This window comes from [Eubacterium] eligens ATCC 27750, assembly GCF_000146185.1.
GTDB lineage: Bacteria > Bacillota > Clostridia > Lachnospirales > Lachnospiraceae > Lachnospira > Lachnospira eligens.
Map to the genome: position 1 here is coordinate 1,509,384 of NC_012778.1, position 57,671 is coordinate 1,567,054.

Consider the following 57,671-nt stretch of genomic DNA (forward strand, 5'->3'; position numbering starts at 1 on the left):
CCATAATCTTATCAGCTGTCATGCCTGTGTACTGGAAGTACTGCTCAACTGATAATCCCTGCTGCTGTAATCTCTGAGCGAAATCCTCAACCATTCTGTTAACCTGTGTATCAACCATAGCATCTGGAATATCCATCTTAGAGTCTTCAATAATCTTAGCGATTGCTTCGTCTTCCTGCTTAGCCTTAGCTTCTCTTGACTTTCTGTCAGCAATCTTTTTCTTTAAATCATCCTTATATTCAGCAATTGTATCAAAATCAGATACATCCTGAGCAAATTCATCATTAAGCTCTGGAAGCTGCTTCTCCTTAATTTCCTTAACAGAAACCTTAAACATAGCTGGCTTACCCTTAAGATCATCTACATGATACTCTTCTGGGAATGTAACATTGATTTCTTTCTCATCACCGATATTCATACCGATAATCTGATCCTCGAATGTATCAATGAATGAATGAGATCCGATTGTAAGTGGGTAATCTGTTCCCTTTCCACCTTCAAATGCAACACCATCAACAAATCCTTCGAAATCAATAACTGTATTATCGCCATCCTTAACAGCTCTGTCTGTTACAGCTACTGTTCTTGAATTCTGATCCTGTACTCTCTTTAACTCTTCTTCAACATCAGCATCTGTTGCTTCTGTATCAGCCTTAGTTACCTCAACACCCTTGTACTGTCCAAGTTCAACTTCTGGCTTAGTAGCAACAACAGCTTCGAAGATAAATGGCTTTCCAGCCTCTAACTGTGTTACATTGATCTTAGGCTGTGAAACAAGTTCAAGACCGCACTCATCAGCAGCCTTAGCATATGCATCTGGAATGATTGAATTAGCAGCATCTTCGTAGAATACTTCTGCGCCATACATCTTCTCAATCATCTTTCTAGGTGCTTTACCTTTTCTGAAACCAGGAAGGCTGATCTTGCTCTTATTCTTATTATATGCAGTATTAAGACCTGCCTCAAACTCCTCAGCAGTAGACTCAATAACAAGTTTAACCATATTCTTCTCTTCTAAATTCTCAACTGTGAAACTCATTATAAATTAATCCTCCTATGAAATATGTATTGTTACTATCGTACAACATACCCACGAATTATAACACAACTGTTTTTAGATTACCAGTACTATTTTTAAAAAATAAAAGATAGGGCTGCAATCTTTATATTTGCTAAGAAATATGTGGATTACAACCCTATTTATTACTTAAGATAAATCATTTTTTCACATCCCAGATGATTACTTACCGCTCATCTGCTCTTCCTGTCTTCTGATCATCTCTTTTACCATGTTACCACCAACTGAACCAGCTTCTGCTGATGTGAGGTCTCCATTGTAACCATCCTTTAAATTAACGCCAATTTCTGAAGCAACCTCCATCTTGAATCTGTCAAGTGCGTTCTGTGCTTCCTTCTTAGTCTTATAATTAGAACTTGTTGATTTAGCCATAATAAGCCTCCTTATTAAACACATTTTAGGTTTAAGCCGAAAAGTTATGGCGCCATAACTTATCGTCTTGATATTATTATGTATCTGTTAATTCTGATTATTATGACATATTCTGGCTGTTAATTATTAGTAGTTATTTTTTTGTTTCTGCTTCTAAATTTTTCTCTGATTCAGGAATTATATTCTTATATACATATATTTCGTCATAAACCGGTGCCCATTTATATGTAGCCCCGCCTGTGCAGAATACATAAGCATGCCCTTTATTAGTGACCGCATAGCTTACAAGACAGCTTCCTGCCTGGCTGATAAATCCTGTCTTGCCACCTTTAACAATAACCCCGGGTGCTTCATTGCCATATATCCTTGAATACATTGTACTTGTAAGCTGTATTCCATCTGGATGCTGTGCTGTTGCTTTGGTTTTATACTGATATGTTCCAAGCACTTTTGCCCTTAGTTCATCCCTCATTGCATACTCCATTATCATAGCCATCTCTGCAGGAGTTGTATACTGTTCCTCGTCATAAAGTCCTGTAGGGTTTGCAAATCGTGTATGTTTTAAACCAAGTTCATTACATTTTGCATTCATCAGCTTAGCAAATTCTTCATTAGAACCTGCAACCATTATTGCAAGTGCCTCTGCCGCATCAGCACCTGACGGAAGTATCAATCCATAAAGTAAATCTTCCACATCAACAGTCTCTCCATCAAGAAATCCTGCTACAGAAGCTTCTTCCCTGAATAATCTGTTAAGCATTTCAAATCCAAAAGTATATGTCTGTGGAATCTTATCTATATTATCAGTTACAACTATAAGAGTCATTACCTTTGTCATAGACGCCGGATACATTCTGGTATCTGCCTGTTTTCCTGCAATTATTTTATGATTATCAACATCTAAAAGAGCAGCATATGGCGAAGAAACCTTACTTTCAGATGTAAGATCAAAATAATCAGATGCCATCTGGGCATATATAAGAGGCGGCTCTGTAGGCTTCTCTGTTTCTTCCTCTGGCTGTGTTTCACTAATCACATCCGATGCAAATGCTTCCTTCTGTTTAAATGTTTTCTTTATTCCTGAAACAGAATTGATAATAATAACAGCAAGTATAATCGCAATAACCATTAAAGCCGTTATCATAATTCTTCTTCTTAAAATCTGCTGTCTTTTCTTCTTCATCAACAGCATTTTTCTTTTTCTGTTGCGGCGTATTTTTTCTTCATCATAATTATCGAATCCCATCGTAATTTCTCTCCCTCATACTAAATATACTGGGTAGAAGCTTTTAATTTTTCTGCCAGTTCTTCCCCTTTGATAAGTCTTACAAGTTCGAGTCCCAAATCAATAGATGTTCCCATTCCTCTTGATGTTGTAATATTACCATCTGTAACAACGCGCTCAGGAGCTGTAACTACAGTTGCACCATTTAACTGATCTTCAAATCCAGGAAATGCCATTGCTTTCTTTCCATCAAGAAGTCCGAGATTTCCCAGAACCGAAGGTGCTGCACATATGGCTGCAATTCTGTTATTCTTCTTATTGTATTCTTTAAGAAGTTCCAGTAAATCCTTGCAATCATAATATGACTTATGACCCGGACCACCCGGAAGGAATAATAGTTCATCTCCTTCAAATACATATTCATCCAAAAGCTCATCAGCCTGAACAATTACCCCCTGAGCACTTTTTACATTAATGTCACCTGTTATTGATATCACATCTGTCTTAATATCCGCTCTTCTTAATATATCTACAACTGCAAGTGCTTCTACCGTTTCAAAACCATCTGTAAGAAATGCACATACCTTCATCAATTATTTCCTCCGCTCGAAAAAATATACATACGAGTTGATTATACAACATTTTTTTATTTTTACAAACTTATATTTTACAAAATATTAATATTAATGTATTGTAGTTTTAAAAACTATGTGTTATCATTTCAATTAACAAAACAAATCGTTTTTACAACGCGGAGGATAATATATATTATGTTTGATATAATCACTGATTCAGCCTGCGATATTGTTAGAGAATATGCAGAGACACACAATCTTAAGCTTGTACCTCTCTACACAACATTTGATGGTGTTAATTATCTTAAAGAACAATATGACATTACTCACGATGAATTCTATAGAAGAATGACTGACGAAGGTGCATTCCCTAAGTCCTCTCTTCCAAGTGTACAGGATTTTGTTGATGCTATTATGCCAAGTGTGGAAGCTGGCAGACCTGCTATTGTATGTACAATTACATCATACTTCTCAGGATCTTATAACTCAGCCTGCACAGCTAAGGATATTATATTAGAAGATCATCCTGATGCTAAGGTTACAGTTATTAATTCACTGCTTAACTCAGCATCATTTTCACTCTTCATATATCAGGCTCTGCAGATGAGAAAAGCAGGATATTCATATGAGGATACAATCAAGGTTCTTGAAGCTTTAAGAAACGATGGCCGAATAATGTTTACAACAGAATCACTTGAATACTTAAGTAAAGGCGGGCGTCTTGCCAAGACAGCAATTACAATCACAAGCAAATTAAGCCTCCGTCCTATCATCGTTATGAAAGAAGGAGAAATCGGACTTGGTGGATTTACACGAACAAGAAATAAGGGTAAATCTAATGTTATTGACATGATTCAGAAATACATTGAATCAAAGGGAATGCCGATTGAGAACTGGGATATCACTGTTGGTTACTGTACTAACCTGGAAGAAGCTGAAAAATACAGAGATGATGTTGAAGCACAACTTGGTGTGAAGCTTCTCGAAAGACGCGAAGATTTCAAGACAAGAATCAGTATTATCTCTGGCTGCCATACAGGTCCTTACGCATTAGGAATTGCATGCATTCCTAAGTACACTACTATCAGATTATAATCAATAAAGAAATAAGCGGAATGGTTTGAAACTGCCATTCCGCTATTATTAATCTACTTACTCATATGGTTCATAATCCAGCCATATATTTCTTCATATATTTCTTCTTTATTAAGTTCATTACACAGCTCATGCCTGCAATCCTCGTAAAGTCTTAAATCAATATCATCAATATGACCATGATATGAATTATATGCCCTGTAAACGCCTTTTCCGTACTCTCCCACCGGATCATCAAGCCCTGATATCATAAGCATTGGCAAATTCTTAGGAATTCTTTCTATGTTGCGCGGCTTTCTTACATACAGAATCATATTCATAAGTCCTCTGTAACCATTGACCGTAAAAAGAAATGTTGTCAGTTTTCCAGCATTGTATTCATCAACAACTGCTTCATCTCTTGTCAGCCAGTCATTGACTGTTCTTACATTCTTTATGCGCTTGTTATAAGCTCCGAACATAATCTTAGATATTAGTCTGCTTCTGTACCTATCACCCTTTATAAGTCTTACTGCATCAGCAAGCACCTTTCCTGCAAGCACCATTGGTGCCGGCTGGTGTCCTGTTCCCATTACAATAACTCCATCAAGTTCATATCCGTAATCACATATATATCTTCTTGTAACAAATGACCCCATGCTGTGTCCTGCAAGATAATATGGAATACCAGGATACATTTTCCTGATAAGAACTGTAAGATGATGTGCATCCTTTGCAAGTGCCTCTCCCGGATTCTTCTCTTTAAAAAATCCCAGATCATCATCCGTGCATACTGACTTTCCATGTCCAAGATGATCATTGCCAACAACAACAAATCCTCTCTCTGCCATATATCTTGCAAATCCGTCGTATCTGTCAATATACTCAATCATCCCATGACATATCTGCAATACCGCAACAGGCTTGTCATATTCTGTCTCATCGGGACACCACATAACAACATGAACAGATGTCTTTCCATCACATGACAGAAAAGAATTACTTTTTTTCTTTACCATAAACCATCCTCCTTATCGTTTTATAACATTTTCAATCCCTTCAAACGCTTCATTTCCTATATAATCAACCGACTTAGGAACATCAATCTCACTAATATTCATATCAGAAAATGCACCGTATTCAATCCGCTTAATACCTGATGGAAGCTTAACTTCCTTAAGCCCCTTGCAGCCAGCAAATGCATATGCTCCAATTACTTCCACACTGTCAGGAATATTTATTTGTGTAAGACCATCTTTATTATAAAACACTCCCGAAGCAACTGTCCTTACACCATCCGGAATATTGTAAATTCCACTATCTTTACTTACCTTGCATAACACATCATTAACAATAATCTCATTCTTATCAGCAAGCTGGTCATATTCCCACTGTGTATCAGTAAATGCATTAGTTCCAACAGAATTAACTGATTCCGGAATCTCAATTGTTTTAAGATTATAACAGCTCAAGAAAGCATTTTCTGCAATATAGCTTATTCCATCAGATATAACAATCTCTGTCACTGTAGTATCATCACGAAATACACCACTTCCTATACCTTCAACCTGTCTGCCATCAATCTGCGCAGGAACTACAATCTTTGCATCAGCTCTTCCTTTATCTGTAAGCCCTGTAATAACCAGCTTTCCAGCATCATTTTCCTCATATGTAAATATAGCTGCCTTTGATATCTTTTTACATCCTGATATACAGACCATCACCAGTACCAGCATAATACCTGTTATTATTCTTTTACCTTTCATCATACCATTGCCTCTTTATTATTAATTTCTTGCCCACATATAGCAGAACGCCTGTGTTCTCGCTGCAAAATGACTGTCTTTAAGAAGTGCCTTTACTTCTTCCTTCGAATACCATGCTGCTGCAATTTCCTCAAATGTAGATGTACTGGGTGAAAATTCTCCTGTAGCTTTTCCTATAACCACGGCATTTGTCTCATTAGAAAATCCTATGGCACTGTAGCTGTCATAGAGTTTATCCTCAATTATAATAAGATCAAGTCCTGTCTCCTCTTTGAGCTCACGTTTTGCTGCCATCTCAGGAGTTTCTCCTTCATCAATAAGTCCTGCCGGAAAATTATAAACATAATCTCCCACAGACATTCTATATTCCTTATTAATCAGAATATGTTCGTCCGATTCGTCTGTTGCAACAATAACCACACCATCAGTCTTTTCGTTTCTTATATCTTCAATAGTTTTTATATCCTTGTTTCTGCTTATGATTTCGTAAACCTTTTTCTTATCATCCTCAGTTGTATAATACAGATCGTATCTGTTTATGAATCTTCCCTCTGAAACCTTTTTTATTCCATCGAATTTCATTTACCTGTCCTTCTTTCCCTTCATTCTGCCAACCGCTTCATGAACAACATCCATCATCCATCCATTAGTCGAGTTTCTCATTGCAATACCGTATTTCATGGAAACTTTCATCTTATCATCAGAACATTCCGTGCTTACTGCTTTTTCTATTTCTGCAAATATGATGTCAGCTTTTTTCAATGAAATATTCTTAATTACCGCCACAAAATCTCCTTCATTAAGTCTTGCAATATATGCGGAATCCTTAAGCTTTTTCTTTAATACTCCTGCCACATTTACAAGTACAGAATTGCCTGCCTTCTGTCCGTATTTAAAATTAATTTCTGAAAGTCCGTCAATATCGCACACTGCTACCGCAATATTTCCCTTATACCCATCATAAGACTTACAATGCTCCATAAAGCTGTACATACTGTAAACGCCAGTAAGCCGGTCATATATAACCATATTTTCAAGTTCTGTATATGCCCTTTTTAGTTCTGTAACATCCTGCATTACAATGATTGTTCCAAGCAGCCTTTTCTTATCATCCAATAATTTCTCTATTCTGCAGTCATAAGCTTTATTATCCAGTTTCCACTGGAATGTATTTTGTCCTGCCATAACCGGAACACATTTGCTCTTAAAAAACCAGTCAATTGTCTGCTCCCTGTCATCATATTCCAGATTCCCAAACAATTCCTTCATAGATGTATTAAAATCCGCAAGCACCCCTTCATAATCAAACAAAATAACAGGAACATGCATATGATCTATAATCATAGCATGAGTTATTGTGAGCATATTCTTTTTTGAATACCAGAATGTATTCCAGTAAACCATTACTCCTATAAATGCATACAAAAAAATTGATATATCAAATCTTAAATCTATTATCTTATATATGAATACACATTTAATAAGTATAATAATTGCCAAACCTGCTGCCATAACAATATATCTTCCCCAGTAAGCCCCTGGTATATGTATACATTTTATAACTAATACAGCAATTATACATGCTGTTATAATCATGCTCATAACAGCATGTATGCCAAACCACAATTCCCCTTCATATCCAAGTACATATATTCCGTCACATTTTACCAGACTGTACTTAACAGCAATTTCATTAAATATATTCGCAATAAATACAACAGAATCAATTATTGCAATTACAAAAGCCGCAATTGTCATTACTTTAGTTACCTTATTGCTTATTCTTGCAAATTCTGTTGTATATATAAAAAGTGAAACAAGCAGAAAATCCTGTGCAGCCATCATAATACTTGTAGCCGCAGACATTACATTATAATTATCTGTCATGAAATTCACAGAATAACTCACAATACATATCATTGCAAGGGCCAGCAAGACTATTACATACCTTCTCATTCTGTCCTTCTCCTGATATGTCTTAACCATCACAAATCCTACAATCATTGCTGCAATTACATACAATAACAGATATACCATGTTCATTATTTTATCCCCCAAAATACGCTTTTAGCATATAAAGAGATTTTAACATTTAATTATGTGTTACTCAACTAAAAAATCTCCGTCAGACAAATCATCCGACGGAGGTTCTTAATCTCTAATATCATTTACTTAACTGCTGTTACCTTATAATCCTTATCTTCCACAGCCTTCTTTAATACATCATTATCAACTTCCTTAGAAAGTGTAACAACTGCTGTTCCGTTCTCATGACTTACAACTGCCTCTGTAACTCCATCAACAGCCTCAAGTGCCTTCTTAACTGCAGCTTCACAGTGTCCACACATCATACCCTCAATATTCATAGTCTTTGTCATAGCCATGTCTCCTTTTGTCGTTTTATTTTTATTTTTGCGAGACTTTTTCTTATAAATGTGGTCTTTTCCTGTATCATATATCTTTATAAGATTAAGTCTTAATGCATTAGTTACTACGCAGAAGCTTGATAAGCTCATAGCTGCTGCACCAAACATTGGATTAAGTGTCCAGCCAAATACTGGTATCCACACACCTGCTGCAAGTGGAATTCCTATACAGTTATAGAAGAATGCCCAGAACAGATTCTCATGTATGTTGGTAAGTGTCCTCTTTGAAAGTCTTATAGCAGCAGGAACATCTGATAATCTGCTCTTCATAAGAACTATATCCGCCGCATCTATAGCAACATCTGTACCGGCTCCGATTGCAATACCAATATCAGCTCTTGTAAGTGCAGGTGCATCATTAATGCCATCACCTACCATTATAACACTTCCCTGCTCCTTAAGTCTTGCTATTTCTTTTTCTTTTCCTTCAGGAAGAACACCTGCAATAACCTCATCAACTCCGGCAAGCTTTCCTATTGCTTTCGCGCTTCTTTCATTATCTCCGGTAATCATTACAACCCTTATTCCCATGTTCTGAAGTTCTTTAATAGCATGTGGGCTGTCTTTCTTAATCGTATCTGCAACAGCGATTATTCCCATAAGTTCATTATCTCTTGCAAAGAAAAGCGGTGTCTTTCCTTCTGATGATAAATCGTCAGCCTTGTTTCTTAAATCATCAGAGACATTACAATATTCTGAAATGAACTTAAGATTACCGCCTGCCACTACATTTGTATCAAGCATTCCCTTAAGTCCGTTACCGGCAACAACCTTAAAACCAGTCACTTCCTCTGCAAATGAATTCTTATCGCCACTCTCTTCAACATAATTAACAACTGCTTTTGCTAGTGGGTGTTCACTTTTTCTTTCAAGCCCATATGCTATAGTAAGAAGCTCATTCTGTAAGATTCCATCACCTGTTATAATATCTGTAACCTTGGGTTCCCCCTCTGTAATAGTACCAGTCTTATCGAGTGCAACTATCTGCATCTTTCCTGTCTGCTCTAAAGAAATAGCGGTCTTGAACATAATTCCGTTCTTTGCACCAACTCCGTTACCAACCATAATCGCAACCGGAGTGGCAAGTCCTAACGCACAAGGACAGCTTATTACAAGCACTGAGATTCCTCTCGCAAGTGCAAATCCTAAGTCCTTGCCACATAACAGCCATACTATTGTTGTTATAACTGCTATTGTTATAACTGCAGGTACAAATACTCCCGAAACTTTATCAGCAATCTTTGCAATAGGTGCTTTTGTTGCAGCCGCGTCACTCACCATCTGTATTATCTTGGAAAGTGTTGTATCTTCTCCAACTCTTGTCGCCCTACACTTTATATATCCTGATGTATTAAGTGTTGCTGCACTTACCTGATCCCCCTCCTGTTTATCAACAGGAATACTCTCACCTGTAAGAGCTGATTCATTAACTGCCGTGTTACCTTCAATGATCACACCATCTACAGGTATATTCTCACCTGGTCTTACAATAAATATATCACCTGTCATGACCTGTTCAACAGGGACGCATGTTTCCTGCCCATCTGCATAAAGTACTGCCGTCTTGGCAGCAAGCTTCATAAGACTCTTTAATGCATCGGTTGTCTTTCCCTTTGAGCGGGCTTCAAGCATTTTTCCTACTGTTATAAGTGTAAGAATCATAGCCGCTGACTCAAAATAGAATTCATCCATATAGTGCATTACACCTGCCATATCACCTCTCACCTGACAGTCTGTCATGGCAAAAAGTGCATATGTACTCCACACAAATGCTGCTCCTGAACCAAGCGCAACAAGTGTGTCCATATTAGGTGAACGATGTAACAATCCCTTGAAGCCACTTATGAAGAAATGCTGATTAATAACCATTATTATTATTGTAAGCAGCATTTGTATAAGGCCCATGGCCACATGATTTCCTTCAAGCACTGATGGAAGCGGCCAGCCCCACATCATATGTCCCATACTGAAATACATAAGCACAATAAGAAATATAACTGAAGCTGTTAATCTCTTCTTTAAAACTGGGGTTGTCTTATCTGCCAGCGCATCTTCCTGCTCCTGCATTGAAGGACTGCTGTTCTTTGCCCCCTTAACTGATGCACCATATCCCGCAGCTTCCACAGCTTTAATGATTACATCTGTGGGTGCAGTTCCCTCAACACCCATCGAATTAGTAAGAAGACTTACTGAACAGCTTTCCACTCCAGGCACTTTGCTGACAGCCTTCTCGACTCTCGCCTGACACGCTGCACAGCTCATTCCTGTAACATTGTACTGTTCCATATCGCACTACACCTCCATGCGGTTAGTTGTTATTCCTGTAACTTTAAAATCAAGTCTCTCAATTGCAATTCTTATATCAGCGTCATCGATTTCTCTGTCAACTTCAATTGTTGCCTGCTTCTTCTTAAGATTAACCTGGCATGAAGCACCATCAATCTTATTAACAGATCTCTCAATACTATTCTTGCAGTTTTCACAATGCATGCCTTCAATATCAACAGTCTTGACAGCAATTACAGGATTATCAAGAATCTTCTTCTCTTCTGGAACAGTATCTCCACCACCGCCACAGCAGCCGCCTTCACCTTTCATATGCTTAACACTGCTTATCACTGCGATTACTACTATTACTGCTAATATTCCAATTATTATAGCTGTTCCCATATTATGTATCTCCTTTTATAATTCTTATCGCATGAATTTGCCAATTGTCTTAACAAGCTCTTCTACTGTATCGTCCTTGCCTTCTTTAATATCACGGACTACACAGCTCTTGATATGATTATCTAAGAGCACCTTCGTAAAACTGTTAAGCGCTGACTGGGCTGCCGATACCTGATTAAGAATGTCAATACAGTATGCGTCCTTCTCGACCATTCCCTTAATTCCTCTTATCTGACCTTCAATTCTGCTAAGTCTGTTACAGAGGTCTTTATATTCCTTGGCATCACGTTCTTTTGTCTTATGACAGCAACATTCTTTTTCCATTATTCCTCCTTAGTCTGATTATTATATTCTGTGCCTGATAAACGCTTTATTATATTTATCTATTGTGGATGTAACATACCCTGGTAGGGTATATCTCATTTACATGATGTATAATATACCCTATGTGGGTATATGTCAACAGGAATTATTAATTCTTGTCATTCACTACTTAGAATAAGTCACAGCCTCACTGTTCTCATCATAATCAAACACGCCATCATTCTTTTCTTCAAGTGCCTTGATGATGTGATATGTATATTCGTTATATGGTGTAGCAATTCCAAGTTCTTTTCCCATACGCATCATTGTGCCGGAGAACATATCTATCTCTGTATGTCTGCCTGCATCAATGTCCTGCAGTGTTGAATATCTTGCTGTTGGCGGAACAGCACTTCCACGGCTTGATGTACCTGCGCATCTGCTCATATCAATGCCTTTTGCAAGAGCAACTGCTTCAACCTCCTTACGTAATCCTTCGCTGATTGCTTTCATATGCTCACTGTCTGTATAGCAGCCAACACCTGCTCCAATAATAGCCTGTGGAAGATTGTTACAGATGTTAAGTCTATACTTGCTCCATATCTCTTCTTTGATACAGTCAGTCACTCTGTAATTAAGTCCTGTTCCATCAAATAAATCTCTTATTGCCGCAACTCTCTCACTCTCAAATGGTGCAGCTTCCTCGCCATATATAATGCCTATTGTAGTCTCAGGATTGAACACATATTCCTTTTCTTCGCGGTGTGACGCCACCTTTATAAGTGAATAAATGATATGTGATTTATCTATCTTAGTAGATATTATCTCTTCACTGTCAACGCCGTTCATAAGGCTCATGACAATTGTATTCTCACTGACAACTTCCTTAATATCATCTAATGCACCTGCAAGTGCGCCATACTTTAATGACACAATAAGAAGGTCAACACCCTTTGCCTCCTCAGGTGTCAATACCTCCGGGTGGTATGTCTTCCCATTAATTAAGCAGCCCTCTGCCTTAAGTCTTTCCGCTCTTTCACCCTTTGCAATAACGCTTAAACTTATATCCTTCTTTTCTGAAAGTCCCCATATAACATAAGAGCCAACTGCTCCTGCTCCAAATACTGCCACTGATTTTATCTTCATATACATTTTCCTCTCAATCTTTGTAATTTCTTCAAATATATATACACTTCCCTTCTTTCCGCGTCAAATGCTTTTATCTTCCTACAATATCGCCCTCTTCAAAATCGTAAGTCAGCTTCTTTCCATATGCCATGACATATGCAGCACATTTCTGCTCATAGTCTGTGTGCTGCATTCTTAAGCTTGCCGTTCTTTCATCAAGCTGTCTGTCCGGATATATTACTGGCAGGACATGTACCCTGAATGTGTGCAAATGTATACTTTTAACCTGCTGTTCAACAAACAGCGAAATCACCGGCACATTAAACTTTACCGCATACAGATATGCACCTCTTTTGCATGGACGGGGCTTCCGATAATTAAACCACATTTCCTGCTCAGGATATATAAGCACAAGTTTGTTTTCATCAAGTGCATTCTCAATCTGATTAGGAAACTCAGTTTCCATAAACCATTTCAGGCTGCTTACGGGCATTGTGTCGGCATATTTTTGCATATACCCGACAAAACCTTTCATTGCAAGGTTAGAATCTTGATTAACAATACTTATTCTTCTGAATCCAGCTTTTCTCATTGCAAACCTGACAATTGCAGGGTCTAACGGGCTGAAATGATTGCATGTTACAATCGCAGGACCTCTGATTCCAGAAAGATTCTCAAGTCCGTCAACTTGTGTTATAAGCCCCACCGCAGAAGTCCCGGCATGAAATATAGCTTCTGCAATATATTTCTTCACACAAAAACCATATGCTGTGCGGTAATCAATATAATGTCTTAGTAATGCTTCTTTATCTTCGCGTAACAGCTTAGGGTCTCCCGGCTCAACCTTTGAATTCAACTGATTAAGGCTTACAGCCGTCCTAATATTTTCATAGACCTGCTCCCTATCACCAATCATATCTCCTCCGACATAATTTATTTTGCAGCATCACTGCTATCCTTCACGAAACCACTATCCACAACAAATCTGCTTCCCACAACATCAGAAAACTTAACCCCATCACCGTCCGCAATATTCTCAGCCCTTGCAAGAAGCTTCTTTAAATTCTCACGGTCAGCTTTCTTTTCATTATCCCCATACTGCTTGCGCTGTTTAATCAGCAACGGATAAAATCCCGACTCCGCCGCATACTGCCAGAAATACTCCTCATACGGAATCTCGCTGTAATGCCACGGCTTGTCAAACAGGTTATAATGTATCAGCTTCGGTCTTGCTATATACTCCCCGCCCTTGTTAGGCATAACATTCCATTCCTTATCAAGAAAATATATTTCTTTTGCACACATGGAATTAATATAATCCTGGTCAGGTGCAACACTGTCAAAGTGATATTCAGCCATAAGCTTTAAGAATCTGTCTGCCAGATGAGCCTGTCTTATCTTATCAAGATTCATAAGAAGCACTCCTGAATTGACATATTCATTCCGCTCTATTCCCACTACATTTTCAATGTAATGAGCCAGTATTGTATTCTTTCCTGCAAATGTATCTCTTACTGCACCAAACATTGCATCTCCCATATCAACTGAATAAAGCTTTGCAATGTCATCATTTATTACGGTATCAGAGTCAATATACACAGCTTTATTAAGCTCTGGAAAAAGCTCTGCAATAAATAACCTGAAATATATCGTCAGTGTAAACTCGCCTGAATAAAGCCTGTTTTCCTGTCTGTCAGTAACTGTCTGTCCAAAGCTTTCAGAATATTCGTACATTTTCTTTCTTATATCAACGAATTCAATATCTATGTTTTCATAATCCTTTATCACATTACGAAGCTGAATCATCGTAATATTCTTCACATTATCGCACATAACAATTATGCGGTAACGCTCATCACAAGCCACATGTACAGCCAGCGATTTAAGGCACACTGCCAGATATGGTGCGTACTGTTCATTAATCGAGAAAAACACAGGAATACGTGAAACTGCCATGTACTCTTCATGCTCCCTGTTATAAGAATCCAGAAGCTCATCATATTCATGAAGCCCAAGTATATTATGCATTTTATCAATCTCCCACGGCTTGACTGAAACAGTCCTTATCACTGGAAACACCCGGAAGGTAGTTGTAAAATGCTGAAAAACAGTGTTGTCATGCAGCCTCCTCTGGTCATTAAACTTTCTTCCGCACAGATTAACTCTTGTTGCAAATGTATTAACAGCCGTCTGGTCAGGCATAAACATTTCCTTTCTTATGCACTGTTCACGACATTTCTCCAGAAGCCCGTTCTGTCTTATCATTCTCATATTCATAAGCATTACTCCGGAATTAATGTAACCATCACCGAAAAGCCATCTGCCATAATAATCAGAAACTCCCGCAATCTCTATGCCATCCATATTCTGATGATAAAAATCCCTGAAACCTTTTCTGCACAGCACATCAGTATCCAGATAAAGAACTCTATCCTTTATATCTGTCTTATCAGCAAAAAGGCGCAACATACAGCACGCAGTAAATCTGCTCTGCATATTTGCCTCCGGCAGCTCCTCAACAAAATATCTTGTAACATCAACAAGAAAGACATTTACTTTAATGTCCGATTTATTCAATTTTTCTTCCAGATATTTTGCAAATGCTTTATCAACCGGCTTGTAATTAATACCTTTTTCCCCGTAATCAACCGTGAGAATATATATATTTAACGGTTCATCCACATTTTTTATAAGAGACATTGAAGATAAAAGAATCCCCTTCTGCATCGTTTTATCACCACAATACAATATGTTCATAAATCCGTATCCTTTCTTAAATTATTAAATATGTCTGATTTATCCTCTCTGTATTGATTTTCCCCAGTTTCTTAAGTAAAATACATATAAGTTTTAAACGATAATTAAAGAATTGAGGAATGTTATGATATTTAAGATTTTCAAAAGAGATTTGAAAGGTCTTAGCAGGAATATTCTGGCTTTAGCCATTGCACTTGGTCTGTGCCTTATTCCATCGCTTTACGCATGGTTTAACATATATTCCAACTGGGATCCTTACGCAAACACTGCGTCCGTCCAGATTGCTATTGTTTCTGAAGATGAAGGCTACTCTGAATCTGATGATTCCACTATCAATATGGGAGCACAGATTGTTGAACAGCTTCATTCTAATGATAAATTAGGCTGGCGTTTTCCGGAAACTAAAGATGAAGCCATGAATAAACTGAATGCCGGGAAGTACTATGCCGTTATCGTTGTTGGTGAGGACTTTTCACGAAGCCTGTATGACTTCCTTGACAATGGTCTTAATCCACCAACAGTTACATACTATGAGAATTCCAAGAAAAATGCTGTTGCTTCCAAGATTACAGATACAGGAAAAAGCACTCTTCAGAACACTATCAACTCCGAATTCATTGATGTGTGTGTTAAGACTATTATGCAGGGGCTTAACGAAATAGCTGAAAATGATCCTTCAATCATAGAAAAGACAGTTAAGGACTTACAAAGCATTTCAGCTAATATAAGTTCTTACGACACCATGATTGACATGTTTATTAAGAGTAATTCAAACCTTGCTGATAATCTTGCAGCTCTTGAGGAAGTTCTGCCTGAAATAAAAGATGTTATCACAGGAACTACTGATGTTGCAGACATTGCCAACAAGACACTCGACAACATTACCAATGACATTTATGACCAGATTGACTCTGTACTTAAAGCCATGAATGAATTGGCAGATGACTCACTTAAATCTGTTGATAATGCTGTAAATGCAGCTATAACTGATGTCGGACAGGCTGGTGTTGAACTTAATAATGCCAATAATAAGCTCAACGAACTTATTAATCAGAATAAAGCACTTGAAGATGCCATTGATTCTTTAAGCAAGATAGATGGTATTGATCCGTCTGTTATTACAGCTTTAAAATCTGCACTTTCATCAGTAAATGCTATGGAAAATGTAGCTTATAACCTTGTAAAACAATGTGCTGACATTTTAACTGACTCTCCTGAAACCCTTCAGGTCAAATATCAGTTGATAAAATCAGTTGTTGAACAGTGTCGTTCAGAGATACAAAAAAGTCAGGTTATTATACAGACTGTTATCAGAACTAATGTAAATCTCCTGGAATCATCTGTTAAAAATGCTGTAAGCAGTCTTGCTTCCAATATAAGCAGTACCGGAGACAGCATTAACGGAATAACACAGATGCTTCTTGGTGTAAGTGATATTTCTATAAACATTAATACAACACTCGAAAGTACAAAAACTTTGCTCGACTCACTTAACAGCAAGTTGTCTGTTATCTCTGGTTCTGTCGGAGATATCAGTTCATCTTCTACATATAAGTTAATAATGGATTTCATCAACTCAGATGCTGAGTCAATTGCATCGTTCCTTTCAGAACCTGTACAGGTAGAAGAAATATATGTCTATATGCAGACTAACTATGGAACAAGTGTTACACCTTTCTATACAACACTTGCTCTCTGGGTTGGGGGAATTGTTTTAGTTGCCCTTATGAAAGTAAAGGTTGACTATGAAGATGATGAATTCAAGGATGCCACAGAACATCAAAAATATATAGGTCGTGCATTACTCTTCCTTGCAATGGGACAGCTTCAGGCTCTTGTAGTTGTTCTTGGTGATTTGTACATTTTAAAAATTGACTGCACCCACCCATTCATGCTGTGGCTTGCAGCCGCTATAACAAGCTTTGTATTTACATTATTTATATATACACTTGTTCTTACATTTGGTGATTTGGGAAAAGCTATTGCTGTAGTTATGATTGTGTTACAGATTGCCGGTTCAGGCGGAACTTATCCAATAGAACTTCTTCCTGAATTCTTCCAGAATGTGTACCTTTACTTCCCATTCCCTTATGCAATCAATGCCATGAGGGAGGCAATAAGCGGATTATATCAGTGTGATTACGCTGTATTTCTTGTGAAATTATGCGCTTATGCTGTTATTTCCCTTATTCTGGGACTTGGAATCAGAAAGTCACTTCTTGAAGTACGCGAGTTCTTCGAACGCCGTATGAAAGAAACACATTTTATGTAAAGGAGAAATGAATTTATGCAAAATGATGATTTTAATATAGATGTTGTTATTGCGGAAATCACAGCATTTGCAGAAAATATGCATGCTAAGAACCAGCATAAAAAAAAGGTCTGCTTAAGATGTATGATGATAATTCCTTTAGTATTCATGGTGCTTATGTTTACCATGGATACAGCTAAAGTTGTTTATCTGCTTCTTTGGGTAATCTCACTTTTTATATTCTGTGCTTATCTTATAGTTATTGATTATATTGATGACAAGCTCGCAAGAAAGCTTAATGAGCTCAATATTGAGATTAAGGAAAAACAGGCTGATACTTCTCTTACAGACAGTATCAAAGCATTTTTAAGTGAGGTACAGTTATGAAAAATATATTTAAGATTATACGGGCTGACCTTCGCCACATAAAAACAAATGTAATTGCACTATGCGTAATTATCGGTCTTACCGTTATTCCTGCATTGTATTCGTGGTTTAATATCCTGTCAAACTGGGATCCATATGGACAGGCTTCCACAAGCAGGATTAAAGTTGCCGTTGTATCTGTTGACAAAGGTACTTCTCTTGAAGGAACGGAGCTTAATGTCGGTGACACCATAATTGATGCACTTAAAACTAATAACACTATCGGTTGGCAGTTTGTTGCTTCATCAGATGAAGCAATCGAAGGCGTATACAGCGGTGAGTATTATGCAGCCCTCGTTGTTCCAGAGAATTTTTCCAAGAATCTTATAAGCTTCTTAAGTGATTCCATGGAACATCCTCAGTTAAAATATTACTGTAACCAGAAAGCAAACGCTATTGCACCTAAGATAACAGACAAGGCTAAAACAGCAGTTCAGCAGCAGGTTAACCAGACATTTATAGATACAATCGTATCTACGATTGCCGGAACTGGCGACTCAGTTATCAAAGATTCAGATAAAGAAACCGGTTCTCTTATGGATGCAGTTATTAACAGACTTACATCCGCAAGGACTACACTTTCAACATACGATGTAATTCTTAACTCAATGCTTGCAATTACTGACCTTACATCATCAATAAGCAGCAGTTCAAACAGTGCTGCACCGCAAGTTTATACACAATTACAGTTACAGCAGCAGCAGTTAATAACCTTACAGGCACTTGTAAATGGTAATTCCGCTGAATCTTTAAATGAATTATCATCTGCTCTTTCAAACCAGATGTCCCAGATTCAAAGCATTATGAGTTCATTAACAGAGCTTTATTCTGACATGAACATGGATGTTGCAGACCTGTCTGCTGCAATTAAGCTTACATCGGGCTCACTCACTCAGACTAAAGAGCTTCTCAGTGACCTTGAGACAAAGCTTGATAACGCAATTAATACATTAAACACAATCACTGAACAGGATACATATGGTTTATTATCAGAGATGTTAAATGCAAATGCCAATACTTTGGGAGATTTTCTCTCTGCACCTGTAAATATAACAACAGAGCAGGTATATGCTGTTAAAAGCTATGGAACAAGCGCTTCACCATTCTACACAATACTTGCACTGTGGTTTGGTGGACTTATACTTGTTGCTATTATGCACACACCTGTGCATCCTGCTCCGGACATTCCAGCAGATGCAAAGAGATATGAAAAATTCTTCGGAAGGTATTTTATCTTCTTTGCAGTAGGACAGCTTCAGGCACTGCTTATAACACTTGGAAATCTTCTCTACATAGGAATCCAGTGTTACCACCCATTCCTTTACTGGGTTGCATGTGCATTCTCAAGCTTCGTATTCACCTTCTTTATGTACAGCCTTACTGTTGCATTTGGAAATATCGGTGAAGCACTTGGAATTGTCCTGCTCGTTATACAGGTTGCCGGCTCAGGCGGTACATTCCCTATAGAAGTACTTCCTAACGCCTACCAGATAATATACCGATTCCTGCTCTTCCCATATTCAATGGATGCATTAAGAGAATGTATAGCAGGAATGTACAGATATGATTACATTAAGAATCTCGCTTTTCTTTCTATATATATAGTTGTTTCGCTGATTATCGGATTGTTCTTACAGAAACCATTTGAGAAGCTGAATCATATGATTGAGAGAAGTAAGGAGAAGTCGGGGGTAATGTTGTAGGAAGTTGCTCCCCTAAAGCACGCCCAGCCGTGTATATTAGTAAAATCAAAACACGCTTCCGCTCGGATTCCGACGCAGCGGTACTAGGTTCGCTGGGATTTGCTACCACTTTGTGGCAGCTTTCCCAGCTTACCAAGTGCCGGCGTCTTCATACGGTTTTGATTTTACTAATATACACGGCTGGGCTTTTCATTACCGGACAACTGCTCCGCCCCACCTTTGGCAAGGTTGGGGCGGGAGAGATATTCTCATCTCCTATGTAGAAAAACTCCCGGAAGTTTGGAGGCAGGTGGTTGTGTAGTGTAGTTTCAAACCGTACGGAAACGCCGGCACTTGATTTTGCGAGGGAGTCGCCAAAGGCGACAAACCTCACAAAATCTTAGTACCGCTGCGTTTTCGTCCGAGCGAGAGCGCGTTTGAAAATACACTACACAACCACCTGCCTCCCACTCCCGGGAGTCACTTTTCTAGAATAACCCAGTTATTACCCCATCATCATTAACATCTATATTATATGCCGCTGGTGATTTTGAAAGTCCTGGCATTGTCATTACTGAACCTGTAAGCACTACTATGAAGCCTGCACCGGCTGATACATATGCTTCTCTTACATTCATCTCAAATCCTTCCGGACGGCCAAGTAATGTTGGATCGTCTGAAAGCGAATACTGTGTCTTAGCCATACAGATTGGAAGATTACCAAATCCTAACTGTTCAAGCTGTGCAATCTGCTTATTAGCTGCTGCCGAATAATTAACACTTCCTGCGCCATATATTTCTTTGGCAATTGTCTCAATCTTTGCTTTAACTGGCTGGTCTGTCTCATACAGGCAATGGAAATTGCTCTTCTTTGTCTCAAGTGTCTTAAGAACCTTTTCTGCAAGCTCAATTCCGCCTTCTCCACCCTTTTCCCATACTTTGGCAAGGGCGAATTCACAGCCTTTATCTTCACAGAACTTCTGTATATAATCTAATTCTGCCTGTGTATCTGATACAAACGCATTTAGTGTAACAACTACAGGCACACCATATTTCTGAAGATTCTCAATATGCTTTTCAAGGTTTACGATTCCCTTCTTTAATGCGTCAAGATTCTCTGCTGATAATTCTGTCTTAGGTACTCCACCGTTGTACTTAAGTGCTCTTACTGTTGCTACTAATACAACTGCATCTGGCTTTAAGCCTGACTTACGGCACTTTATATCGAAGAATTTCTCTGCACCTAAATCTGCTCCAAATCCTGCCTCTGTGATAACATAATCTGCCATCTTAAGTGCAGTCTTAGTTGCTCTTACTGAATTACATCCATGTGCGATATTAGCAAATGGTCCACCATGTACTAATGCAGGAGTATGTTCAAGTGTCTGGATAAGGTTAGGCTTTAATGCATCCTTTAACAATGCTGCCATTGAACCTACTGCCTTGATATCTGCAGCAGTAACAGGCTGTCCCTGATAATTGTAAGCAACTACCATCTTGCCAAGTCTTTCCTTTAAATCCTTCATATCTGTTGCAAGACATAATACTGCCATAATCTCTGACGCAACTGTGATAACAAAATGATCTTCTCTTACAGTTCCGTCAACCTTAGAACCAAGACCTACAACTATATTTCTAAGAACACGGTCGTTCATATCCATACATCTTTTCCATGTAACACATCTTGGGTCAATTCCAAGTTCGTTGCCCTGCTGTATATGGTTATCAAGAAGTGCTGCACATAAGTTGTTAGCTGATGTGATTGCATGGAAATCGCCTGTAAAATGCAGATTCAATTCTTCCATAGGAACAACCTGTGCATATCCACCACCTGCTGCTCCACCTTTGATACCGAAACATGGACCAAGTGATGGCTCACGAAGTGCTATAACTGCCTTCTTGCCAAGCTTTCCAAATGCTTCTCCAAGCCCTACAGTAATTGTTGTCTTTCCCTCTCCTGCCGGAGTTGGATTTATGGCTGTAACAAGAATTAACTTTCCATCTTCATTGCCTTTGACACTGTTGATGTACTCATCTGATATCTTAGCCTTATACTTTCCGTATAATTCAAGATCATCCTCGCTTATGCCGCATCTGGCTGCAACATTCTTAATTGGCTCCATTACTGCTTCCTGTGCAATTTCAATGTCTGTCTTCATAATGTTTCTCTCCTTTGCTTTAGCCTTTTCGTGCCTTGCAATCCTGCCTTATCAAGATTCCTAAGAAGATTTCCTTCCTAATATATCTTTACATAAAAACAAGAGGCTACAGGCGCACTTTAATACACCTATGCCTCTGTTAAAAACCTGAAAGATTCTCTCCAAGCAAATCAGCCTCTATATTTCTCATCTCTATGCTTAGAAATTGCTTCTTCGGTGCTGATAATTACAGCTCTCCAGAGTTCCGTCCATAACCGGTCCTTTTGCCTGAGAGTTTTCGCTGTCACCTTCGGCGCTGCATTTTTACACAGTCTCTCCCGATTATATCTTCCGGATATTACCTTAATAATAAGGAAAAAAGCGTCTTGCTTTATCTGCAAAACGCCTTCTTTTTCAACAATAATATATAAATTGACAGAGTTTGTCAATAAGCAACATTTAACAAAATTATTTATTATATTAGGAAATAACAGTATTCAATTGAAAAAAATGTTGTTTTATGATAAAATTTATCTTAATTTTTATAAAAAGGGAGAATACATAATATGTTTAGTAAAATCAATACTATTCTCGTTACTATTGACGCATATGTCTGGGGAATTCCACTCATTGTCCTTATACTTTCAGTTGGTCTGTTTCTTACTATCAGACTTAAGGGTGTTCAGTTTACTAATCTTGGACGTGCTTTTAAGTACATTTTCAAAGACGAAACTGATGGAAAGCATGGTGAAGTGAGCAGTTTCGCAGCACTATGTACAGCACTTTCAGCAACAATCGGTACAGGTAATATCGTAGGTGTTGCTACTGCTATTGTCTCAGGCGGTCCTGGTGCATTATTCTGGATGTGGCTTGCTGCCTTAGTTGGTACTGCTACCAAGTACGCAGAGTGTCTCTTAGCAGTTAAGTTCAGACAGGTTGACGAAGACGGTCATGTTGTTGGTGGTCCTTTTAACTACATTGAACATGGTATGGGACCTAAGTGGAAATGGCTTGCCAAGATATTTGCTTTCTTTGGTATAGGCGTTGGTCTTTTAGGAATTGGTACATTTACACAGGTGAATGGAATCTCTTCTGCTGTTAATAATTTCTTTGATTCTAACAACGCATGGACTGTTTCATTATTTGGAAGAACATATTCATGGACTGTAGTTATAAGCTGTCTTATCCTTACATTCTGTGTTGCTCTTGTTCTTATTGGTGGAATCCAGAGAATTTCTAAAGTTGCTCAGGTTATTGTTCCTTTCATGGCTGCAACATATTTTTTAGCAGGTATTCTTATTATTTTATTTAATATTACAGATGTTCCTGCTGCCATCCTTACAATTGTGCAGAGTGCATTTGGTCTTAAGGCCGCTGCTGGTGGTGCCCTTGGTGCCATGGTTGTAGCTATGCAGAAGGGTATTGCAAGAGGTATCTTCTCTAATGAGGCCGGTCTTGGTAGTGCACCTATTGCCGCTGCCGCTGCCCGTACCAATGAACCTGTACGTCAGGGTCTTGTATCTATGACAGCTACTTTTATTGATACTATTATCATCTGTTCAATTACAGGTATTGCAATTGTTCTTACAGGAGCTTACGATATGGGACTTGAAGGTGTTGCAGTAACAACTAAAGCATTCCAGTTAGGACTTCCATTCCCTGATGGAGTTGCTTCATTTATTCTTATGTTATGTCTCGTATTCTTTGCATTTACAACTATTCTTGGCTGGGATTATTATTCTGAGCGCTGCCTTGAATACCTTACTAATGGTAAGAAGAAATGCATCAAGGCATACAGATGGATATATATCCTCTGCGTATTCATCGGCCCTTACATGACTGTATCTGCCGTATGGACAATTGCAGATATATTTAACGGTCTTATGGCTATTCCTAACCTTATAGCACTTGTAGCATTAAGCGGTGTAGTTGCTAAGGAAACTAAAGATTATCTTGACAGAATCAAGAAAAAAGAGATTGATTAATTAAGCATTAACTGCTTATGCGTAAACATAAGCCCCATTCTGGATTAGTCCAGAATGGGGCATTTTGTATATATCTTTATTCTGTTATAGTACTATGAGGGAATTTCCCCGCTGTAATCACATTTTATGAGCCCATTTTAATATATCCTTCACATTTCATGAGTTTTATAGCAAAAGGGGGCTTGTATTCTCCCATATAAACATCTCCATCATCATGCATATTATCTTCCTCTATCATACATTTTTATAAAGAAATTCAATGTAATAATATAACACATTTGACCGATATATAATGTAGAAGTAACATTTTGAAATAAGGTCCAAGGAGGGATTATTGCAGCAAATGGAGTTATTCGCAATTCAAAAGTGTACCCAGTCCAGACTATCAGTAATCTCAAAGGGGTAGGACAGGATAATACCAGTGCAGAACACGGTAACAGTGGACAGTCTCACAGACGTACAATAACTATCAGAGTTAATCCTGAGACTTATGCTGATGCACCAGCCGATTGTTATACAGTTACATATAACCGTAACAGTCAGCTTCAGGCATTTTATTATCGCCCTCGCCATGAGTATACTTACTAATAATGGACGAAGAAAAACACCTCTTAATCAGAATGTATATTGCTGATTAAGAGGTGTTTTCTTATGCTCTACGCTTCAGCTTTATATATATGAGTTGCAATATTATTGCACACGCAATGCCAACTGAAACATAAGATATTAAATCCGTATTGACATATGTCGGGTTAAGACTTGCTGTTCTTCCAAGAAATCTGTTACTGAATAACGTTCAAGATGATAGCTGTATGGGTGCTGGCTCTGATTTAGTAGCATATTATTATTGATGAAGAAGTGTCTTGTCTGATTTTTTTGTCATGATACCTATAGGTAGTCGTATATTCTGACAGCTTATAGGTATTTTCTGCACATTCTTCTCTCGAATCAGACATTATCCTTGCCAGAAAGCTAAAGATTGCCTATAGATAATGTGGTTTTCCATCATTTATAGGTATTTACACTGAAATCTGCGCTTTATGAGCAGAAATCCTAATATTTCTGCCTATAAGCAATAGAAATAATATCTTCTTATAGGTTCTGCTCTATATTCTGCGACCATGTTGCTGTCAGATGCAAATGTATCACCTAGTTGGACGATACACTATTTTGCCCCATCATTTATGTTCATATTTTTTCGTAGTAAATGATAACATTTTTATCCCCCGATATAATATTCTCTGAAACCATGTGATTTTTGTGTAAAGAAAAAAGCACCATGTTTCAGGTGCTAATCTTCATAATGGAACTTGCAGGAATATATTATCAGATTTTGGTTCATGTCCATATTATACGTAAGTCTGTGTTCGTCTGTGATTCTTCTACTGCACATCTTCCTATGCTTTAATGGTTTCTAAAGGAATAATCATAGGTAATAATATATTTTCTTCTAAATCATCAATCCGTATCCATATACTTTAAGATATGTATCACGCCTTCTTTCCACCAACACCATTAATATACATCAACGGTATTCCGAAGAATGCCATTCCTCCCACAATATTACCTATTGTAACAGGAATAAGATTATTAAATATAAAATTCGGTATATTCAATGTACTAAGCTGCTGTGCTGTATAACCATATTGCTCCATAGCATCTTTCACATATAACGGATTAAGTTTTGCTATCATTCCTGCAGGTACATAATACATATTAGCAACACAATGCTCATAACCGCTTACAACAAAAAGCAGTATTATAAAAAAACAACATAACAGTTTTCCGGTTACATCCTTTGCACGTGCCGCAAGCATAACTGCTGCACACACAAGTATGTTACATAATATTCCCGATGCAAGCGCTGTTGTAAAATCAAGATTACATTTTCCAAGTGCTACTTTAATTGTATATGCACCAAGTATTCCCGATGAATAATTATACTGCCCGCTTACATAATCAATACATGTAAGCATTAACGAGCCAAGAAGATTTCCCAGATATACTACAATAAGCATTCGTATAAGCTTAAGTGCTGTGTGCTTCTTCTGTACAGTTGCCATAATTGCCAGACAGTCTCCTGTAAAAAGTTCTGCTCCTGTCATAACAACCATCATAAGTCCCATTGGGAATACAACTCCTGCAACCAGACGTGCAATTCCTACATTGACGATATCATGTGCTGCCACACTGCTTCCGGCTGCGCCAAATGCAATCATCATTCCTGCAAGTATGGCTTTCATAAAAAGCTTGTATGCTGGACAGTCAACCTTCCCAACACAACCTTCCACATAATTCTCTATCGCTTCTTTCATAGATAACATCTTAAGTTCCTCCCTGATTGTGTATTCCTACACTTCAATCGTTTTGTTTTAACTGTGTATACAAAATACGCTTGCATATTATAGCAAGCTGAATATTTATTTACAAGTATCTTATAAAGAACAATTCTACATGCTTCGGCACCCCTTTTGGACTTTCTCTGTGCATCACACCTCTCTAAGGTCCAAATCGTCAGACTGACTCTTCCCTTTTGGACTTTAACACGCCTTCCCGCCGCTTCAACATCCGATCTGCCGCGGCTCGGCTTCCCTTTTGGACTTCAACACGCCTTCCCACCGCTTCAACGTCCAATTCGCCGCGCTTTGGCTTCTCTTTTGGACTTCAACGCGCCTTCCCTCTACTTTAACGTCCAATCCACCACGCCATGGCTAACCATTATCCCTGCACGACAAAAAGCACCTGCCAGAATGCTATTCACAAGCATTCTGGCAGGCGCAGACCCACATATATCTTATACAATTCTACTTTCCAGATGTTGCCTTAAGTCTTGCCATAGCTCTTGCAAGTGCTGCTCTTGAGTGATAATACTCATGGATACTCTGCTTCTGGCGAAGTCTCTCCTCAGCCCTCTGCTTAGCTTCCTCTGCTCTTCTTACATCGATTTCCTCAGGCTTTTCTGCTGTCTCAACAAGAAGAGTTACACGGTTGTTGACGATTTCAACAAATCCCATTCCAACAACAGCATGAATCCACTCGTCGCTGCCCTCTGGCTGGAACTTCATCTGACCTTCATCAATTGCAATAACCATATCTTCATGATGGGCAAGAATTTCCTTCTGTCCATCGAACTCAGGCACAATCAGAGAACGGCATTTGCCAGCGAAAAACACCCGGTTAGCTGATATTACTTTTAAATAAAATGAACTTGTAGCCATTAGTTTTTCCTTTCTGGCAGGATGTTACTGCATCTTCTCAGCCTTTTTAATAACATCATCTATAGTTCCTACATTGAAAAATGCGTTCTCAGGATATTCGTCCATCTCACCATCAATAATTGCCTTGAAACCTCTTATAGTCTCCTTTAATGGAACATATACACCAGGAATACCTGTGAAGTTCTCAGCAACATGGAATGGCTGTGATAAGAATTTCTGAATCTTTCTTGCTCTGAATACTGTAACCTTATCTTCATCTGCAAGCTCTTCCATACCAAGAATAGCAATGATATCCTGTAATTCCTTGTACTTCTGGAGGATTTCCTGAACCTTTCTTGCTACCTCATAATGCTCCTCACCTACAATGTCCGGCTCAAGAATTCTTGATGTAGAATCAAGAGGGTCTACTGCCGGGTAGATACCCTGTTCAACTATCTTTCTTGAAAGAACTGTAGTTGCATCAAGATGTGCAAATGTTGTTGCAGGTGCAGGGTCAGTAAGGTCATCGGCAGGTACATATACTGCCTGTACTGATGTTACAGAACCATTCTTTGTAGAAGCAATTCTCTCCTGTAATTCACCCATCTCAGTTGCAAGTGTTGGCTGATAACCTACGGCTGAAGGCATACGTCCAAGAAGTGCTGAAACCTCTGAACCAGCCTGTGTGAAACGGAATATATTATCAATGAATAAAAGCACATTCTGATGCTTCTCATCACGGAAATATTCAGCCATTGTAAGTCCTGTCTCAGCAACACGCATACGTGCTCCAGGTGGTTCATTCATCTGACCAAACACTAAGGCAGTTTTTTCAAGAACGCCCGACTCTTTCATTTCTGTCCAGAGGTCGTTACCTTCTCTTGATCTTTCTCCTACACCTGTGAATATTGAATATCCACCATGTTCTGTTGCAATATTGCTGATAAGTTCCTGAATAAGAACTGTCTTACCAACCCCGGCACCACCAAACAGACCAATCTTACCACCCTTTGCATAAGGTGCCAAAAGGTCAATTACCTTGATACCTGTCTCAAGAATCTCTTCTGCAGGATTCTGTTCTTCAAATGTTGGAGGTTCTCTGTGGATTTCCCACTTTTCCTCCGCATCTGGCTGTTCTTTGCCATCAATAGCCTCTCCTAATACATTAAAGAGACGGCCAAGAGTTTTCTCTCCAACAGGAGTCTTAATGCCGCTGCCTGTAGCTGTTACTTCCATATCTCTGCAAAGACCTTCACTGGAAGCAAGCATGATACAACGGACTGTATCATTACCGATATGCTGTGCAACTTCCATCACACATTTTTTATCACCATTATTAACTTCAAGTGCGTCCCTGATTGCCGGAAGGTTCTCATCTTCGAACGCTACATCGACAACAGGTCCCATTACCTGTATAATCTTTCCTTTATTACTCATATTATCTCCTATCCGTCGCATTATTTCTTTCGTTTCTTCTTCTGCGACTTCGCACCAGCGATAACCTCAGTTATTTCCTGTGTGATTGAAGCCTGTCTGGCTCTGTTATACTGTATATCAAGGTCGTGCAGCATATCCTTTGCACTCTTTGATGCAGCCTCCATCGCCATCATACGGGCATTCTGTTCGCAGGAGAATGACTCTACCAAAGCTCCGTATACGAAACCAACTATATAATCAGGAACAATTCTGTCCATAACTACTTCTGGGGAAGGTTTTAATGCAAGTTCCTCTCTTTTGAAATCAACCGGTATCTGGATATTGAAATCTGCCTTCTTAAGAGGAAGAAGCTGTTCAATCTGTGTTTCCTCCTGAATAGCATTAATCATGCTTGTGTATATGATATACACCTCATCAAGTTCACCTTTTCTGTACAGTTCTATTATTTCTTCTGAAATATTTCTTGCTCTGTTAAGAGTAGGATTCTGAACTGTATAGTGGAACTGCTTCTCAATCTCAATACCGCGCTGTTCAAAATAATGTCGTCCAAGTTCTCCTAATACGAATAATGAATGATTAGGATTCTTTTCAAGCTGCTCCTGCGCAATCTTTAAAACATTATGGTTATATGAACCTGCAAGTCCCTTATCAGCAGTAATAACTATGTAGCCTACCTTTTTATCCGCTGCGTCTTTATCCTCATTTGTCTTAAAATATATACTGCTTATATCAGGTATATGTCTTAAGATTCGGCTCATTTCTGACTGCAGAGTGAAAAAGTATGGTTCCGTGTCTGAAAGCATTTTCTTAGATTTCTTAAGCTTGGAAGAAGAAATCATATACATGGCATTAGTAATCTTTAATGTATCATTGATACTTTTTATTCGATCCTGAATTTCCTTTGTGTTTGCCATATCTATACGCTTACCTTTCTTTTAGCACACATGCATTATGCAAATTCTTTTACTGCTTCCAGAATATTCTTAACCAGCTCATCATTAATCTCTTTCTCATCTTCAATCTGCTTTCCTATTTCAGGATGCTTGAGATCTATGAATTCAAGTAATTCTGTCTGGTGTTTCTTAACTTCCTTAGTAGGTATCTCATCAAATACGCCGTTGTTAGCCATAACAAGTGTCATAACCTGCTCATGCATTGAAAGTGGATGGCAGAGTGGCTGCTTTAAAAGCTCCATAAGGGCTTTTCCGTGCTGTAACTGTGCCTTAGTTGCATCATCAAGATCTGATGCAAACTGTGTAAATACTTCCATCTCTCTGTACTGTGCAAGGTCAATTCTTATGCTTCCTGATGCCTTCTTCATTGCCTTAGTCTGGGCTGCACCACCAACTCGTGAAACCGAAAGACCTACATTAACGGCTGGTCTCATACCTGAATTAAACAAATTAGTTTCAAGGAATATCTGACCATCTGTGATAGAGATAACATTTGTTGGAATATATGCTGATACATCACCAGCCTGTGTCTCTATTATAGGAAGTGCTGTTATTGAGCCTCCACCTAACGCATCACTTAAACGGCTTGATCTTTCAAGAAGTCTTGAATGAAGATAGAATACATCTCCAGGATAAGCCTCTCGTCCAGGTGATCTTTCAAGCAGAAGGGAAAGTGCTCTATACGCTACCGCATGTTTGCTCAAATCATCATATACAATAAGAACATCTTTTCCCTGATGCATGAAATGCTCTGCCATTGCAGTACCTGCATATGGAGCTATATACTGAAGTGATGCGGGATCACTCGCTGTTGAAGATACAACAATTGAATAATCCATTGCACCATGCTTAGTAAGTGTTGATACAACCTTGGCAACTGTAGATGCCTTCTGTCCGATTGCAACATACACACAGATAACACCTTTACCTTTCTGGTTAATAATTGTATCTGTGGCAATTGATGTCTTACCAGTCTGACGGTCACCAATGATAAGTTCTCGCTGTCCACGACCAATTGGGAACATTGAATCAATTGAAAGTATTCCTGTTTCCATTGGTGTGCTTACAGACTTACGGTCTACGATACCAGGAGCATCTTCCTCAATTGGTCTGTAATCTTCTTCTTTAATATCGCCTTTTCCATCAATAGGCTCGCCAAGTGCATTGATTACTCTTCCTACAAATGCGCTGCCTACCGGAATTCCGGCTTTTTTCTTGGTTCTTACAACCTTAGTTCCTTCTTTGATTCCTGTATCCCTGCCAAACAAGATAACACCTATCTCATTCTCACGGATATCCTGAACCATTCCTTTTACTCCATTATCAAATACTACGATTTCACCATACATTGCATGGTCAATACCGTATACAGTAGCAATTCCATCACCGACCCATATTACATTACCGGTCTCACGGCTTGCTTCATCCCAATTGAAATTCTCAATCTCACTCTGGATAATGGAGATAATATCTGTTGCACTAATTGCGCCCACAGGGGTCACCTCCCAGTTAATTTTCTTTCAAGCTGACAAAAACGTCCTTCAAAACTTCTGTCGTATTCCTTGTGATGCGCTCTTATAAGATATCCGCCTAAGAGATCCGCATCCACTGTCTTTGTCAGTTCAATTGTATAATCCGGATATCTGCTCTTTAAGAAATCCTGTGCCTGCTTTGCATTATCATCTTCATCACTGCTGTCTGCACTTATAAGCTCTGCTTTTAAAATGTGGTTTGCTTCATCATCAATTCTGTAATATGAATCAAATATGTCTCTCATCTCATCACAATAACCAAGCTTACACATTTCTTTAATAAAATTCTTCATAAGCTCCTTGGTATCATCAAGTGCAAATACTTTATCAATGATGTCGTATTTCTTTGCAAGAGGTATTTCAGGATTCGTGAGAATTTTCTGAAGTTCTGAAGTTTTGCTGTATAACTCATCAGCCCTTCTTACATCCTCTCTGCTCACAGACAACCGGTGTAAAACTATTGCATTATTTACTGCTGCCTGCGTCATGAGCATCACCTGTCTTTACGATTTTTCTTGCAGCTATGAGAGCGAGTCTTGCAATATCTGCCTGTGCAGCTTCCGTTGCTTTCTCTTTCTCTGTAGCTATATCAGCCTTTGCCTTTTCAAGCATTACTTCTGTTTCTTTTCTGGTCTTTTCCAAAGCTGCCTCATGCTCTTCCTGTGCTCTGTTTCTAGCATTTACAATAATCTCATCAGCTTCAGTCTTCGCACTTTCAAGCTTTTCGTCATATGAAGCCTTTAATGCATCTGCTTCTTCCTGACTCTTCTTAGCATCATCAAACTGCTGCTTAATCATATCTTCTCTTGCATTGATTACTTTCATAACAGGCTTAAACAGGAACTTCTTAAACACCAGATATAAGACGAGCAGATTGACTACTGTCCATAATATATTCCATGGATCTATACTTAACACTAGCTTCGCCTTCCTTTCTATCTTGTCTTAGTTATCTTTCCCATAAATGTTATTAGCCTAAGAAAAGGATTATAAGAAGGGCGATAACGAAACCATAAATAGCTGTTGCCTCTGCAAGGGCACAACCTAAAAGAAGTGACTTACTAATCTTGCTTTCTGCCTCTGGCTGTCTTGCGATAGCGTCTACTGCACTGCTTGTTGCCTTACCGATACCAAGACCAGCACCGATACCTGTTAATACTGCTATACCTGCTCCGATTGCTACTAAAATTGTTGACATAATAATAATCTCCTTTTTAAAACATTTATTCTTGTTACATATACTCTTACTCTGTAGCCTCTTTTATAAAAAGACCAGTTAAGAATACGAAAACATACGCCTGTATCAGTCCATCGAATATATCGAAGTAACAACTGAATACTGCCGGTAAAACTGCTGGAACTACCATCTTTAATAATTCCATGATTACAAATGAACCTAAAACATTACCGAATAATCGCATGCAAAGTGATAAGGGCTTGATAAATACTTCCAGAATATTAATAGGAAGTATTATCGGCATTGGCTCTGCAAAACTCTTAAGCCAGCCTTTAGTTCCTCTGGCTCTGATTCCTGCGACCTCAATAAGTACAATACTCATCAACGCCAGTGTTGCTGTGACATTCATATCCTTAGTTGGCGGCTTGAAACCAAGCAGTCCTATCAGGTTCGCAATTCCTATGTAAATAGCAATTGCTGACAGATATGGAATGTATGCCTTTCCTTTTTCTCCTATCGTCTCAGTGAAGAAATCATTGAGTCCCTTTATTGCTGTTTCTACAACTACCTGTCTGCGACTGGGGTTTTCCACACTTAGATTTCGGCTTAGCAGAATACACAACAGAAACACAACAGCCATGATAATCCATGTAACAACAACGGATTCATATACTGGGATTCCACCAAACAAAGGTATAGTGAACACTGTCTCGCAATTAAGTTCTTCCATAAGCCCTTCTACCAAAGCATCCATCTGCACGACCTCCTTTCTAAATATGAAACATATTTCTTTTCTGTTCACGGATTTTATTCCACAAAAAAAATAATGTCAAGCCTAGATTCTGCCTAGGTTTGACACTATTTCCCCCTTTAATAATCGTACATTTTTAACAAAAAATCATTTGTGACCAGCGTTCATTTTTGTTATTTTTTACATTGAATTCTGTCAAACTTTATTTTTATTTAATAATTTCATTAAAATTTGTCAAAAATATGTCAATAAAATCTGTTAATTTTTCTACAAATTTGTCATTTAATTAAGATATATCCGGTTATTCATTAATTATATTAATCTCTACAAAGCCGTTAAAACACTTGTATTCTCTATAACAAAGTTCCTGAACGTCTCTACAGCAGGAGACATGTATGTACTATTATCATTAACCATATAAAAGCTTCTCTCATATTCAGGTGACTCGATTTCAAATATTTCTACAGACATCTTTTCCAATATATCCATATATGGAACTACCGCTATTCCGAATCCACTAGCAACCAGCCCGGCAATAACCTGATCTTCCTCAGTTTCATATGCAACCTTTACTGTTATGTCCGATCTTTTCAACATTTCATCAAATATGCTTCTTATTCCAGAGTTCTTGTCAAAACATACATATGAATACCCGGCTGTCTCTGCAAGATTAATGCTCCTTTTCCTTTTCTTAGCCAGCGGATGTCCTTTGGGAGTAATAAGCACCAGTCTCTGCTTCATAACGGGCTCAGCCGTAAAATGATATTCTTCTGATGGCTTGGAACAGAACAACAAATCATACTTCCCAAGCTGCATATCGTCAAGCAGCCTGCCCGTAACATCTGTGTGAAACGTAAAATCTATATCAAGCTTCGGATTCTTCTTTATAAATGCTGCCGCCATCCGAGGGACATAGCTTATTCCCAATGGTCTTACAAGTCCTAATCTTATCGTTCCATTTCCCATTGCACTTCTTTTAATAGAAGCGATTCCATCATCTAACACATCAAGAGTCTTTTCTGCATAAGAAAGAAACTCCTCTCCGAATTGAGTCAGAGTTATCTTATGTCCGTTTTTTTCAAAGAGTTTAACACCAAGTTCCTTTTCCATCTGTGAAATTGCATGACTAAGACTCGGCTGTGTAATGCATAATTCCTCTGCCGCCTTCGTGTACTGGCGTATTCTTGCAAGTGTAACGAAATATCTCAGATTATATATATTCATAGACAGCCTCCTAAGCACATTTATTATCTTAATTATAAACAGTTCTATAGACAAAATCTATAATTTCATTAAAATTATTCATTTGTTATTAATTAATAATGAAACTACACTTAGAGACTGTGATTATGTTCTTTATTAAAAAGGAAAGGGGATTCATTATGAGTTCAATTGATAGTGCAATAGATTTAAATGCTGGTTCTGTTTCTGAAAATGTTAAGACTACGCTTAGAGGTGAGCTTGTTCTTGCCTTTGCTGTTATAATCAACAGCCTTGGAGTTGTGCTTATGCTTTACTCAGGAACTGGAATATCTGCAATCTCAAGCGTTCCATATGCTTTTTCCGAAGTCTTCCCTAAGATTACTCTTGGTACATTTACATATATGTTCCAGGGACTTCTTGTACTCAGCCTTATGATTCTGCGAAAGAAGTTCGTACCATCATATCTGTTTTCATTCGTTGTCGGATTCATATTTGGTGAATGCATCGACATGCACAATATGTGGGTTCCAATGCTCCCAACTGCAATCGGATTCAGAATTGTGTACTTTATTATAAGCTACTGCCTGATAAGTCTCGGCATAGCTCTTTCTAACAGATGCAAGCTTCCAATTATTCCTACTGACCTGTTCCCTCGTGAACTTGCTGACATCACTGGCGTTGCATATTCACGCATCAAGATTTCTTTCGATGTTATATGCCTTGCCGTAACTGCATGTCTTACCGGCCTGATATTAGGTCATGTTAAGGGTCTTGGCATCGGTACTGTTGTTGCTGCATTTACAATGGGAAAAGCCATCGGCCTTGTCGGCAGATGGCTTGATAAGAAGTTTGATTTTGTTTCATTTATGAAGAAATAACTTCCTCACATATTGTCTAATCTATCTTTAATTACATTAATATCATAATCTGGGGCAGATGAAACTACTGCATCGTATATTGGCTTTATATCTGCCTCTTCTTCCTCTAGTTCTGAGGCTATTGTCTCCAGAGTCTTTGACTTCTTTACCTTTTTTATAATCTGATTAACTATCTTTAATTGTTCTCCGCTCTGTTCACCCTCTGCAAATACTTCTTGGGTCAATTCTTCTTTTGCTTCTCGTTTTAATTCTTCTATAACTGTTTCTTTTAATTCTTCTTTAGCCATTTCCTTTGCTTCTTCAAATAATGTCCTTCTGACATCTTCCTCATCATAATCATATATGCTCACTTCGACGACCTCCTCCCTGTGCTGTTCAAAGAAATCGACAAGTATATCCTCATCTATACATTCGTCCATCGCCTCTGTTACTGCAATCCTGACATCGTCCCCTTCAACACCCATCTTGAATCTGACCTTATTAACAAATGTCATGTAATCACGCAGCGTTTTGCACTTATTAAGGATATGTACATCTTTATTAATGTTGATAACACGCACCTTAAGCTCCAGCTCCGGATTATCTGTCGGAATCTCATACATATCTGACAGCCTGATTTCATCCTCATCTTCAATCCATTTTTCCAGACCATTGTAAAATGTCACAAAATGCGGAACAGGAATCTTAATCGTGCTTCTTCTGTGAAGCATGGAATTGCTGAACAACTCTCTGAACACATCTGATACATAGTGCAAAAATCTTAACGGCATATTAGGATTCTTGCTAGACTGCTGCTCAAACATATACAGGCTCATACATAGTAAAAATGAAGCGTCATTCTTATACTTCATATATGAACCGCCGTTTAATGTCGTTACCTGCAAATCATCCACATTCGTGTAAGCTGAATTGTTAAGTGCATTATACAGTTCTAAAAGATTTCTCTTATCTCTGTATAACATACAGAATACATTGTCCTTAAATTTAGATGTTACATTGTCTTTCTTCTCTGCCATAGATATCCTCCTCGTCTCTTTCGCAGGCAGATATCCACGCACATATACTAATAAATATTATCTTTATCTATATAAGTATATTAGCATTTACGGATATCTAAAACAAGCCTGCATTATTCAATTATGTGTTATGTGGATTTTGCTGAATGAATGTCTATAAATGTTTTTAGAAAAATAAACCTTCATAAACGAACTTTCATAGATGTATGTTAATCTATGAATATCCAGCTTTGATAAGCAACTGGTGTTGATTATTGAAGCAATCAACACCATGTTACTTTAGAAAAGATTTCATTCTTTAAATATATTAATATCATATATAATTATATATGTCAATGTATATTATCTAAACACTAGAAATATCTCATTTTTATTAAAAAAGGTACAACATTCATCATGTGAATATTATACCTATAATTAATAAATATTATCTATACGCCCTCTCGTATATACCCGCAATCTCTTCATCAGTAGTTTCCTGAGGGTCTCTTACGAACAATCTCATCATTGTTGCCCTTGCGTTCTTGGCAAGTGTCATTGCTTCTTCCTTCTTTATTCCGTAATCAGACATCTTAAGGTCATCAACTCCACATGCCTTCTGTAATTCAAGAAGTGCTGTGATGAAATCTTCCGGTTTAGACGCATCTTTCATTCCAAGAAAATGTGCCATATCAATGAAGCGTTCATCACATACATGCTTATTAATCCAGAATGTGAAGTACTCCTTAGACAGCATGATAAGTCCTGCTCCATGAGGAAGTTCAGGGTGATATGCACTCATTGCATGCTCCATAGAATGTTCTGATATACATGATGTTACAACCATTGAATAGCCAGACATTGTATTAGCGTATGCAACATGTTCTCTTGCCTCAATATCATTGCCATCCTTAACTGCTCTTGCAAGATAATGTCCGATATTTTCAATCGCGGCACGCTGAATCATATCTCCCATAATATTATGTTTGTTGCTTATATACCCTTCCAATGAATGGAAAAGTGCATCAAATCCCTGATATGCAGTGAATTTCGGTGGAACTGTTTTCATAAGCTCAGGGTCAACAATTGCATACTTTGCAAACATCCCCGCCATTCCACCAATACCAATCTTTTCATTAGTATCAGGATTAGAAATTACTCCGATAGTATCAACCTCTGAGCCTGTTCCTGCTGATGTAGTAATTGCAATCCATGGAAGCATCTCATTAGGAGGTGTCATCTTTCCACCTGATGGACTGTTAGCATAATCCCACAGATTATCTGATGGCTGTGGAATGAACATTGCCATATTCTTAGCCGCATCCATAACTGAACCACCGCCTAAAGCAACAACAAAGTCAACTCCATTCTTGCGACCAATTCTTGCACCTTCTTCAACTGCTGACTTCAGCGGATTAGCTCCTATTCCGTTATAAAGCACATATGAAACATCAGCCTGTTTAAGTTCATCTATTGTTCTGTCAAGTGAACCATTCATCCTTGCAGACTTTCCATTGCTTATAACAAGAAGTGCTTTCTTTCCTGGCATCTTAAGAGTATGAAGCTTAGAAAGACTTCCGCATCCAAATACGACATCTACTGGTGAAAAAAACTGATATTCATTCATGATTACTCCTCTCTGAAATTAATACTGCCATCTGCAGCATTCATTCCATCAACAATAGCCAGAGATTCCAGCTGGTATCCAAGGTTACGGATAATCTGTCCTCCCTGCTGGAAGCCCTTCTCAACTGCGATTCCAATACCTTCAACAGTTCCGCCTGCCTGATTGACAATAGATATAAGTCCCTGAAGTGCACAGCCATTTGCAAGAAAATCATCAATAATAAGTACATGATCCTCTGGACCTACAAACTTCTTAGATATAAGAACCTGATTCTTGCACTTATGTGTAAATGATTCAACTTCCGCAGAATACACATCACCATCAATATTGACACTCTGTGACTTCTTTGCAAATACAACCGGTACATCAAAGCATTCTGCAACTATACATGCAATACCAATTCCTGAAGCCTCAATTGTTATAATCTTATTAATATTCTTTCCGGCAAATCTTCTCTTAAATTCTTCGCCCATCTGCTTGAAAAGCTTAACATCCATCTGATGATTAAGAAAACTGTCTACTTTAAGAATGTTGCCTTCTTTGACAACTCCGTCCTTCATAATTCTTTCTTCAAGAAAATTCATAGTAATGATTCCTTTCGTAAGTAAATTATCTGTCATATTATAAGAAATAATTCTATCATCACTAAGCATTGCGGTCAATCGCTTTTAGTACTTAATACCCATATTTTTTCTTCTTCGCAACAAGGAAAATTATGGTTGCAATCATAGCAAGAAATTCTGCCACAACTACTGACATCCACACACCTGTAAGCTTGAAAAACACAGGCAGAATAAGCACTGCTGTCACCTGAAATACAAGGGTCCTAAGAAACGATATCAATGCTGATGTAAGGCCATCACTAAGTGCTGTGAAGAATGACGAACCTAATATCGGGAAGCCTGAAAACAGAAACGAACATGAAAAAATCATGAAACCTGCAACAGTTATGTCGAATAATTCCTTATCATACCCGACAAACACCTGCGCAAGCGGTCTTGCAAGAACCTGTCCCAGCACAAACATTGTAAATGCTCCAACAACGATAATTCTTATACCTTTTCCAAGAATACTCTTTAATTCTTTTTTATTACCAGAGCCATAATTAAATCCGACAATAGGTGCACTTCCTACTGAGTATCCCATGAATATTGCCTGAAATATGAAATTGACATACATAACAACACCATAAGCTGCAATTCCATTTTCTCCGGCATATTTCATCAACTGCATATTGTAAAGCATACTTACTAAAGACGCTGACACATTATTCATGAATTCAGACGCACCGTTAGATGCTGCTTTACCAAGTATTCTGATATCAAATCTGAACTTTGTTAATCTTAAAAGGCTTGTGTTCTTTTTCATAAAATACACAACCGGAATTGCACCTCCAACAAGCTCACTCATCGAAGTTGCAAGTGCCGCACCGACAAGCCCCCATCTGAATCCTGCAACAAAAAGTGCATCAAGCGCCATATTGGTAACACCTGCTGCCACAGTCACATACAGACCAAGCTTAGGCTTTCCCGCTGTTGCAAACAGACACTGAAACTCAAACTGCAATATATAAAAAGGTAATGCCGCAAGAATAATTCTTCCATATAATACACAGTCACTAAGAAGCTTTCCTTCTGCACCAAGCATCATGGCAACAGGTCTTATCAATATAATACCAAGAAGTCCTAATACAATACCGCATATTGCTGAAAATGCCACTATAAACGAGAATATGTGGCTTGCCTTCTCTTTCTTTCCCTCTCCAAGTGACATTGCAATAAGTGCGCCACCACCTGTTCCAAACATAAATCCGACGCAGCCAAGAATCATAAGCACCGGCATAATCAGATTAACTGCTGCAAATGAAGTTTTACCTACAAAGTTAGAAACAAACAAGCCATCAACAACGCCATATATAGATGTAAATATCAGCATAACAATTGATGGCATTGTGAATCTCATGAGTTTCCTATATCCAAAATGATCTGATAATTTAATCTCTTCTTTCATTCATTTCCTCAAAATAATCACTTCTGTCTTGCCATTGCAATCTGGTCAGGAGTTATAGGAAGCTCGTAAAATCTCTTTCCTGCCGCATGGCTTAATGCATCTGTAATTGCAGGAAGCGGTGTATTAATTACAACCTCTCCGATTGATTTAGCACCAAAAGGACCTGCATTCTCGTAACTGCTCTCAAACTCAACATTAATATGTCCAATATCCATTCTTGATGGAATCTTGTACTGTAAAAATGAGTTCTCATACAGCTTGCCTTTATCTGAATATGTGATATTCTCTGACATTGTCATTCCAATTCCCTGTAAGATACCACCCTCTGCCTGTACTCTTGCAAGGTTAGGATTAACAGGTGTTCCACAATCAACACATGCGTCATACTCAACAACACGGCTCTCACCTGTGAGAAGGTCAACCTCGACCTCCGCTGCTCCAACCATGAATGGTGGTGGTGAAATAGGTGATGTATGTGTATTGGTAACTGAAAGTGCTATATCATTACCACACATGGATGCTGTTGATATATCGGCCAGGGTTACACATTTATCCTTGTTCTCACCTGATTCGCATATTACTTTCTTTCCGTCAAATGTGACATCACATTTCTCGCAGCCTAACATCTTAGCACCAAGCTTTTCGATTCTGTCTCTAAGCTCTAATGCACATTTTTCAACAGCCTTACCAGTTACATATGTTGTACTTGATGCGTATGAACCTGAATCATAAGGTGATATGTCAGTATCTGCACCAAATACACTTATATCGTCTGTGCTGCATTCAAGAACCTCTGCTGCAATCTGTGCAAGTATTGTATCACAGCCTGTTCCCATATCAGCAGCTCCGATGTTCATAGTATATACACCTTCATCATTAAGCTTTAGTGTCGCACTGCCGACATCAACTCCTGATATACCTGAGCCCTGCATTGCCATGCCCATTCCGACAAAACGTGCCTTAGTATCAGAAATCTTTCTCATAGGATATTTCTCATCCCATTTAATCATCTCTTTGACCTTTGCAAGACATCTGTCAAGTGCACAGCTTGTATTAACCTGTCCATAGTAAGCAGGCATTACATCGCCCTCTTTTACTATGTTCTTAAATCTGATTTCAAACGGGTCCATATGAAGTTTGTCTGCCAGTTCATTTACAGCCGACTCAACTGCAAAAAGACCCTGTGTCGCACCATAACCTCTGTAAGCACCCGCTGACATTATATTAGTATATACAACATCACTTACAAAACGGAACGCCTCTGCCTTTCCATATAATGGAATTGACTTGTGTCCAGAAAGACCTACTGTTGTAGGCCCATGCTCGCCATATGCACCTGTATTAGATAATGTGTATAAATCAATTCCTTTTACAATACCATCCTTAGTTGCACCAAGTCTTACATGCATCTGCATCTCATGTCTTGGTGATGAAGCTGACTGTGTTTCTTCCCTTGAAAATATAATCTTAGACGGTTTCTTGGTCTTCCATGTAACAAATGCAGGATATATCTCTGACACAGATGTCTGCTTTGCTCCAAATCCGCCTCCGATTCTTGGCTTGGTAACTCTTATCTTAGATGGCGATATTCCAAGTGCATGTGAAATAATTCTCCTGCAATGGAATACTATCTGTGTAGAACTTACGACATGAAGTCTTCCATAAGTATCTATTGTACAGAAAGTTCTGAAAGTCTCCATCATGCTCTGCTGGCATGCCTTAGTATGATATGTCCTGTCAATCACAATATCACACTCGTCTAGTACCTTATCGATATCTCCGTTGCCGCTCTCATCATGCGCACACAGATTTCTTTTATTATCAGCTCCAACCGGACATAATGCCTCCCAGTTATCCTCTGGATGTACAAGAATCTCATTATCCTTTGCCTTAGTGAAATCAAGCAATGGTTCAAGTACTTCATATTCTGTCTTAATAAGCTTCATTGCCTTATCAACACAGCGTTCATCAGCACCTGCAACAATGGCAACCGGATCACCTATGAATCTTACATGCTTATCAAGAATAAGCCTGTCATAAGGACTTGGCTCAGGATATGTCTGACCTGCACATGTGAATCTTTTCATATTCTGGTCAACATCTTTATATGTAAATATTGCTTCTATTCCCGGCACCTTCATCGCAATATCAGTATTAATATTCTTTACAAATGCGTTGGCATATGGTGAGCGCAGAAGCTTTACAACAAGGCAGTCCTTAGGTGCAATATCATCTGTATACACCGGCTTTCCAAGAAGCAGTTCCATCGCATCTTTCTTTCTGATAGCTTTATTAACCGACTTCATCTATTCAGCCTCCTTTGCTTTCTTTGCCTCAAGGAAATTCATAATTCCTCTTAACTGTCCCTCATAACCTGAACATCTGCACAGATTTCCTGAAAGGAACTCCTTTATCTCCTCTTCATCAGGATAAGGATTCTCTCTGAAAAGTGCCAATGCATTCATAACAAATCCCGGATTACAGAATCCACACTGCTCTGCTCCCTGATCTGCTATAAATGTGACAAATTCAGACGCCTCCTCCTGTAATCCTTCGAGTGTTGTAACACTGCATTTGTCTGCTCTTGCTGCAAGAACTGAACATGAAAGGACAGGCTTATCATTAAGAAATACTGTACATAAGCCACAGTTAGATGTTTCACAGCCACATTTTACGCTGTAACAGCCATGCTCTCTCACGAATTCATAGAGTGTCATGTCTGCCGTAATATCTGCTTTAACAGATTTTCCATTCAACTTAATATCAACTAACATATATTCTCCAATCCGTAATCACCAATTAATCTCTGTTAATATTCTGAAGTGCCCTGCCTGCAAGAACGCCTGAAAGATGACTTCTATACTCAGCACTTCCTCTCATATTGCCCGCTGTAGGCACATTTTTCTTAACAAATGTACTGAATTCTTCTACCGACTTCTCGTTAATACCGCCTGCAAGTATTCCTTCTGTATCTTTAACAACAATTGCTCTTCCCGGCCTTGCACCTATGCAGATATTGCAGACTCCAGTATCTTTAAACTTTACTCCTGCACATGTAAGCACCGGCAGATCTGTTTCTGTTATTCTCACTGCTTCATAAAACATATTCACCGGTCTTTTCTTAACAATAATATTAACAACAATGTCCCTGTCATAATCACGGTCAGCATACTCAGTTAATGGAACAATGCCTCCCTTGTATAGTTCTACATAAGAATCCAGTCCGATTAAAAGCGTAAGCACATCAGAAAATCCATATCTTCCATATATACTTCCACCAACTGTTGCAAGATTTCTGAACTGCACACCTACAATATGCCTTAAAGCCTCCTTAGCACAGCCATCTGTATATTCATTAAAACTCTCATGAACTTCTAACTGTCTTAAAGTAGTCATACAGCCAATCTTAAATTCTTCATCTGATTCTTCAATCTTATCAAGTCCAAGCCCTGACATATCAATAGCTGTATTCATTCTGTTGTCGCCCATACGCATCCACATCATGCCGCCGACAATACGGTTAGCTTTCTTCTGATTAAGCTCATAGGCTTCTTCAAGGCTTTCTACTTTCTTATAATTCTGTATAGTAAGCATAAAAACTCCAATCTATTTATTAGTGATATGAACAACGGACGGTTGTGGCGGGCGCAGACCCGTTACCTGCAGGTGATGGCTCTCATGGCAGCTTAGCTTAGTGGGAGTAGATGCCGCCATCTGCAAAGCCTATTAGTGTGCAGAAAATCAAACGCGCTACGCTTGAACGAGATTTTCTGCACACACCTTTAAGCACATGGCGGCATAACTCCCACACAGCACGCTGCAAATCGAGCCCTCGCCTGCTGGCATCGGGTCTGTGCCCGCCACAACCTGTCTGTCATCCTTCACTACTAAATTGATAAATAATCTCATTCTCTTTCCTTATATAAATATAACGGCTTGTAAAACCCTTGTCAATCTGATAAAATTCATTCGCTAATATAATTTATGAGGATTGTTTTTTGAGATATTTAGAACAACAGCCACGAAAAATTGTTGAGTCCAACGCAGGATGCTTTGGAGCCGCCGGTACTTGGTAAGCGGGAATAGTTGGCACGAAGTGACAACAAATTCCCGCGAACCTAGTACCGCTGCGAGCGACAAGCAGCGAAAGCGTGTCCTGCGTTGAACTCAACAATTTTCGTGGCGTCCGTTCTAACAAACCTCCACAAACCAATTCGCAGAAAGGATTTTAACATGAAGAATTTTAAAAGATTTACCGCCCTCTTTTTAGCAATACTCATGCTTTTTTCATTAGCAGCATGCGGCAATTCTACAACTTCTGATAAGGGCACAGAAGAAGCTACTACTTCAGCATTTGACGTAATGTCTCAGTTTAATGAGATTGGCGTAAGCTATCCTCTTACTGTTACTGACCAGGCTGGTAGAACCGTAACATTTGAAAAGGCTCCAGAAAAGATTGCATCATCTTACTACATTTCAACAAGCCTTCTTCTTGCACTTGGATTACAGGATAAACTCGTTGGAATTGAAGCCAAGGCTAACACAAGAAATATTTACAAGCTTGCAGCTCCTGCAATCGTAAGCCTTCCTAACATGGGAACAGCCAAGGAATTTAATACAGAAGCATGTGTAGCTGCTACACCTGATGTTGTATTTCTTCCAATGAAATTAAAGAAAACAGCTGATACTCTTGAAAGCCTTGGAATCAAGGCTGTTGTTGTGAATCCGGAAGACCAGTCACTTTTAGAGGAATGTATAACCCTTGTTGGAAAGATTACTAACAATGCCGGACGTGCTGAAGCACTTAATAATTCAATCAAGACATTTTTAGCTGATAACAAGACTAATGTTTCTGGCGGAAATACACCATCTGTATACCTTGCAGGTAACAGCTCTGTTCTCTCAACTGCCGGAAGCAAGATGTATCAGAATACTCTGCTTACTAACGCAGGTGGTAAAAATGTTGCTTCTGAACTTACAGATACTTACTGGGCAAATGTTTCTTACGAGCAGATTCTTGCATGGAACCCTGATTACATCGTTATCGCTGCTGATGCAACATATACAGTCGATGATATCTTAAACGATGCTAATCTTGCCGGCTGCAATGCTGTTAAGAACAAAAATGTAGTAAAGCTTCCTAACAATATTGAAGCATGGGATTCTCCAGTTCCTGGAAGCTTCCTTGGAAGTATATACATTGCTTCTGTTCTTCACCCGGAAAAGGTAACTAAAGATTTCTATGAGACTTGTGTAACTAAATTCTATGAAAGCTTTTATGGATTTACACCTGCAAAATAATTAAGGATGATTTATGTTCAAGAATATTAATAATTACCGGAACAAAATTATACTATTATCTGTCATGTGGGCACTGCTTCTTATAGCAGTGTTTACATGGTCAGTTCTTACCGGACAGTATCCACTCACATTAAAAGGACTGCTGTCAGGGGACACTATGTCAATTATGGTCTTTAAAAGACTAAGACTTCCACGCGCCATTATGGGTATTATCGGAGGCTTTGGCCTTTCAATATCTGGTTATGTATATCAGATGATATTTAAAAATCCACTGGCATCACCTGATGTTGTCGGTGTTTCTTCCGGTGCAAGTGCCGGCGCAGCTTTTGCTATAGTTGCGGTTTCGTCTTTAACCCCTGTTGTATCAATATCCGCATTTGCCGGAGGAATAATTGCCCTTATAATCACATTACTTGTGGCTTATCTTGTTCCCGGCAGAAACAGTTACACAATTGTACTTGCTGGTATTGCCATTCATTCTGTAGCACAGACAATTCTTATGTTTCTCAAACTTGCTGCAGATCCTGAAAAACAGCTTGCTTCTATTGAATACTGGATCATGGGAAGCCTTAACGGTGTTTCAAAGGACAGCCTTGCTATTCCTTTCTTTGTAACATGTGCAGGCTTTATAATCATGACTTTATTATACAGACAGATTCTCATTCTCTCGATAAATGAGGATGAAGCTGCCGCTCTCGGTGTCAACGTCACAGTTCTGCGTTTTATCATATTAATGATTGCAACATTAATCGTATCATCAATTATATGTGTAACAGGACTTATCAGCTTTATTGGACTTATTGCACCACACATTGCCAGATTACTTACAAGACGCAATGACAGATTCACATACTTATCAAGCGGACTGGCTGGTGCCATCATCATGACACTTGCTGATATATTTGCAAGAAGTGTATCCTCATCAGAACTTCCTGTAAGCATATTTACATCACTCCTTGGTGCACCGCTGCTTATAATCCTGCTTATCAAAGCTAATAAAAAGGAGGTTGTATAATGTCCGATTTATTCAATCCTGAATTATATGTTTCAGATGTATCAGTATATTATGGAAGCAAATGTGCTGTCCAGAATGTAAGCTTTAACATTCAGCCTGGACAGCTTACAGCAATTATCGGTAATAACGGCTGCGGAAAAACCTCTCTTATAAGAGCTGTTATGAATTTTGTTAAGCATAGCGGAAAATGCATGCTCGGTGAGCTTCAGCTTGAAAGTATGTCTGTCAGGAAAAGAGCCGGCATGATAAGCTACATTCCACAAAGAACCGGAATAAGCATAAGTATGACTGTAAGAGAAGTGTGTCTGCTTGGCTTTAATCCACAGCTTCGCATGCTTGAATCGTATAACTCAGACATGAGATACCGTGCTGATAAAGCTATTGATTCCGTGGGACTTGCCGGATTATATGATACAGATTTTCTCACATTAAGCGAAGGCCAGAAGCAGTTATGCATACTTGCACGCACACTTATAGAAGATTCAGCACTTTTGCTTCTTGATGAGCCAGACAGTGCACTTGATTTCTCTAACCGCCATATGCTTATGAAACATATCCGGAATATTATTTCCGATAACAAATGTGCCCTCATGTGCATACACAGTCCTGAACTGGCACTTGAGTACTGCGACAGGATTCTTCTTATGAAAAACGGGAAAATTGTTTCAGATATTGATGTACATACAGCCAGTCTTTCAGAAATCAATGAGAAAATGTCTCTTATATATGATAATATCAATGTTACGGAATGTACTGATGCAAGGGGAAATGTACACAGAATAGTTCTTGCTTTGTAATAGGAGGAGGTTTATGAATAATTGTTATTTGGACGCAGAAGCCGTAATTACATTTTTCAGGATGACCGGCAGAAAACACATTTTTATAACAGGCAGCCGCGGCAGTGGTAAATCGCATCTTGTTAATAATATGTTAAAACATATGTCCGATTCTTTCAATCTGTTACAGAGTCATAGAACGGATACACCACAGGTTGTCATTAAATCTAATCTTGTTGCTGACAATAAAGAATTCGTGATTGGTGTACCACGTACATCCGGAATTAATCCTGCATCTAAAGGCAATAATATGACAATTACTGAAAGCGGTTTTATTAATTGTGCAATTCCTGCCATTGATACACATCTTGATACAACTCCTGAAAAGTTATTCATTATTGATGAGCTTGGTTATCTTGAAAGCTCTTGTATCCAATTTCAGAAGGCTGTTGAAAAACTGCTTGATAATTCACATGTTTTAGCTGTAATCAGAAAACAATCCACAGAATTTCTAAACAGAATCTGTAACAGGAAAGATGTTCTTGTTATTGATATTGACAGCACATTTGAACCGATTTCATGCATTATTATGGCTTCCGGTATGTCAGAACGATTCGGCTCTAATAAACTGATTGCAGACTTTAATGGACGCTCTCTTTTTGAAAATGCAGTATCTATAAGCCATTTTGCTGGCTTTGGTGAGACACTTGCAGTAACTCGACATGATGAAGTGGTCCATATATGTGAAGATAAGAATATACATTTTCTGCGACACGATATGCCCTACAGAAATGAGATGGTCCGGCTTGGAGTTACCAGAATTCTATCAGATAACGCTTCTTCAGGGAATCCGCGCCCTCAGGGAATCCTTTTCCTGCCATCAGACCAGCCGCTTATTACAAAGACAAGCCTGCAGCTTCTGTGTCTTACATTTCTTTATTATGGTGATAAGATATGCAGACTTTCCTACAATGAAAATGCTGGTTCTCCATGTATATTCCCCGCGGGATATTACGATGAGCTTCTAAATCTGCCTGAGAAAAAAGGCGGTGGGTTCTTAACAAAAAAATATCCCGCACAGGTTGTATTAGTTCCTGTACGGGATGAATATGAACTATATGATATTGATACTCCGGACGATATTACTCGTCTTTTGAAGTATCTTGGTTAACTTCGTTTTCCTGTGTGGCAGCTTCGTTTTCCGGTTTGCTCTTAGGAAGTATCACATTAAGTAATATTGCCACAAATGCTGCAGGTACAATACCTGACTCACCAAACATAAGCTGTACTGCCTGTGGTGTATGTTCAAGAATTGCAGGGCTTACACCCATTCCATAACCTACACCAAGTGCAACTGAAACAATTGAAAGTCTTCTTGCATCAAGTGGTTCTTTAGTAATAAGCTGGATACCACTTACTATGATTGATGAGAACATCATAACTGCTGCACCACCAAGTACTGACTGTGGCATGATTGATATAAGTGCTCCAAGCTTAGGAATAAGTCCACATAATATAAGGAATACCGCACCTGATGCAAGTGCAACTCTGTTGACAACCTTAGTCATTGCAACAAGTCCTACATTCTGGCTGAATGATGTATTAGGAAGCACACCAAACATGGCTGCAAGTGTTGAACCAAGGCCATCACACATTACACCTCCAGAAAGCTCCTTATCTGTTGCCTCTCTTCTCATTCCACCTTCCATAACGCCTGAAATATCACCAACAGTCTCTACTGCTGTTACAACAAACATTACAAGTACAGGAAGTATTGCTCTTAAATCAAACACAGGCTTAACTGGCATAAACTTTGGAATTGCAATCCATTTAGCCTCTGCTACCTTGTTCCAGTTAAGTACCCATGATTTAGTATACTCAACTCCATCAGCTGTAACTGCTGTATGTGGAAGAACCAGTCCCATAATAATTGCTACAATATAACCCACAATAATTCCAACAAGAATTGCAGATGAACTAAGATATCCCTTAGTCCAGTGCTTAACAAATAATATAACTACAAGCACAACAAATGCCAGGAAAAGATTTTCCAATGAACCAAAATCCTTAGCAGAGCTTCCACCACCAAATGAATTGATACCTACTGAGATGAGCGACAATCCAATTGAAAGAACTACTGTTCCTGTTACTACTGATGGGAAGAATTTTCTTAATGGTTTAATAAATGCTCCAAGTACAGTCTCAAAAAGACCACCTATAATAGATGCTCCCATAATTGCACCATAAGCTAATATTCCACCACCCATAATCTTGGTAACACTGCTGAATACTCCAATAAATCCTGAGCTTGTACCCATAATAATAGGTACCTTGCCACCAACAGGTCCAATTGAAAACAACTGGATAAGTGTTACAATACCGGCGATAATCATCGCATTCTGTAAAAGTGCAACCTGAACCGATGCATACTCACTTCCTGCTCCGATTCCGCATGCTCCTGTGATAATAAGCAATGGTGTAAGATTACCTACAAACATTGCCATTACATGCTGAAGTCCAAGCGGTATTGCCTGTTTCAGTGGAAGCTTTCCATTAAAATCATAAGCTTCCGGCATAAGTGCTTTAATCTTTTTCATAAGTCCTCCAGATATTTATAAAAATGTATAAACATAATACTACATTATCATGTTTAATTCTACATTAAATCACGAAAACTTATATCCAACTCCCCATACAGTTTTTATGTATTTAGGATTCTTTAAATCTGTTTCTATCTTTGAGCGGATATTTCTTATATGCACCATAATTACATTATTAATGTCATATGCCTCCTCTTCACTCCACAGCATATCATATATATGCTCCGTTGAGAAAACATTTCCTTTATTCTTCCATAAAAGCTCAAGTATCGCAAATTCCTTTGGTGTAAGCAGTATTTCTTTAGAAGAAAGAAATACCCTGTGAGTGTCTATATTCATAGTAAGGTCAAGATACTCCAATATATTACTCTGTTTCTGATTGTTAAAATCCTTATATCTTCTCAGCTGCGCCTTGACCCTCGCTATAAGCTCAACCGGGTTAAATGGTTTTGCAAGATAATCATCTGCACCTGCACTAAGACCTATAACCTTGTCCATATCCTGGTCTTTTGCAGACAGCATAATTATCGGAATATTGCTCTTTTTTCTGATTTCCATACAGAGGGTTATTCCGTCCATATCAGCCATCATAACATCAAGAATCGTAATATCTATGCTCATGTTATCAATAATATCAAGAGCATCTTTGCCATTAGCCGCCTTATATACCTGATAGCCCTCATTTTTTATATAGATTCCGACAAGCTCTCTAATATCTTCTTCATCATCAACCACTAAAACAGATGCCATAATATCCTCCTCATTTCATAATCAGATTCACATATCATTCTTCTTAAGTTCTATATTAATTGCAAATATTCCATCATTATACTCAGCCCATACTCTTCCGTTAAAGCTTTCTATTGTTTCCTTTACAATCGAAAGTCCAAGTCCGTTGCCGGATATACTTGAATTTCTTGCATGGTCTGCCCTGTAGAATTTGTCAAATATTCTTTCGCAGTCAGGTGCTTTATCACTATCTGTCCTGTTGCAGAATTTTATATGAACAGATTCAGGTGTCTCACTCATATACACATTTATCGTTGAATTGTCCGATGAATACTTGATAGAATTCATTAAAACATTGTCAAATACTTCTCTTATCCTGTCAATATTAATATTAATCATCACTGATTCATTAGGTATATCTGTTTCAAAGCATTTGCCTTCCTTCTGTGCAATTCCGTCAAATTCAAGAATATCCTGTTTAAGAAGCAATGAAATATTACATTTTTCCATGTTCTCTTCGTTCATGGAAACCTGTTCATTTCTTGCAAGCCTGAAGATTTTATGAATCATTACATTAATCTTTTCAACCTGTCCAAATGCCCTCCGGATATAATCATCTCGCTCCTCATCAGTTGAATACTTGCCACTTATAACAACATCCAGATATCCCGTTATTATTGTCATTGGCGTCTTGATATCATGTGAAAGATTGGTAATCAGCTCCATATTCTTTCTGTCGTTCTCACGCTCCTCCTGCATCATCTTCCTCAGACTGTACTGCATATCATCAATCTGTTCAGCTATAAGAGTAATCTCGTCATTGCCCTTTTTATCTATGCTGGCATTAAGATTTCCTTTTGATATCTCATCTACAACCGTTGACAGATATCTGATATAATCAATTCTTTTCTTTGTAAGCAGAAAAACGCTTATTATAAATATAACTGAACTAATCGCAATACACATAAGCTTCAGCTTTATATCAGCATACAGGTATTCCGGTGTAACCTCTGTCTCGAATATAATATAGTAAAGCATTTTTGAAACGCTCTTAGTATATACAAATGTATATGTAAGACTTTCTTCGTCATATGAATTAGTTATATATTGGGAAATGTCAACACTGACTTTATTTTTCTTATAATCAACGATTTCTCCATCTTCCGAAGTCTTCCACAATACCTGTCCATTTCTGTTCGTTATTGTGATTATCATATTACTTACTTCATCGGAAGCAAATGGCATTCTGTTATTCCCAAGAAGATACTTCATCGCATCTCCTATTGTTTTCTCGTCCTCACCACTATTGGCAGTTATCTCTTCCATTGCAGTATCAAGTGAGCTGTCTAATTCTCTTACCATATTCATTACCTGAATATCGTATCTTTTCTTATAATCAGATGTATCTTCTATTACATCGACCATAACTCCATAATGGCTGCATACAATAAACACTCCTAATGAAGCAAAAACTGCGATAGTAATTGATATCACAATTACCATCGCAAGTTCCTTATATATTCCGATTCTTTTCCGTACATATTGTGCGTTCATATTTCTCTCCATGATTACCAGTAACCTAATTCAACGCCTTTTTCATATACACCTACACCATATGCATAATATCCATATCCATTAAGATGTGTATAATCATACTTTATACTGTCAGGAACTCTTCCATCTAAAAGATTTTCTATATCTGTTTCGTTGGCTTCTTTTCCAGTTATATCTAAAGCATTCTGCATTAAATATGTTCTCATATTAATAAAATGGTCTCCAAATGCTTCCCTTAACGCAGCTTCCCATAAAGTATCATTAAGTCCTACTTCCTTACTGCTGTTATAATTTTCACTGTCTATAGCTTCGTCTGGATTATCTGTATCGCCAATGATAATATAACACTGTGTTCCTGAATTAGCAATCATTGCCTTATATTGAGATATCAATTCATCATATTCATCCCATCCGCCATTACTACCCATTTCAATTATGAGTACATCTGCTGACATATCGTGTGCTGCTTTAGTTACTACTTCTGCACCTTTCTTAATCTTGACGCTCCGTGTTGTATCTTCATATAAGCTGATATACACTCCACCTTTGCTGAAAGATAACTGATATAATACATCATCAACATAAACCAGATTATCTACCTGAGCATTATTTGTTTCATATCCATTAAAGTTCTCAAGAGAAACTCCATCTCCATCTGCATTAACTATGCTCACTCTCACTTTTTTACCCGGTTTAACTGTAACTGATTTTCCAATGTACATCTTTATACCACCCTGACGGAGTGCTATATCATATGAGGTTTCTCCGCATACGCCAAGATTATAGACATTCATACCACTATAATAAGCAAGCGCATCTGTATATGCCCAATCAGAAGCGTCTATTATGCCATCCTCATTTTCAATAAATGCTTCTCCGCTTCCAAGTCCGTATGTTATGGAATCACCCCAGCACACAATATTTTTAATTTCTCTATTGAAATTGATATTCTGATTATCTTCACTGTCCTGTTCAGTAACAAAGCTGTTTACGGGCACTATATTAATACCAATAGTCTCACCTGAAACTTCTTCTTTATTAACCACATTTACCCAAATAGCTGCTGTCACACCAATTAAACACACTACACATAAAATAATAATATTCTTTATCCATCTTTTCATAGTGATTCCTCCTCTGATGTTTATATCTGTATCTTAAAATACAAAAATAAATATCTACGAATGAGAAATCTTTAGATTTCTTAAGAATTAAAATATTATGTTACTCTAAGATTTTACCATCAATCGAAATTGTTACAACCTGCCATGGAATAAACTTTCCGCTGTTCTGTAATGCAGTCTTTGCAGCATATTCAAGCCCGCCGCAACATGGAACTTCCATTCGCACAATAGTAACACTCTTAATATTGTTGTTACTCATTATCTGCGTGAGCTTTTCGCTGTAATCAACATCATCAAGCTTTGGACAGCCGATAATAGTAACCTTTCCCTTCATGAATTCCTGATGCATATTGGCATATGCATATGCTGTACAATCTGCAGCGATTAAAAGCTTTGCCCCGTCAAAATAAGGTGCATTAACTGGCACAAGCTTAATCTGGCATGGCCACTGTGCAAGCTGGGACTCTGGCACAACTGGAGCCGCATATGTACCTCCAGCCTGTTCTGCTGCCTCATTCTGTGTTGTATTTCCTGCCTGTCTGTTGAACTGTCTCATCATGCTTCCAGGGCACCCTGAAAAATGTGGTTCCTTCGCTGCTTTCTCCTTCGCCGCTTTATTAGCAAGAACCGCAGCCTCATCATATGCAGCCGCTTCTCTTTCTATAAATGTGATTGCTCCTGTAGGACACTGTGGAAGACAGTCTCCAAGTCCGTCACAGTAATCATCTCTCATAAGTCTTGCCTTTCCGTCAACTAAGCCGATTGCCCCCTCATGACATGCTGTCACGCAAGCTCCACAGCCATTACATTTATCCTCATCAATATGAATAACTCTTCTTATCATTATATTAATCTCCTTATGTTCTGAATTGATTTTGTGATTAAATAATAATATAATGAGCATAATAAATATGTTGTTTTAACCACATTTTTGAAAATTTATTAGAAATGTATTTAGATTTAACTAATAATAAAAGGAGAGCTTATGGCAATCATTAAATCACCTGTATTTAAAGACATTAGCGAAGCTGAAATATCAGAAATGACCTCAGCCGGCTTCCTGCGTGCCAGAAAATTCCGCAAAAAAGCAATTATATATCATGTCACAGACATTGTTCACGAAATCGGAATCGTTGCGTCAGGACAGGTCACTATTGAATATATCGACATGTGGGGCAATAAAGCCATTATGAGTAACATTGCTCCCGGACAGGTATTTGCTGAAACATATGCATTAAGCGGCGAACCTCTGATGGTTGACGCTGTCGCGTCTGAAACAAGTGTCGTACTTTTTCTTAATATAAGAAAGCTGATGGACTCCCAGCCTGAAAATGTGCATTACAAAGACACTATCCTTAACAACCTGCTGCACATTTCTATCCAGAAGAATCTTACACTTTCGAACCGCATATTCTGCACTTCTCCTAAGACCATCCGCGACAGACTTCTTATCTATCTATCCAATGAATCAAGAAAAGCAGGATGCGAAGAGTTCTCTATTCCTTTTGACCGCCAGCAGCTTGCCGATTATCTTAATGTCGACCGCACGGCACTTTCTAAAGAGCTAGGTAAAATGCGCGATGACGGGCTTATTGAATTCAGAAAAAATGTGTTTCATCTGCTCAGCATTTGTTAAGAATACTGTTCTATGAACCGTTTCACCACTGGTCTTATCGGTGGTGAAATGTTATCAATATCTATATCCTCCAGATTAAAGAATCTCAGTTCCTCAATCTCTTCCTCCTGTCTCTTTAATTCTCCATGATACCGCCTGCACACATATATAATCTCTATATTAGACACCTCGTCTCCATTCGGATATATATAATGCACCTCTGGTCCTGAATTAACCATAAAGAACTCTATCTCATCTGCAACAAGACCTGTCTCCTCATACAGTTCTCTCCTTGCACAATCCTCTACCTTCTCATCAAGTTCAATAGAACCCCCGGCATATCCCCATTTGTGATTATCCGTCCTCTTTCCTAAAAGAATCTGGTTATTCTCATTCACTATTATTATACTCGCAGCACACTGCATAAGTGTCCTGTGCCCTACGAGCTTCCTTAAATCCATTATGTAATTAGGCATGTGGTTTCCTCGGCTTTCTGTTTAATGTTGCTCTTGATTCGAAGTCTTCAAGTACTGCATTTTCACTATATGTATCTAATGCCGATGAAGGTTCATCCATCAAAACAATAGGTGCTTTTTTTGCTGCACTGACAATCACATTCATTCCATAGCTAATAATAAGTCTCTATTTTTCAATAAGTATTGCAAAATTATATGTTGTTTAAGAAAATATTTTAATTTTAAAGATAAAAAATTCTTCATCCTGCAATGCTTTATATTCCATATTGTAATTATTCAGAATATTACTTACAATATATAAACCTAATCCATTACTATTTTCCTTGTTTAAATCAAATTTAACATCAAATATTTTATCCATATTCGAAATTTTATTGTTACCGTATGTATTCTCTATATATAACCAATCATTAACTATCCCAATATTAATTACCCCATTTACATCAGTATATTTTACCGCATTACTAATCAAATTAGATAGAATAATCTTTAAAGCTGTTTTTCCTATATAAATATTCTCATCTAATATATAATTATTGACAGTTATTTTCTTTTGATTTGCTAATATTTCATACTTTTTTAATATGTCTTCTAATGTATCATTTATTTTCAAATATTCTTCATCATTATTCAAATTTTCTATAGAATGAACTGATAATATTTGAGAAATATTTTTTGTTAAACTATCAACGATTTCAATACATTCATTAATATAAATATCTCTCTCTTTATATTTTCCAATATTGTATTTCATGTTTTCCAGTATTATTTTAAGACTAGCAAGAGGAGTTTTAAGTTCATGGGATGCACCTTTAAAAAAGTCATATTTTAACTTTTCTAATTTTAAAATTTCTTTATTTTTAAATTCCAAATCGTCAATTGTTCTTAATAAAGTAGAATACAAATCATTAATTTGTTGTTTTAATTCTCCAACCTCATCATTAGAGCTAACTTTTAAACGCGTTTTTTTATCCAGTTTCATCATTTTATCAGTAACAATTTTTATTTCTTGTAAATTATTTTTTATTGATTTTGCATAAATTAAAGAAATAATAGCAGAAAATAAAATTGATATTAATAATGAATATGGTAAAAATTTAAGGCTTAAATCTTTCGCATCTCTTTGCATATCAGCTGTAGAAACAAATTGTAGATTTATTTTTTTACCATCATTAAGCTTGATTTCTCTTTCTTCAATTATCAGAGAATTACTATCACTTTCTAAATTAACATTTATATTATCTTTGATTTGTATTTCATTCTTATTATTCTCTTCTTTTATAAATGCTTTTATTTCACTACTTTTAGAATAAAGTTCCAAAGTTTGTTCTATATATTTTATTTCTTTTCCATTCATATTACTAGAAATTTCATTTGCAATATTATAAATCTTTTCTTTTCTCGTCTCCAAATATGTTTTAGGAAAGATAAAAAAAACTAATGAATGAACTAATATAATTATTATTCCAAGAACAGAAAATATTTGTATGAACATTTTGGGAAATATCTTTAATTTTTTCATTTTCTCTCCAATTTATATCCTACATTTCTTATAGTAGTTATACAGTCTAATTGTAATTTTTTTCTAAGTTCTTTTATATATACATCTATTACTCGATCATAAGGAGTTTCTTCGCTATCTTTCCATACATAATCAATAATTTGCATTCTTGTTAACACTTGTCCATTATTATCCAATAAACATTTTAATACTTCTAGTTCTTTTGCATTTACATCTATTTCTTCACCATTTATTTTAGCTGTATAGCTATTAAAATTAACCGATAGATCCTTATATTCAAACTTCTCTAAATGTCCATAATTCTTCTTAATTAAAGAATCTATTCTAGCCTTTAAGACAGGCAATGAAAATGGCTTTTCTATATATCCATCTGCCAGATTAGTAAACGCATCAATTTTATATTCTTCATCACTAAATGCAGTCAGGATTAGAATTGGTAAATTGCTTTTCTTTCTAATTTCTTTCAATACTTCTAAACCATTTATAAAAGGTATCTGTATGTCTAAGATAACCAGATTTATATCGCTATTAAATTCTGACAAGGCTTCTCTTCCATCTTTAGCTTGAATAACAGTATATCCAAATTCTGAAAGATATTCACTTAATCCCTCTCTTATCATATTATCATCTTCAACAGTTAATATTTTCATGTATACCTCCACTTAAGCCTATTCGCTTATATTGTACAGCATATTATTGGATATTTAAAAGCAAAAAAATTTTTGGTGCTAAAAAGCACCAAAAATTTTATTTATTGTCAATTAATAATTCTTTTGGATTCCTTCTTAATATATTGAATGAAGAAATAATCAAAGATACAAGAAGTACTAAACTCATAAATATAACTACATAAAATATGAATTTAGGTAATACATTTATATCTAAACTTGATAATGTCTTGTTAAATCCTTCAGCTTCTGCCCCACCACCTAATTGGCTAGATGCAGATTGTCTGGCAATTTGTTTAGCTATATCACCAGTAACCTTATTCAATATATTATTCCCAAGCTTTTCAGCTGTATACCTAGCTAAGAAATAAGAGCCAACATATGCGGGGATTGATATAAATACCATCTCAATCAGGAATTGACCAAAAATTTCTAATTTTGATATACCTAATGATAGTAATACTGCTATTTCCTTCTTTCTGGCATTCATCCATAATAATAATAATAATGAAACTACAACTCCTGCAAATATTAATGAGCCAGCAAATAATTTATTTGAAATTGAGTAGATACCTGATATAGATTGTTGTAATGCAGGATAATTTGATGAACTTTTAATCAAATTATATTCTCTCCAATTTATATCTAATTTCTCAATCTCTTTTATTACACTAT

Annotated in this window: 55 protein-coding genes and 2 riboswitches (2 of these 57 cut by a window edge); of the genes, 12 read left to right on the forward strand and 43 right to left on the reverse strand. The window is 37.7% G+C overall.

Annotation, left to right across the window (positions count from 1 at the left end; all coding sequences use genetic code 11):
• The 4 genes from tig to EUBELI_RS07060 all read right to left on the reverse strand — a co-directional run.
• On the reverse strand, positions 1-1,039 hold the 5' portion of the coding sequence (gene tig / locus EUBELI_RS07045) for a trigger factor (protein ID WP_012739683.1). The gene continues 251 nt to the left of window position 1, outside the view; only the first 1,039 of its 1,290 coding nucleotides appear in the window; it begins with the start codon at positions 1,037-1,039; the stop codon falls past the left edge of the window.
• Between the two features lie 201 nt (positions 1,040-1,240).
• Entirely contained in the window at positions 1,241-1,450 is a 210-nt protein-coding gene (locus EUBELI_RS07050; protein WP_012739684.1) for an alpha/beta-type small acid-soluble spore protein, read from the reverse strand.
• 133 nt (positions 1,451-1,583) lie between these two features.
• The gene (locus EUBELI_RS13635) at positions 1,584-2,696 is read right to left on the reverse strand and encodes a D-alanyl-D-alanine carboxypeptidase family protein (protein ID WP_012739685.1); all 1,113 of its coding nucleotides are present in this window, start codon (positions 2,694-2,696) and stop codon (positions 1,584-1,586) included.
• A gap of 20 nt (positions 2,697-2,716) precedes the next feature.
• Positions 2,717-3,265, reverse strand: coding sequence for a DJ-1 family glyoxalase III (locus tag EUBELI_RS07060; protein ID WP_012739686.1), 549 nt, complete (start codon positions 3,263-3,265; stop codon positions 2,717-2,719).
• 180 nt (positions 3,266-3,445) lie between these two features.
• On the opposite strand from EUBELI_RS07060, the gene EUBELI_RS07065 reads away from it, so the two are divergent.
• On the forward strand, positions 3,446-4,345 hold the full coding sequence (locus EUBELI_RS07065; RefSeq protein ID WP_012739687.1) for a DegV family protein: 900 nt from the start codon (positions 3,446-3,448) through the stop codon (positions 4,343-4,345).
• Positions 4,346-4,398: 53 nt separating this feature from the next.
• On the opposite strand, the gene EUBELI_RS07070 is transcribed toward EUBELI_RS07065, so the two are convergent.
• The 10 genes from EUBELI_RS07070 to EUBELI_RS13640 form a co-directional block, all read right to left on the reverse strand.
• Positions 4,399-5,343 (reverse strand): alpha/beta fold hydrolase, encoded by a 945-nt coding sequence (locus tag EUBELI_RS07070; RefSeq protein WP_012739688.1) that lies wholly within the window; start codon positions 5,341-5,343, stop codon positions 4,399-4,401.
• Positions 5,344-5,355: 12 nt separating this feature from the next.
• Positions 5,356-6,093, reverse strand: a complete 738-nt coding sequence (locus EUBELI_RS07075) for a leucine-rich repeat domain-containing protein (RefSeq protein ID WP_041688179.1) — start codon at positions 6,091-6,093, stop codon at positions 5,356-5,358.
• A gap of 18 nt (positions 6,094-6,111) precedes the next feature.
• Positions 6,112-6,672, reverse strand: coding sequence for an NUDIX hydrolase (locus tag EUBELI_RS07080; protein WP_012739690.1), 561 nt, complete (start codon positions 6,670-6,672; stop codon positions 6,112-6,114).
• Positions 6,673-8,133, reverse strand: a complete 1,461-nt coding sequence (locus EUBELI_RS07085) for a histidine kinase N-terminal 7TM domain-containing diguanylate cyclase (protein WP_012739691.1) — start codon at positions 8,131-8,133, stop codon at positions 6,673-6,675.
• 125 nt (positions 8,134-8,258) lie between these two features.
• Complete coding sequence (locus EUBELI_RS07090; protein WP_012739692.1) at positions 8,259-10,802, reverse strand: heavy metal translocating P-type ATPase; 2,544 nt, start codon at positions 10,800-10,802, stop codon at positions 8,259-8,261.
• Positions 10,803-10,808: 6 nt separating this feature from the next.
• Entirely contained in the window at positions 10,809-11,186 is a 378-nt protein-coding gene (locus EUBELI_RS07095) for a heavy-metal-associated domain-containing protein (RefSeq protein WP_012739693.1), read from the reverse strand.
• Positions 11,187-11,210: 24 nt separating this feature from the next.
• On the reverse strand, positions 11,211-11,510 hold the full coding sequence (locus EUBELI_RS07100; RefSeq protein ID WP_012739694.1) for a metal-sensing transcriptional repressor: 300 nt from the start codon (positions 11,508-11,510) through the stop codon (positions 11,211-11,213).
• A 165-nt stretch (positions 11,511-11,675) separates the two neighbouring features.
• Positions 11,676-12,635, reverse strand: coding sequence for a ketopantoate reductase family protein (locus tag EUBELI_RS07105; protein ID WP_041688180.1), 960 nt, complete (start codon positions 12,633-12,635; stop codon positions 11,676-11,678).
• 73 nt (positions 12,636-12,708) lie between these two features.
• The gene (locus EUBELI_RS07110) at positions 12,709-13,533 is read right to left on the reverse strand and encodes a lysophospholipid acyltransferase family protein (protein ID WP_012739696.1); all 825 of its coding nucleotides are present in this window, start codon (positions 13,531-13,533) and stop codon (positions 12,709-12,711) included.
• A gap of 17 nt (positions 13,534-13,550) precedes the next feature.
• Positions 13,551-15,374, reverse strand: a complete 1,824-nt coding sequence (locus tag EUBELI_RS13640; RefSeq protein ID WP_012739697.1) for a glycosyltransferase family 8 protein — start codon at positions 15,372-15,374, stop codon at positions 13,551-13,553.
• Positions 15,375-15,498: 124 nt separating this feature from the next.
• On the opposite strand from EUBELI_RS13640, the gene EUBELI_RS07125 reads away from it, so the two are divergent.
• From EUBELI_RS07125 to EUBELI_RS07135, 3 genes are read left to right on the forward strand one after another with little or no spacing between them, the layout of a single operon-like run.
• Positions 15,499-17,646 carry a YhgE/Pip domain-containing protein gene (locus tag EUBELI_RS07125; RefSeq protein WP_012739698.1) on the forward strand — a complete coding sequence of 716 codons (2,148 nt, stop codon included), beginning with the start codon at positions 15,499-15,501 and terminating at the stop codon, positions 17,644-17,646.
• Between the two features lie 15 nt (positions 17,647-17,661).
• Positions 17,662-18,012 (forward strand): hypothetical protein, encoded by a 351-nt coding sequence (locus EUBELI_RS13645; RefSeq protein ID WP_012739699.1) that lies wholly within the window; start codon positions 17,662-17,664, stop codon positions 18,010-18,012.
• Positions 18,009-19,754 (forward strand): YhgE/Pip domain-containing protein, encoded by a 1,746-nt coding sequence (locus tag EUBELI_RS07135; RefSeq protein WP_012739700.1) that lies wholly within the window; start codon positions 18,009-18,011, stop codon positions 19,752-19,754. Before EUBELI_RS13645 ends, EUBELI_RS07135 begins: the two co-directional genes overlap by 4 nt.
• A gap of 467 nt (positions 19,755-20,221) precedes the next feature.
• Here the strand turns inward: EUBELI_RS07135 and EUBELI_RS07140 are convergent, their stop codons facing one another.
• Positions 20,222-21,892, reverse strand: coding sequence for a formate--tetrahydrofolate ligase (locus tag EUBELI_RS07140; RefSeq protein ID WP_012739702.1), 1,671 nt, complete (start codon positions 21,890-21,892; stop codon positions 20,222-20,224).
• Between the two features lie 134 nt (positions 21,893-22,026).
• A riboswitch (glycine riboswitch) is annotated at positions 22,027-22,134 on the reverse strand.
• A gap of 3 nt (positions 22,135-22,137) precedes the next feature.
• A riboswitch (glycine riboswitch) is annotated at positions 22,138-22,222 on the reverse strand.
• 215 nt (positions 22,223-22,437) lie between these two features.
• Between EUBELI_RS07140 and EUBELI_RS07150 the strand changes: the two genes are divergently transcribed.
• Positions 22,438-23,856 carry an alanine/glycine:cation symporter family protein gene (locus tag EUBELI_RS07150; RefSeq protein ID WP_012739703.1) on the forward strand — a complete coding sequence of 473 codons (1,419 nt, stop codon included), beginning with the start codon at positions 22,438-22,440 and terminating at the stop codon, positions 23,854-23,856.
• A 366-nt stretch (positions 23,857-24,222) separates the two neighbouring features.
• Entirely contained in the window at positions 24,223-24,444 is a 222-nt protein-coding gene (locus EUBELI_RS07155) for a hypothetical protein (RefSeq protein ID WP_041688184.1), read from the forward strand.
• 703 nt (positions 24,445-25,147) lie between these two features.
• On the opposite strand, the gene EUBELI_RS14930 is transcribed toward EUBELI_RS07155, so the two are convergent.
• From EUBELI_RS14930 to EUBELI_RS07205, 11 genes are all read right to left on the reverse strand, one after another.
• Positions 25,148-25,249, reverse strand: a complete 102-nt coding sequence (locus tag EUBELI_RS14930) for a type II toxin-antitoxin system YoeB family toxin (RefSeq protein ID WP_081458300.1) — start codon at positions 25,247-25,249, stop codon at positions 25,148-25,150.
• A gap of 97 nt (positions 25,250-25,346) precedes the next feature.
• Complete coding sequence (locus EUBELI_RS07160) at positions 25,347-26,180, reverse strand: formate/nitrite transporter family protein (RefSeq protein WP_041688186.1); 834 nt, start codon at positions 26,178-26,180, stop codon at positions 25,347-25,349.
• A gap of 480 nt (positions 26,181-26,660) precedes the next feature.
• The gene (gene atpC, locus EUBELI_RS07165; protein WP_012739706.1) at positions 26,661-27,074 is read right to left on the reverse strand and encodes an ATP synthase F1 subunit epsilon; all 414 of its coding nucleotides are present in this window, start codon (positions 27,072-27,074) and stop codon (positions 26,661-26,663) included.
• 24 nt (positions 27,075-27,098) lie between these two features.
• Positions 27,099-28,490 (reverse strand): F0F1 ATP synthase subunit beta, encoded by a 1,392-nt coding sequence (gene atpD, locus EUBELI_RS07170; protein ID WP_041688187.1) that lies wholly within the window; start codon positions 28,488-28,490, stop codon positions 27,099-27,101.
• 20 nt (positions 28,491-28,510) lie between these two features.
• Entirely contained in the window at positions 28,511-29,404 is an 894-nt protein-coding gene (atpG, locus tag EUBELI_RS07175; protein WP_012739708.1) for an ATP synthase F1 subunit gamma, read from the reverse strand.
• Positions 29,405-29,439: 35 nt separating this feature from the next.
• A complete protein-coding gene (gene atpA, locus EUBELI_RS07180; protein WP_012739709.1) occupies positions 29,440-30,945 on the reverse strand; it encodes a F0F1 ATP synthase subunit alpha in 1,506 nt (501 codons plus the stop codon).
• Positions 30,942-31,463, reverse strand: a complete 522-nt coding sequence (atpH, locus tag EUBELI_RS07185) for an ATP synthase F1 subunit delta (protein WP_012739710.1) — start codon at positions 31,461-31,463, stop codon at positions 30,942-30,944. Before atpH ends, atpA begins: the two co-directional genes overlap by 4 nt.
• On the reverse strand, positions 31,441-31,893 hold the full coding sequence (gene atpF / locus EUBELI_RS07190; protein ID WP_012739711.1) for a F0F1 ATP synthase subunit B: 453 nt from the start codon (positions 31,891-31,893) through the stop codon (positions 31,441-31,443). The genes atpH and atpF overlap by 23 nt, the downstream gene beginning before the upstream one ends.
• A 52-nt stretch (positions 31,894-31,945) precedes the next feature.
• Positions 31,946-32,173 (reverse strand): ATP synthase F0 subunit C, encoded by a 228-nt coding sequence (atpE, locus tag EUBELI_RS07195; protein ID WP_012739712.1) that lies wholly within the window; start codon positions 32,171-32,173, stop codon positions 31,946-31,948.
• Positions 32,174-32,219: 46 nt separating this feature from the next.
• Positions 32,220-32,906 (reverse strand): F0F1 ATP synthase subunit A, encoded by a 687-nt coding sequence (locus EUBELI_RS07200; RefSeq protein WP_041688193.1) that lies wholly within the window; start codon positions 32,904-32,906, stop codon positions 32,220-32,222.
• Positions 32,907-33,227: 321 nt separating this feature from the next.
• Complete coding sequence (locus EUBELI_RS07205; protein ID WP_012739714.1) at positions 33,228-34,127, reverse strand: LysR family transcriptional regulator; 900 nt, start codon at positions 34,125-34,127, stop codon at positions 33,228-33,230.
• Positions 34,128-34,285: 158 nt separating this feature from the next.
• On the opposite strand from EUBELI_RS07205, the gene EUBELI_RS07210 reads away from it, so the two are divergent.
• On the forward strand, positions 34,286-34,984 hold the full coding sequence (locus tag EUBELI_RS07210) for a DUF6198 family protein (RefSeq protein ID WP_041688689.1): 699 nt from the start codon (positions 34,286-34,288) through the stop codon (positions 34,982-34,984).
• Between the two features lie 5 nt (positions 34,985-34,989).
• Here EUBELI_RS07210 and EUBELI_RS14635 read toward each other — a convergent pair whose 3' ends face one another.
• The 7 genes from EUBELI_RS14635 to EUBELI_RS07245 form a co-directional block, all read right to left on the reverse strand.
• A complete protein-coding gene (locus EUBELI_RS14635; RefSeq protein WP_012739716.1) occupies positions 34,990-36,000 on the reverse strand; it encodes an RpnC/YadD family protein in 1,011 nt (336 codons plus the stop codon).
• Positions 36,001-36,427: 427 nt separating this feature from the next.
• On the reverse strand, positions 36,428-37,606 hold the full coding sequence (locus tag EUBELI_RS07220) for an iron-containing alcohol dehydrogenase (protein ID WP_012739717.1): 1,179 nt from the start codon (positions 37,604-37,606) through the stop codon (positions 36,428-36,430).
• Between the two features lie 2 nt (positions 37,607-37,608).
• Positions 37,609-38,190 (reverse strand): xanthine phosphoribosyltransferase, encoded by a 582-nt coding sequence (locus tag EUBELI_RS07225; protein ID WP_041688693.1) that lies wholly within the window; start codon positions 38,188-38,190, stop codon positions 37,609-37,611.
• A gap of 91 nt (positions 38,191-38,281) precedes the next feature.
• Positions 38,282-39,616 (reverse strand): MATE family efflux transporter, encoded by a 1,335-nt coding sequence (locus tag EUBELI_RS07230; protein ID WP_012739719.1) that lies wholly within the window; start codon positions 39,614-39,616, stop codon positions 38,282-38,284.
• A gap of 17 nt (positions 39,617-39,633) precedes the next feature.
• The gene (locus tag EUBELI_RS07235; RefSeq protein WP_012739720.1) at positions 39,634-41,922 is read right to left on the reverse strand and encodes a xanthine dehydrogenase family protein molybdopterin-binding subunit; all 2,289 of its coding nucleotides are present in this window, start codon (positions 41,920-41,922) and stop codon (positions 39,634-39,636) included.
• Positions 41,923-42,390 carry a (2Fe-2S)-binding protein gene (locus tag EUBELI_RS07240; protein WP_012739721.1) on the reverse strand — a complete coding sequence of 156 codons (468 nt, stop codon included), beginning with the start codon at positions 42,388-42,390 and terminating at the stop codon, positions 41,923-41,925.
• 25 nt (positions 42,391-42,415) lie between these two features.
• Complete coding sequence (locus EUBELI_RS07245) at positions 42,416-43,210, reverse strand: FAD binding domain-containing protein (RefSeq protein WP_012739722.1); 795 nt, start codon at positions 43,208-43,210, stop codon at positions 42,416-42,418.
• A 639-nt stretch (positions 43,211-43,849) separates the two neighbouring features.
• On the opposite strand from EUBELI_RS07245, the gene EUBELI_RS07250 reads away from it, so the two are divergent.
• From EUBELI_RS07250 to EUBELI_RS07265, 4 genes are read left to right on the forward strand one after another with little or no spacing between them, the layout of a single operon-like run.
• Positions 43,850-44,917, forward strand: coding sequence for an ABC transporter substrate-binding protein (locus EUBELI_RS07250; RefSeq protein ID WP_012739725.1), 1,068 nt, complete (start codon positions 43,850-43,852; stop codon positions 44,915-44,917).
• Between the two features lie 13 nt (positions 44,918-44,930).
• Positions 44,931-45,932: a FecCD family ABC transporter permease gene (locus tag EUBELI_RS07255; protein ID WP_012739726.1), complete on the forward strand. Its 1,002-nt coding sequence runs from the start codon at positions 44,931-44,933 to the stop codon at positions 45,930-45,932.
• A complete protein-coding gene (locus EUBELI_RS07260) occupies positions 45,932-46,729 on the forward strand; it encodes an ABC transporter ATP-binding protein (RefSeq protein ID WP_012739727.1) in 798 nt (265 codons plus the stop codon). Before EUBELI_RS07255 ends, EUBELI_RS07260 begins: the two co-directional genes overlap by 1 nt.
• A 13-nt stretch (positions 46,730-46,742) precedes the next feature.
• On the forward strand, positions 46,743-47,879 hold the full coding sequence (locus EUBELI_RS07265; RefSeq protein WP_012739728.1) for an NTP transferase domain-containing protein: 1,137 nt from the start codon (positions 46,743-46,745) through the stop codon (positions 47,877-47,879).
• Here EUBELI_RS07265 and EUBELI_RS07270 read toward each other — a convergent pair.
• The 5 genes from EUBELI_RS07270 to EUBELI_RS07290 form a co-directional block, all read right to left on the reverse strand.
• Complete coding sequence (locus tag EUBELI_RS07270) at positions 47,851-49,305, reverse strand: uracil-xanthine permease family protein (protein ID WP_012739729.1); 1,455 nt, start codon at positions 49,303-49,305, stop codon at positions 47,851-47,853. The two genes, EUBELI_RS07265 and EUBELI_RS07270, sit on opposite strands and share 29 nt — an antisense overlap.
• A gap of 69 nt (positions 49,306-49,374) precedes the next feature.
• A complete protein-coding gene (locus EUBELI_RS07275) occupies positions 49,375-50,061 on the reverse strand; it encodes a response regulator transcription factor (RefSeq protein WP_408606598.1) in 687 nt (228 codons plus the stop codon).
• Between the two features lie 24 nt (positions 50,062-50,085).
• Entirely contained in the window at positions 50,086-51,591 is a 1,506-nt protein-coding gene (locus EUBELI_RS07280; protein WP_041688195.1) for a sensor histidine kinase, read from the reverse strand.
• 14 nt (positions 51,592-51,605) lie between these two features.
• Positions 51,606-52,715, reverse strand: a complete 1,110-nt coding sequence (locus EUBELI_RS14640) for an SGNH/GDSL hydrolase family protein (protein ID WP_012739732.1) — start codon at positions 52,713-52,715, stop codon at positions 51,606-51,608.
• A 100-nt stretch (positions 52,716-52,815) separates the two neighbouring features.
• Entirely contained in the window at positions 52,816-53,559 is a 744-nt protein-coding gene (locus EUBELI_RS07290) for an ATP-binding protein (protein ID WP_041688197.1), read from the reverse strand.
• Positions 53,560-53,700: 141 nt separating this feature from the next.
• Between EUBELI_RS07290 and EUBELI_RS07295 the strand changes: the two genes are divergently transcribed.
• Positions 53,701-54,351 carry a Crp/Fnr family transcriptional regulator gene (locus tag EUBELI_RS07295; protein WP_012739734.1) on the forward strand — a complete coding sequence of 217 codons (651 nt, stop codon included), beginning with the start codon at positions 53,701-53,703 and terminating at the stop codon, positions 54,349-54,351.
• Here the strand turns inward: EUBELI_RS07295 and EUBELI_RS07300 are convergent.
• The 5 genes from EUBELI_RS07300 to EUBELI_RS07315 form a co-directional block, all read right to left on the reverse strand.
• The gene (locus tag EUBELI_RS07300) at positions 54,348-54,806 is read right to left on the reverse strand and encodes an NUDIX hydrolase (protein ID WP_012739735.1); all 459 of its coding nucleotides are present in this window, start codon (positions 54,804-54,806) and stop codon (positions 54,348-54,350) included. The two genes, EUBELI_RS07295 and EUBELI_RS07300, sit on opposite strands and share 4 nt — an antisense overlap.
• Entirely contained in the window at positions 54,799-54,945 is a 147-nt protein-coding gene (locus EUBELI_RS14360; protein ID WP_207643828.1) for a hypothetical protein, read from the reverse strand. Before EUBELI_RS14360 ends, EUBELI_RS07300 begins: the two co-directional genes overlap by 8 nt.
• 63 nt (positions 54,946-55,008) lie before the next feature.
• Positions 55,009-56,328: a sensor histidine kinase gene (locus tag EUBELI_RS07305; protein WP_012739737.1), complete on the reverse strand. Its 1,320-nt coding sequence runs from the start codon at positions 56,326-56,328 to the stop codon at positions 55,009-55,011.
• A complete protein-coding gene (locus tag EUBELI_RS07310; protein ID WP_012739738.1) occupies positions 56,325-56,978 on the reverse strand; it encodes a response regulator transcription factor in 654 nt (217 codons plus the stop codon). The genes EUBELI_RS07305 and EUBELI_RS07310 overlap by 4 nt, the downstream gene beginning before the upstream one ends.
• A 97-nt stretch (positions 56,979-57,075) precedes the next feature.
• Positions 57,076-57,671: the 3' portion of an ABC transporter permease gene (locus EUBELI_RS07315; RefSeq protein WP_012739739.1), read on the reverse strand. 781 nt of this gene lie beyond the right edge of the window; only the last 596 of its 1,377 coding nucleotides appear in the window; the start codon falls outside the window, past its right edge; its stop codon occupies positions 57,076-57,078.

Excerpts from the sequence above, each read along its gene's own strand:
- EUBELI_RS07050 (WP_012739684.1), bottom strand. The coding sequence starts at position 1,450 with ATGGCTAAATCAACAAGTTCTAATTATAAGACTAAGAAGGAAGCACAG.
- EUBELI_RS13635 (WP_012739685.1), bottom strand. The coding sequence starts at position 2,696 with ATGGGATTCGATAATTATGATGAAGAAAAAATACGCCGCAACAGAAAA.
- EUBELI_RS07060 (WP_012739686.1), bottom strand. The coding sequence starts at position 3,265 with ATGAAGGTATGTGCATTTCTTACAGATGGTTTTGAAACGGTAGAAGCA.
- EUBELI_RS07065 (WP_012739687.1), top strand. The coding sequence starts at position 3,446 with ATGTTTGATATAATCACTGATTCAGCCTGCGATATTGTTAGAGAATAT.
- EUBELI_RS07070 (WP_012739688.1), bottom strand. The coding sequence starts at position 5,343 with ATGGTAAAGAAAAAAAGTAATTCTTTTCTGTCATGTGATGGAAAGACA.
- EUBELI_RS07075 (WP_041688179.1), bottom strand. The coding sequence starts at position 6,093 with ATGATGAAAGGTAAAAGAATAATAACAGGTATTATGCTGGTACTGGTG.
- EUBELI_RS07080 (WP_012739690.1), bottom strand. The coding sequence starts at position 6,672 with ATGAAATTCGATGGAATAAAAAAGGTTTCAGAGGGAAGATTCATAAAC.
- EUBELI_RS07085 (WP_012739691.1), bottom strand. The coding sequence starts at position 8,133 with ATGAACATGGTATATCTGTTATTGTATGTAATTGCAGCAATGATTGTA.
- EUBELI_RS07090 (WP_012739692.1), bottom strand. The coding sequence starts at position 10,802 with ATGGAACAGTACAATGTTACAGGAATGAGCTGTGCAGCGTGTCAGGCG.
- EUBELI_RS07095 (WP_012739693.1), bottom strand. The coding sequence starts at position 11,186 with ATGGGAACAGCTATAATAATTGGAATATTAGCAGTAATAGTAGTAATC.
- EUBELI_RS07100 (WP_012739694.1), bottom strand. The coding sequence starts at position 11,510 with ATGGAAAAAGAATGTTGCTGTCATAAGACAAAAGAACGTGATGCCAAG.
- EUBELI_RS07105 (WP_041688180.1), bottom strand. The coding sequence starts at position 12,635 with ATGAAGATAAAATCAGTGGCAGTATTTGGAGCAGGAGCAGTTGGCTCT.
- EUBELI_RS07110 (WP_012739696.1), bottom strand. The coding sequence starts at position 13,533 with ATGATTGGTGATAGGGAGCAGGTCTATGAAAATATTAGGACGGCTGTA.
- EUBELI_RS13640 (WP_012739697.1), bottom strand. The coding sequence starts at position 15,374 with ATGAACATATTGTATTGTGGTGATAAAACGATGCAGAAGGGGATTCTT.
- EUBELI_RS07125 (WP_012739698.1), top strand. The coding sequence starts at position 15,499 with ATGATATTTAAGATTTTCAAAAGAGATTTGAAAGGTCTTAGCAGGAAT.
- EUBELI_RS13645 (WP_012739699.1), top strand. The coding sequence starts at position 17,662 with ATGCAAAATGATGATTTTAATATAGATGTTGTTATTGCGGAAATCACA.
- EUBELI_RS07135 (WP_012739700.1), top strand. The coding sequence starts at position 18,009 with ATGAAAAATATATTTAAGATTATACGGGCTGACCTTCGCCACATAAAA.
- EUBELI_RS07140 (WP_012739702.1), bottom strand. The coding sequence starts at position 21,892 with ATGAAGACAGACATTGAAATTGCACAGGAAGCAGTAATGGAGCCAATT.
- EUBELI_RS07150 (WP_012739703.1), top strand. The coding sequence starts at position 22,438 with ATGTTTAGTAAAATCAATACTATTCTCGTTACTATTGACGCATATGTC.
- EUBELI_RS14930 (WP_081458300.1), bottom strand. The coding sequence starts at position 25,249 with ATGTGCAGTAGAAGAATCACAGACGAACACAGACTTACGTATAATATG.
- EUBELI_RS07160 (WP_041688186.1), bottom strand. The coding sequence starts at position 26,180 with ATGTTATCTATGAAAGAAGCGATAGAGAATTATGTGGAAGGTTGTGTT.
- atpC (WP_012739706.1), bottom strand. The coding sequence starts at position 27,074 with ATGGCTACAAGTTCATTTTATTTAAAAGTAATATCAGCTAACCGGGTG.
- atpD (WP_041688187.1), bottom strand. The coding sequence starts at position 28,490 with ATGAGTAATAAAGGAAAGATTATACAGGTAATGGGACCTGTTGTCGAT.
- atpG (WP_012739708.1), bottom strand. The coding sequence starts at position 29,404 with ATGGCAAACACAAAGGAAATTCAGGATCGAATAAAAAGTATCAATGAT.
- atpH (WP_012739710.1), bottom strand. The coding sequence starts at position 31,463 with ATGACGCAGGCAGCAGTAAATAATGCAATAGTTTTACACCGGTTGTCT.
- atpE (WP_012739712.1), bottom strand. The coding sequence starts at position 32,173 with ATGTCAACAATTTTAGTAGCAATCGGAGCAGGTATAGCAGTATTAACA.
- EUBELI_RS07200 (WP_041688193.1), bottom strand. The coding sequence starts at position 32,906 with ATGGATGCTTTGGTAGAAGGGCTTATGGAAGAACTTAATTGCGAGACA.
- EUBELI_RS07205 (WP_012739714.1), bottom strand. The coding sequence starts at position 34,127 with ATGAATATATATAATCTGAGATATTTCGTTACACTTGCAAGAATACGC.
- EUBELI_RS07210 (WP_041688689.1), top strand. The coding sequence starts at position 34,286 with ATGAGTTCAATTGATAGTGCAATAGATTTAAATGCTGGTTCTGTTTCT.
- EUBELI_RS14635 (WP_012739716.1), bottom strand. The coding sequence starts at position 36,000 with ATGGCAGAGAAGAAAGACAATGTAACATCTAAATTTAAGGACAATGTA.
- EUBELI_RS07220 (WP_012739717.1), bottom strand. The coding sequence starts at position 37,606 with ATGAATGAATATCAGTTTTTTTCACCAGTAGATGTCGTATTTGGATGC.
- EUBELI_RS07225 (WP_041688693.1), bottom strand. The coding sequence starts at position 38,190 with ATGAATTTTCTTGAAGAAAGAATTATGAAGGACGGAGTTGTCAAAGAA.
- EUBELI_RS07230 (WP_012739719.1), bottom strand. The coding sequence starts at position 39,616 with ATGAAAGAAGAGATTAAATTATCAGATCATTTTGGATATAGGAAACTC.
- EUBELI_RS07235 (WP_012739720.1), bottom strand. The coding sequence starts at position 41,922 with ATGAAGTCGGTTAATAAAGCTATCAGAAAGAAAGATGCGATGGAACTG.
- EUBELI_RS07240 (WP_012739721.1), bottom strand. The coding sequence starts at position 42,390 with ATGTTAGTTGATATTAAGTTGAATGGAAAATCTGTTAAAGCAGATATT.
- EUBELI_RS07245 (WP_012739722.1), bottom strand. The coding sequence starts at position 43,210 with ATGCTTACTATACAGAATTATAAGAAAGTAGAAAGCCTTGAAGAAGCC.
- EUBELI_RS07250 (WP_012739725.1), top strand. The coding sequence starts at position 43,850 with ATGAAGAATTTTAAAAGATTTACCGCCCTCTTTTTAGCAATACTCATG.
- EUBELI_RS07255 (WP_012739726.1), top strand. The coding sequence starts at position 44,931 with ATGTTCAAGAATATTAATAATTACCGGAACAAAATTATACTATTATCT.
- EUBELI_RS07260 (WP_012739727.1), top strand. The coding sequence starts at position 45,932 with ATGTCCGATTTATTCAATCCTGAATTATATGTTTCAGATGTATCAGTA.
- EUBELI_RS07265 (WP_012739728.1), top strand. The coding sequence starts at position 46,743 with ATGAATAATTGTTATTTGGACGCAGAAGCCGTAATTACATTTTTCAGG.
- EUBELI_RS07270 (WP_012739729.1), bottom strand. The coding sequence starts at position 49,305 with ATGAAAAAGATTAAAGCACTTATGCCGGAAGCTTATGATTTTAATGGA.
- EUBELI_RS07280 (WP_041688195.1), bottom strand. The coding sequence starts at position 51,591 with ATGAACGCACAATATGTACGGAAAAGAATCGGAATATATAAGGAACTT.
- EUBELI_RS14640 (WP_012739732.1), bottom strand. The coding sequence starts at position 52,715 with ATGAAAAGATGGATAAAGAATATTATTATTTTATGTGTAGTGTGTTTA.
- EUBELI_RS07290 (WP_041688197.1), bottom strand. The coding sequence starts at position 53,559 with ATGATAAGAAGAGTTATTCATATTGATGAGGATAAATGTAATGGCTGT.
- EUBELI_RS07295 (WP_012739734.1), top strand. The coding sequence starts at position 53,701 with ATGGCAATCATTAAATCACCTGTATTTAAAGACATTAGCGAAGCTGAA.
- EUBELI_RS07300 (WP_012739735.1), bottom strand. The coding sequence starts at position 54,806 with ATGCCTAATTACATAATGGATTTAAGGAAGCTCGTAGGGCACAGGACA.
- EUBELI_RS07305 (WP_012739737.1), bottom strand. The coding sequence starts at position 56,328 with ATGAAAAAATTAAAGATATTTCCCAAAATGTTCATACAAATATTTTCT.
- EUBELI_RS07310 (WP_012739738.1), bottom strand. The coding sequence starts at position 56,978 with ATGAAAATATTAACTGTTGAAGATGATAATATGATAAGAGAGGGATTA.